This window comes from Caldococcus noboribetus, assembly GCF_055389385.1.
This window is the reverse complement of record NZ_AP042475.1, coordinates 113,352-170,520: the sequence shown is the minus strand read 5'-3', so window position 1 is coordinate 170,520 and position 57,169 is coordinate 113,352. Positions and strand designations below refer to the sequence as shown.

Genomic DNA, 57,169 nt, shown 5'->3' with positions numbered 1-57,169 from the left:
GGCTCTCCAGGAGGGACCTGATGGTAGCCGCCGCTGGGGGCCTCTTCCTCGCGATGCACTTCGACCTGTGGATGACCAGCCTGCACTACATAAGCGTTGCCGTCAGCGTGACGCTCGTGGACTCCTACCCTGCAGTTCTCATAGTGGTTGGGCTGGCGTTCTTCAAGGAGAGGTACAGGCCCCTCGAGGTGCTGGGCTCCGCAATAGCCATGCTGGGCGTCGCCCTGCTGTCGCTCTCTGACCCCGGAGGCAGGTTTGCAACCGGGGTGCTACTGAGCCTGGGAGGCATGATTGCAATGGTGCTCTACCTAAGCGTCGGGAAGTCCATGAGGGCAAGGCTTGACACGTTCAGCTACGTCACGGCGATATACGTTCCGGCGGCGGCCTTCAGCGCCGCGGCGTCGCTGGCCCTGGGCTATGACCTGCTTCACTATAGCGTTAAGGCGTGGCTGTGCTTTCTAGGCCTGGCCATCGTCCCAATGATGGGAGGCCACACAGTAATGAACTACCTTATAGGCAAGAAAAACTTCATAGCGTCCACCATAGCGATGATGGCAGAGCCCGTGGGCTCTACGATCCTAGCATACCTAGTACTCGGCCAAAGAATACCTTTTGTACAGTATGTATACATGGCGGTCACGCTTGTAGGCATAGGGCTTGCCGTGGCGCCTGGGAGTTAATACGCTGCAGGGCCCCGCACTTAGTGGGCAGGGTGGGGACTCTATAAACTCCTTATAACTTTTAAGAACACAGCTAACAGAGAAGCGGGGTGAGCCAGCGTGTCAGCCGCGCAGGTAAGTACTGAGGAGAAAATTAGGCTTGCCATGACCATTCTGACCACGATAGTGAACGACGCGGGAGTTCCAAGGAACATAAGGAGGGCCGCAGCCACGGCGCTAACCTACCTGAGGGACACCAAGCTGTCGCCTGCCGTGAGGGCAGCTAACGCGGTTGGGGCCCTTGACGAGATAAGCCAGGACCCCAACATGCCCCTTCACGCCAGGACTAAGATATGGCAGGTGCTCACCACACTGGAGACCATAAGGGATTAACATCCAAGTCCTGAGAGGCTAAGCAGGAGGTCCGTGAGGCGTGAGCCCTCAAGGCCTTCCTCTAACGCCCACTTTTTATCCTCACCTATCTGATCCTTTAGGCTCACTATAACCCTCGGCCCCCTTCTCCAGAGCGATGAGACCTCCTTGGCACCCACGAGCCCCGGCACCACGAGAGGAAGGCCCGCGCTAACAAGTGACGACGAGGCCTCAATGGAGGCGGGCGAGGTGAACCCCCTGAGCAGGTAAATAAGAGTTGGCCTAACGGAAGCCACCAGCCTGGCGGTCTGCGCCGAGGCCTCCCCCAGGTCCAGCAGGTCAACCAGGGCCCAGCCCCTGACCGGGGCCCTGAGGGATTCCACGCCCCCTTCGGATATCGTCGCTTCCCCAATCACCCTCAGGTCGCCCGGCCTCCTAACCTTAGCAGTTACCTCCTCATCCCTAAGGAGGCCCAGCGGGTCAATCAGGGAAGGCCTCCCGGAGGCAACGCTAAGTGTTGCCATGGGCCAGTCCTCAACCAGGGCGACGCAGAGGGCCCTGCCGTCGGGGCGCCAGAGAAGGTCGTAAGGCCCCTCGCTGAGCACCACGGCGTAGCCGCTGTCCTTTAGCACCTCACGGGCCGACGCCGTCTTAGGTCCTATTTAAGGGGGTCCAAGGCGACTTATTTAAGTAGTTTTTACAAACAATCCTCTTATATTTTCCTTAGGATAAACCTCCTCCTGAAGGAAAAAAGAGGTGTACAAGTCAGTGTCCCTACCTGAGGAGATTCCGGACAGGCCAGGCTCGGAGCTTACTATAACAAGGATATACGAGAGGGCCAGGTACCTGTTCCCGGACCAGGAGATAGTTTACAGGACAAGGAAGGGGGTCTTCAGGTACACCTACTCGGACTTCGCTGATCGCGTGGAGAAGTTGGCGTCAGCCCTGTCGTCGCTGGGCGTCAAGGGGCTTGACAGGGTTGCCACTATGGACTGGAACACCCACTGGCACCTGGAGGAGTACTACGCGGTCCCAATGATGGGCGCCGTACTTCACCCGGTAAACGTTAGGCTTGCCCCACAGGAGATTATTTACACGATGAACCAGGCCGAGGACTCTGTCCTGATAGTGAACGCTGACTTCCTTCAGCTGGCGGAGGCCGTGGTGCCTAACGTCAAGAGCCTAAGGCACGTGATAGTTGTAGACGCGGACTCCGTGCCCAGCAGGGTAGGGGGCGTTCAGGCATATCACTACGAGGACTTGCTTAAGGAGCGCGGCGGCAAGTTCGAGTTCCCAACCCTCAACGAGAGGAGGCCGGCGTTCATGTTCTACACCAGCGGCACAACGGGCCTTCCCAAGGGCGTGTACCACAGCCACAGGCAGGTGGTGCTGCACGCTTTCTCAATACTGTCGTCGGTGGCGGGGTTTGGGGCAGGGCCAAAGGGGATACAGATAACCAGCAGGGACGTGAGCATGATAGTCGTGCCCATGTATCACGTGTACGCCTGGGGCTTCCCGTTCTCCTCGATAATGTCAGGGCAGAAGACCGTGCTTCCGGGCAAGTTTGACACGAAGGCTTACCTAGAGCTCATAAAGCAGGAGAAGGTGACCTACTTTGCCGGCGTGCCGACGATTCTCTACATGCTCCTGGCTGACCCAGAGAGCGAAAAGTACGACCTGAGCGGGGTCGTGTTCATAAACGGCGGCTCGGCGCTGCCCGAGGGGCTGGCCCTCATGGCCGAGAAGAGGGGCATGAAGGTCTTCGTGGGCTACGGCCTCACGGAGACGGCGCCCGTGCTCACGCTGGCCCTTCCGCCATCAAGGCTTCAGGACAGGCTGAGTGACAGGGAGCTCTTCTACATAAAGCTGAGGACCGGCTACCCGATATTCTTTGTTGACATAGCTGTTGTCGACCAGGATGGAAGGCCCGTGCCAAAGGACGGCAAGACACTTGGAGAGGTCGTGGTAAGGGCTCCATGGGTCACCTACGAGTACTACAAGGACCCCGAGAAGACGGAGGCCGCGTGGAGGGGAGGCTGGTTCCACACCGGCGACCTGGCCGTGTGGTACCCCGACGGCAGCATACTGATAATGGACAGGGAGAAGGACGTGATAAAGAGCGGGGGCGAGTGGATAAGCAGCCTAAGGCTTGAGGACGCCATCAGCCAGCACCCGGGCGTACTGATGGTAACAGTGATAGGCGCCAAGCACCCCAAGTGGGGCGAGAGGCCAGTGGCTCTGGTAGTTCCAAGGAAGGGCTGGGAGGGCAAGCTGACTACGGAGGAAATAAACAGGTTCCTCACGGAGAACTTCGTTAATAGGGGGGCCATACCGAAGTGGTGGCTCCCTGACAAGGTAATAGAGGTTCAGAGCCTGCCCCTGACGAGCACCGGGAAAGCTGACAAGAAGGTGCTCCGCGCTCAGTACAGCGACGTCCTGACAAAGTAGGGCGTGCGGCCGAAGCTGAAGGCTTCCTTTACTTATGAATAGGAGGCCCTTTAATATTTCTGAGCGCAGGTGGATACGTGCAGGTGCGCGCTCTTGGCAGAGGAGGAAGAGGGCACTGAGGAGTGGTATAAGCTGAGCACTGAGCTGCACAGGTTCTACGGCGGCAAGATAGAGGTCCTGCCCAAGGTGCCCGTCAGGAGACTTAAGGACTTTGCCATATGGTACACCCCAGGCGTGGCTCAGCCCAGCAGGCTCATAAGCTCAGACCCTGACCTCTCCTTCGAGCTCACGTCAAGGTGGAACACGATAGCCGTGGTGAGCGACGGCACGAGGGTCCTCGGCCTGGGCAAGGTGGGCCCGGAGGCGGCGTACCCGGTGATGGAGGGCAAGGCTCTGCTCTTCAAGTACCTAGGCGGCGTGGACGCGGTGCCTATAGTGCACAGGGCCAGGGATGCGGCTAAGTTTGTGGAGCTGCTTCAGCTCATAGAGCCCTCCTTCGGCGGCATAAACCTTGAGGACATAGAGAAGCCGAAGTGCTTCGTCATACTTGACGAGGCCAGGTCGAAGCTGCAGATACCCGTGTGGCACGACGACCAGCAGGGCACGGCCACCGCCGTGCTCGCGGGGCTCATAAACGCGCTTAAGGTTGTCGGCAAGAAGCTCCAGGACGTCAGGATAGTGCTCTTCGGCGCCGGCGCCAGCAACGTAGCCTTCTACAGGCTGCTGAAGGCCTTGGGTCATAACATGCACAACGTTGTAGCAGTCACTACTAAAGGAGTCCTTCACCCTGAGATGAAGGACATTGACAAGCTCATGCTAACCGACCCGTACCAGTACCAGATAGCCATAGAGACGGGAGGGGGAGGCCTCCCCCCTGGCTCCCCAGTGGAGAGGGCCTTCGACGGCGCTGACGTAGTCATAGCCGCCTCCTCCCCCGGGCCAGGGGTCATAAGGCCCGAGTGGGTCTCAAGGATGAACAGGGACGCCGTCGTGTTCGCCCTAGCCAACCCCGTGCCCGAGATATGGCCCTCTGAGGCCAAGAGGGCCGGCGCCAGGGTCGTGGCGACCGGCAGGAGCGACTTCCCTAACCAGGTCAACAACAGCCTCGTCTTCCCTGCCGTCTTCCGCGGCGTCCTGGACGTCAGGGCGAGGACCATAACTGACACCATGGCCATAGCCGCGGCCGTCGAGCTGGCGAAGTTCGCCGAGGAGAGGGGCATATCCGAGGACAGGATACTTCCGACCATGGAGGAGTGGGAGGTCTACCCCAGGGTGGCCGCCGCCGTCGCAGTTAGGGCGGTCGAGGAGGGGGTGGCCAGGAGGTCTACCACGTACAGGGAGGAGCTGGAGAGGGCCACTGAGATAATAGGCTCCGTCAGGCAGAAGATCCAGCTGCTCTGGAACAACGGCATTATACCTAAGCCTCCCGTTGACTACCAGGGGTGAAACGATTGTACGCGGAGACCGGCATAAACATAAGGAGGGCCCTCAAGGAGGACGTGAAGCAGCTCTCGGAGCTCGTCTACAGGTTCTATTCGTTCAACGCTGAGTTCGACCCCAGCTGGGCTGCAGTCAACAACCTCAGGGAGCTGGCCGAGGACCACGCTAACAGGCTAGTCGAGGACCAGGGGTCGCTGGTCCTTGTGGCAGTCCAGGGCCTCGAGGTCATAGGGTACCTCGCGGCCTACATTGAGGAGAACCCCCTGCTTATAAATGGAAGGCAGCTGGTCATCAAGGAGCTCTACGTGAAGCCGGAGCAGAGGAGGCAGGGCGTGGCCACGCTCCTGGTTAACAAGGCCAGGGACGAGGCCAGGAAGCAGGTGGCGTCACTGATAACTGTGGAGTTCCCAGCTGGAAATAAAATAGCCGAGGACCTCTACGCTAAGATGGGGTTCAGGCCGTACCTGGTCAGGTACGTGAAGGAGGTGTGAGTCGATGTCAATAGAGAACATAGTGATAAGGAACATGACCGAGGCTGACATAGACCAAGTTACTGAGCTGGTGGTGAGGCTGAAGGGGCTTAACGAGGAGCTGGACCCGCACTTTAAGGTTGTCCCCAACATATATGATGTCGTTAGGGAGTACCTTGCGAAGTCACTCAAGGATGAGAACACAGTGGTGCTTGTGGCCGAGGACACCTCAAACAAGGTAATAGCGGGCGTCATAAGGTTTGTAATAGAGGACAGGCTCTTCTATGAGCCAAGGCTTAAGGCCCAGATAACGGACTTCTACATTAGGCCCCAGTACAGGAGGAAGAGGCTCGGCAAGATGCTGATAGACAAGACGTTCGACGAGGCGAGGAAGAGGGGGGCAGGGATAGTGACAGCCATTTACCCGGCTGGCAATACAATAGCTGACAGCTTCTACACGAAGCTTGGCTTCACTGAGCTCAACAAGGAGCTTTACAAGCCGTGCAGCCTGTGAGGTGCAGGTATTACTGGCGACCGCATGGGCCCCTCTGCCCCTCAAGGGCTACCTACTAACTCTTTTTACCCTTCAAGCGACCTAAGCCTAAGGGTGCCGCTGACGTACGCCGGCAGCAGGCCCATATCACCTAGCCTGCAGGAGTATCTGACCGCCATTTACAAGCGCGGGGGCCTCAACTCGTGGGTTCGCACGACTGACGTGGCCGCAGACTTGGGCATGACCCCTGCCAGCGTCACAGAGGCCTTCAGGAAGCTCGCGGCCCTTGGCTACATTGACTACATACCCTACAGAGGGGTGAGGCTTACAGAGAGCGGGGCCTCCGTGGCAGAGCCCATAGTTAGGAAGGAGGCGCAGATAATGTCTGCCCTGGTCGCCATGGGCATAAGCGAAGCCGAGTCCGAGAGGCTGGCGTGCATGCTTGAGCACATTATGAGCGATGAGGCCGTGGAGAAGCTTAGCAGCTTCGTGAAGAGGTGTTCAGGTGACAGCCATGGGCAATAAGGTGAGGTTTGGGGTAAGCCTTCCTGACGACCTGAGCAGGGAGCTTGACCTCCTGGCAGCAAAGGTTAACGCGAGCAGGAGCGAGCTCGTGGAGCAGGCGCTCAGAAACATGCTGAGCGACTACATACATTACCTGGTCCCTCACGAGTGCGACGGAGTTATGGTGGCCCTGTGCCCCGAGAACAAGGGAAGCGAGAACATAATAGAACAGTACTCTGACATAGCTGAGACCTACATACACTCGCACAGGAACGGTAAGTGCTTCGAGGTCCTGATGATCTCGGGGCCATCCCAGAGGATATCAGAGCTTCACGGCAAGCTGCTCGCCGCGGGGTGCGGGGTCAGGTTCCTCCCGAGCCTCTCCCTGGAGTCGTACTTCTCAAGGCCGGAGGCCGCGGTCCCGCAGGTCGGGGAGGGTAAGGGCAACTCCCATTAATACTTTGGCAGCTCCACCAGGGACTGGGCCTTGTCCTTGTAGGCCTCAAGGGAGCGCTGGTGGGCCTCAAGGAACTTAGCCAGCTTCTCGGCGCCCATGGCCTTGCACTGGCCGCAGAGCAGGGAGCCTCCCCTGCACCTGGCCTCTATTGAGGCGAGCTCTGAGTCGTCAGGGACAAGGTAGTAAAGGTACTGGTCAAAGACAGGGCACTTGTCCGGCTCCCCGCCCAGCCTCCTCTGCTCCTCGGCAGTGTTGCGGCCTCCCGTGAGGGATGCCTTGAACTTCCTCACGGCCTCCTCCACTGGCTCCGTCAGGAAAATCGTGGCCTCGGGCCTGCTCTTGCTCATCTTGCCCCCGTCGAGCCCCCTTATCAGCTTGTGGTATGTCGCCGCCGGCGGCGTGAACTCTATCTCGCCCCTCATCCTTGCAGCTATGTCCCTTGAGAGCCTTATGTGGGGGTCCTGGTCAGCGCCTACGGGAACTACAACGTACTTGTAGCCTCCGTACTCCTTCAACATGGGGTGAAGTATGTCCGCCACCTGGGTGAGGGCGCTCATTACCTTGGCTGGGCTCAGGTCGCCATATATGGCCTCCATCTCGTTAAAGGTCACCTTAGCGCTGAAGAGCTGGATAAGCTCGTGGTAGGGCCCCTCCCTGCCGGTCTGGAAGTAGAACTCCGTTTTCTGCGGGTCGAGGCCCAGGGCGAGGAGGTTAGGTATAAACTCATCCAGGGCGCTCCTGATAACCTCCTCCCTGCTCGCCCTCCTCACGGCGTAGGCCTCAGCGTCAGCCATGCAGACGAAGACCTTGAAGCCGAGCCTCTGGTAGAAGACCAGTTGAAGGCCCGTGAGCATGTGGCCGAAGTGGAACTGCCCGCTCGGCATGAAGCCCGTCACCACAGCCACGGGCTCGCCCGAGGCCCAGGCGTTGAGCACGACGTCCATGTCCCTGTGGCCAAATATTATGCCTCTCCTCATGAAGGCGCTGGGCTCAACCCCCATGGACTTAAGCTTCTCAAGTATCTCGGAGAAGGGCCTTATGCCGAAGACCTCGTAGAGTCTCTTGTAGTCCTTTATGTCAGGCCTTCCCCAGGGGTCTATCCTCTCCTCGCTGCTCATGAGCTCTCCTTCCTCCCACGCCTCAGCTGAAGTATTAAGCCTAGCCGCGTTATATTAATGAGGTATTAAGTTATTTAAGAGTTGAAGAACAGCTGTGCTTTAGGGAGAGCCCTTGCTGGACCAGGTGGACACTGACGTCATGAAGGCGATAGCCGACTACGGGCCACTGACGCTCTCGGAGCTCTCAAGGACGTTAGGGTGGAGCAAGAGTATGGTGCTCAAGAGGGTCAGGAAGTTGGAGTCCCTAGGGCTGGTAAGGGTCAGGGACGAGGGAGGGGTTATAATAATAAGCCCCGGGGGCTCGAGGGCCAAGGCGCCCGCAGTGATAGGCATAGTGAGGGCCAGCGAGTACCCGTACATAATGAGGCTAGTCAAGAAGCTCTCAGAGAGGTATGGGTCCGTTGCAGTGAAAGTATACGACGACGCGCTCCAGGAGGTCATGGACTTAGCTGCCGGCAGGATACAGCTGGCCATGGCCCCGGCTATAACCCTGATAGCCCTCAACAGGCTCACCGCTGGCTCCGTTCACATAGTTGGCGGGGGGAGCCAGGGGGGTGCGGGCATAGTTATAGGCAAGGGGGAGCTCGGCCACGCCACCTCAAGGATGTCCTCTATGGAGCTCTGCGCTGAGGTCAGCAGGCTTGAGCCTCCGAGGGTTTACGCCAACGGCGGCGACAACATACTTAACATGGTGCTCAGGGAGCAGGTGAGGGAGGCCGTCGTCTGGGAGCCATACTTATCTATTGCTGAGAGGAGGGGACTTAAGGTGGAGCAGTGCGACCTGGAGACCTGCTGCCTCCTGGGCGCTAACAGCTCGCTCGAGGAAGAGTACGACAGGATAGCTAAGGCCATGGAGGAGGCGGTCTCCGAGGTGAGGGAGGCAGACCTGCAGGCCTACGCTAACCTTGTCGGGATGCCCTATGAACTTGTAAGCGAGTCAGTCAAGAGCTACAGCTTCCTTGAGAGGCCTGACAGGGAGGTGCTCAGGAGGCTGCTCCCCTACATGAGGTCCGTGGCCATCCCCAGCTCGGCGGTCAACGAGGCCGTCAGGGCTTAATGGACTCTACAGCTGACCTTAGCTCAAAGAAGAGCGGGGGCAGGCTGGCCAGGAAAGGCGCCAGCCTCGCGCTGAAGAGCTGGCCCCTGACCTTCTTCCAAAGGGAGGGCTCAAGGCTGCCGGCGTAGACCCTGAGGGACTCCTTGACCAGGTCCAGGGGGGCGCCGAAGAACCGTGAGTAGTAGAAGAACACTGCCAGGTCCCAGGCGCCCCTCTGCGGCGTGAACTTGCCAGCCTGCTCGACGTCTATGATCCACGCCCCGTCCCTGCCGACGACCACGTTGCTGGGGTTTGGGTCTCCGAGCGCGTAGCCCGACCTGTGGACTGTTGCAAGCACCCTGCCGGCCTCCTGCCAGTGGGCTGGGTCCCTGCTCCTCAGAACGTCGCTGCCGTCCACATAATCCCTTATCATGGAGGCCTCCATGGGGTTTATGCAGAGGGCCAGAACCCTTGGAGTCCTGACGTACTGCCTGAGCTCCAGCAGCCTCCTGTATTCATTTGACGCCCTGCCGGAGGGGGTCTGGATAAAGGGGTACGCCGTTATTGACATCACCCCTGCGAAGAGCCACTTAAAGGTGCCGTAGCCGTAGTCCTTAATGACGACCCTTGAGTTGCCGTCATCACAGAGTAGCGAGGAGTAGAGAAGCGACGACCTCCTGCACGTGGCCCTCTCCATCTCCAGCTCAACAACGTGGGGCGCCCACCTGCACGAGCTGAACAGCACGCCCTCGGGGACCACAAGGGCCCTGTAGGGGTCCTCGAGGAGGAGGCTAGGGGGGCACTCTGAGGACTTCATGAAGAAGGACATGTAGGCGCCGGCCACGCTTATGCCAGCGGCCACGCTCTTCACAATGCCCGAGAGGAGGGATGCCACGGAGCCCTTGACCTTGGACTCACTGAGCTTAACGTAGCCCTCAGGCGTCAGGTCGCCCACCAGCTTGGCGTAGTCACTGTAGACCTCCCCCAGCAGGTCAACGTCGCGGGTGGACTCGTTGAATATGCACGAGTACAGCCACGAGAGCTTTGACATCCTGGCAATTGGGAAGAAGTAGGGCGGCACCTTGGCTAGGCCGACGAGGGACCCCAGCCTGGCTATGGCCTCTGAGGCCTCCTCCACCACCACCCTCGTCCTGTAGGACCTAACTATGCCGGCGAGGTCACTGCTGTACTCAACTGCCGGGAGGAGCAGGGAGGCCAGCGACTCCCCCATAACCCCTAGGCTGGCGTCAAGCTTTAGCAGCTCCTCCCCGACGACGACTTCCCTGCCGTTCACCTTGGGCGTTGCAAGCCCCTCGACAACCCTTATAGTATAGGATGGACCCCTGACGTAGCTCAAGTCTTTAGCCCTCTCCTCCAGGCCTCCCCGTTTGGCCCCCTTACCTCGACCACCCTGTGCAGCGGTATAACAGTGTCGCCGTCGTCAAGTGTGAGGGCCCACTCGCTCACGGCCGCTATCCTTGAGGCGTTGAGCTCCACCAGCCTCTGGCCCGCCTGGGGGTCCCTGTCTATGTAGACTACAGTGTAATCCTGGGGCCTGCCGCTCATCAGGGCCCTGTTTATGACCTGCCTTATCACGCTCCTCCTTTTTGTCAAGGCTCCCGTGCCAAAAGGTTTATTCCGCGTTAATAAGGCTCAGGTGGGTGTCGGCCCGTGGCTGAGGACGACGCGTTCTGCAGGATAGCCAGGGGCGAGTCCAAGGCATACGTTGTCTACAGCGACAGCAAAGTCATGGTTATATTGGACAGGTCCCCCATATGTAGGGGCCACATGCTGGTCATCTCAAGGGAGCACTTCACGGCGGTTGAGGACGTGAGGCCTGACGTGGTCTCAAGGGCCTTCCTAGTGGCGGCAGCCATAGTGAAGTACCTCAAGAGGGAGCTCAAGGCGCCGGGCGTTAACGTGGTAACCAACAGCGGCAGCCAGGCCGGACAGGTTGTGTTCCACTTCCACGTGCACATAATACCCAGGTGGGCAGACTGTCCCCCGCCCATATTCAGCGACGAGGGGACCAACATAACTAGGATTGCCCAGAGGCACAGGCTAACGGAGGCCGAGGCCGCCGAGGTCCTTAAGATGATGAGCGGCGTCACTAACTACATAAAGGAGTACGTTGGGGATGAACAGGGGCCTGGCAGCTGAAGGTCAGCACTCAAGACCCTCCTCATCGCGGGCGCTCAGCAATGCCGAGCTCATCACACTTAAGCGTCAGAGCCTAACGATTATTAATTCAGATGGGGCCTCCTCCGCGCTGGTGGGCTTTTGGTCTGCAGGGCTGAGCTTCACTCCCACAGCAGGGTCAGCGACGGCAAGCCGACGCCCGAGGAGGTAGTGATAAGGGCGACCCAGCTGGGGCTGAGCGCTATAGCGCTCTCTGACCACAACACCTTCAGGGGCTCGGCCCTCGCCCAGGCCTCGGCTAGGGAGCTGAACCTTGACATAACTGTTATACCTGCCGACGAGGTGAGGACCTCAAGGGGCGACGTCCTGGTCCTCTGCCCCTCGCTTCCTGACGAGGACCCGCCCAGGGGGATAGAGCCGCCCGAGCTGAGGAAGTGGAGCCTTGAGAGGGGCTGCATAATGATAGCGGCCCACCCGTTCCAGCCCGGCAGGAAGGGGGTGGGCAGGTACCTGCTCTCTCACTATACAGAGTTCGACGCCGTGGAGGTCTGGAACGCCAGGGGGCTGCCTCCGCTTAACTGGCTCGCGGAGAGGTTCGCCAGGTCAAAGGGCCTCCCCATGACTAGCGGCAGCGACGCCCACGTAATATCCGAGCTGGGGGAGGCGCCGACGGTTGTCTACACGGAGCGGTGCACCGCAGAGCAGATAATAGACGCCATAAGGAAGGGCATGTGCAGGCCCACGAAGGGCAGGATGGGCCTCAGGGCCCTGAGGGAGGCGGCTGAGTGGAGCATAAGTAGGAGGCTTGGAAGGCTCACTGAAGGTCTATGACTATCCTAGCCCTGGGGTCAGGGTCCTCGAGCCTGAACGAGAGTATTGAGCTGCCGAAGCCGCTGAGGTCTATGACGTTCTTGCCTCCAGTTACGTCATAGGTCTCCTCGTAGGCGTCCTGGGCGGGCAGCGAGAAGTCATATTCATATACGTGAAGCCTGTTGCCTCTCCCGGCCCTTATAACTAGCCTTGGCCTGCTGTAGCCGGCCAGCGGTATGCCGCCGAAGACCTTGTCCTTAACCAGGGCCCCTGGCACTGAGAACCTGACGGGCGGCGTCCTGCTCAGGACCTCAGATATTGGCTCTATCATGAACCCCCTGTAGCCTATGTCCAGGGGCAGGGCGTTGTACCTGGAGGTGTTGGACATGGTGTTGGCCCCTATGACCAGCCTGTCCCCCACCGGCTCGAAGCTCGTTATCCTGGCCCCGTAGACGCCGACTATCCTTGCCATGGGCGGGGTTATGTAGAGGAGCACGCTGGGGCCAACTATCGTGTTGGTGGCCCTTGCAACCATCTCCTCAAACTGGTTGGTGGGCCTCACGAGGGACTCCGAGTAGGCGTTAAAGGCCACCATCACGCCTCCCCCTATTGGCTTGGCCACCGTCCTCCTTGAGAAGTAGCCGGAGTCGCCAAAGTCAAAGAGCCTCAGGAACCTCACGGGCTCCGTGTCCTCATCAATGGGGTTACCCACGAAGACCCCTCCCTTGACGAAGAGGAAGAACCTGCCGTAGGCCGAGGCCGCCGGGCCCGTCTGGGGCCAGCTGACGGGGGCGCCGTCCACGGAGCGTTTGCTTATGTCGCCGAGGCTCGTGTAGGTGACCTTCCCGTTGGTGAGGTTCACGCACTGTATCCCTGTGACGGCCTTGGTGAACAGCACGCCGTGTACGTCCTTTATCTGCCGCTCAAGTATGTCAAAGCAGGCGTACTCATAAACGAGGGCCCCCTTGAGGGCAGGCCTCTCTGAGAGCTTCCTGGGCTCGCCCGTCCTGCGGTCAATGCCGTATACTCCCAGGTTTATGGTTCCGTCGCCCCTGGCTATCAGCAGCTCGTCCTGGACAGGGTTGTAGATGATCTCAGAGACCTCGCCGGCCCACTCGTCCCTCCTGGCGGCCCCCTCCTTCCACAGGAGCGAGACCCTCCTGTCCTCAACGTCATAGAAGTGGACGTGGCTGTACTTGTTAACGAACGATATCGTGCCCCTCAGCGAGGACTCAGGGCCCTCGTAGACCGCCGGGGCGTGGACCCAGCCACCGAAGTATATACTGTCGTCCACGGCCTCCACAGCGTTATACGTGTCTCCCCCCGAGGTCGGCAGGGGCCCGACCTGCTCGAACCTGTACCTCTCCACGCCGCTGTCGGTGACGAAGTTAGCTACGGCGTCAAACGCGAGGGTGTAGTAGAGCACCCCCCTGTAGTACTTCAGCCCGAATATACCCCCGCTGCCCCACTCAGGGGCGTAGCTGGGTGGGTGGTCGTGCAACATTCCGAGTATCTCGTTTGTGCCCACGGCTCTGCCCTAGGGAGCCTGTGAGCCAGGGGTAAAAATGGGCCTCAGCCAAAAGGCGGCCCCACGCTCACGCACCTTTATAGTCCTGCCGGCAGCGCAACCCTTAGGGCATGGGTTGGGTAACCTCCTCAGGAGGGTTGTGGACCTCACATGTGACGTCTACAATGGGATGCCCACGTACCCAGGGGACCCGCCGTTCAGGCATGAGTTTGTGCTAGTGGGCTCCAGGGAGGGCGAGGTCACCCTGTCGCGCATTGAGGCGGGCTCCCACTCTGGGACCCACGTGGACGCCCCACTACACTTCATGCCTGGGGGCCTCAGCGTTGACAGGATACCGCCCGAGAGGCTGGTGCTGCCCGCAGACTTCGTTGACCTCAGTTACAAGAGGCCTGGGGAGGCCATAACGTCGAGGGACCTAGAGGGCAGAGTCCATACCGGGAGGGCGGCAGTGCTTTACACCGGGTTCTCAGGTCTAAGGGGGTCCGAGGACTACCTACACGCCTGGCCCTACCTCAGCAGGGACGCCGCTGATTACCTTGCAGGAGTGGGCGTTGGGGCAGTGGTCACAGAGGCCATGAGCGTCTCAGGCTGGGCTGGGGCCCAGGGCTACCCGTGGCCTCCGCTCGTGAGCGAGGAGGACTCAGCCTACGTCCACGTCAGGCTGCTGTCCTCGGGAGTGATAATAGTTGAGGGCGCGTGTAACCTTGGCGAGCTGGCCAGCTGCAGGGACCCGCTGCTGATCATAGCTCCCCTTAAGGTTCGCGGGGCCGAGGGGGCCATGGCCAGGGTCCTTGCCATATGCTAGCGTCGGCAACCCTGATCTGCGGCCTCCCGTAGGGGCCAGCCTTAGGCCATCTACAGCTTAGCGTATATCTCTCAATTCTATATATCTTTTAAAGGGAGATAAACTGTGAGGGTGCTCTTGGCCCTTCCCCCAGACGTTCATAACTTGGAGATCTACAAGGTCACGGGGATGAGGGCTCCTCCCCTTGGCCTCGCTTACATAGCCTCCGTCCTTGAGCAGGCCGGCCACAAGGTTAAGATAATCGACAGCCCCACGAGGAGGCTTAACCTGAGGTCATGGATGGCGGAGGTCAAGTCCTTTGACCCAGACATAATTGGGATTTCTATGCAGACCCCCCTTGCCCCTAAGGGTTACGTGGCTGCTAAGACCATCAAGCAGGAGATGCCTGACGTCATCCTAGTGGCGGGAGGGACCCACCCCACCTACATGTATGACGAGGCCCTTGACGCGGGGTTTGACTTTGTCGTGAGGGGGGAGGGAGAGCTCACCATGCTTGAGCTCACGGGCACCCTTGAGTCAAAGGGGAGGGACTACGAGGCCCTGAGGTCTGTGAAGGGCATAGCCTTCAGGGAGGGAGGCAAGACCGTGGTGACGCCCGACAGGCCGTTCATAGAGGACCTGGACAAGCTTCCGTGGCCGGACAGGGACCTGCTCGACATGGATAAGTACACGCTCTTCAACAAGCCCATAAGGATAGCCCACGTCATGGCGAGCAGGGGGTGCCCCTACGGCTGCATGTACTGCATAACTAGCTACTACTGGGGTAGGAGGTACAGGTACAGGTCAGCCAAGAACGTGGTTGACGAGATAGAGTACCTGGTTAACAGGTACAAGGCCAAGGAGATAGTGTTCACTGACGACGAGTTCACGGCCAACTGGAAGTTCGTGAGGGACTTCGTGGCGGAGCTCAGGTCGAGGGGACTCGACATAAAGTTCTCGTGCGGCAGCAGGGTGGACCACGTGAGCAGGGACCTGATGAAGCTGCTTTATGACAACGGCTGCAACGCGCTGTACTTCGGCGTTGAGTCCGCCAGCCAGGAGACCCTGAACAGGATAGGCAAGAAGATAACCATAGAGCAGGCCAGGAGGGTCTTTGAGTGGAAGAGGGAGCTCGGGGGCTTCGCCACTGGCTCCTTCATACTTGGCTTCCCCTGGGAGACGGTTGACGACATGAAGAGGACCGCCCAGCTTGCAGTGGAGCTCGGCCCTGACTACGCCCAGTTCACGGCGCTGACGCCGTACCCAGGGACCCCTCTCTGGGACTTCGCCGTGAAGCACAACCTGATAGTTGACACAAACTGGGAGCACTACACCACAGTGAGGCCAGTGATCAGGGGCTTCCACTTCACGGCCGAGCAGCTGGGCAGGGCGCTGGTCTACGCCTACAGGAAGTTCTACCTGAGGATGGGCTTCATATCGCAGGAGCTCAGGGCCGGCCGCCTCGGGGACCTTATGTCGGTGCTCGCCAGGGAGGCCCTCTCAGCCTTCGGCGACGCCCTCGGGCATGTGTTTGAGCCCCTCAGGTGGGGCGGAGGTGAAAGGGATTGAGCGAGGGGTTCAGCGAAGACAGGCTTGAGGACGCGGTAAAGGGGCCCTACGTAAAGGATAACGGCAACATAGGGCACCTGCTGGCCGGCATCAGGCTCATATTCAATAATCCAGTCACCAGGGCGTCCCTGAGGCTGGCCAGCAGGACGGTAAAGGTGAAGTACTCAGACGGCACGGAGAGGGAGGCGCCCCTGATATACCACGCGCTCAGCAGGTTCGTAGGAGAGCAGATAGTAGAGTGCCCGCTTTACGCCAGGTTCCTCATACCCTTGATAGACTACACGATAGAGGTCGGCATAAAGGCACTGCACGGCGACGTTGAGAGCGCCAAGAAGTCTATAAGTGACCCAGCTATAAGGAGGGGCGTGTCGCTTGTCATGAAGGGGCTAGGCCTTTATGGGGTTACCGTCCCACAGAAGATGCCAGCCCCCTTCCTGATAGTGTGGAACTTCACCAACATGTGCAACCTGAAGTGCATACATTGCTACCAGAGAGCAGGCGCGCCTACTCCAGACGAGCTGACCCTTGAGGAGAAGCTTAAGGTCGTTGACGAGCTTGACAGGGCGGGCGTGGCCTCCATAGCCCTCAGCGGCGGCGAGCCGACCATACACCCGCACTTCCACACGGTGCTTAAGGCCATAGCGTCCAGGGGCATACATGCCGCGGTCGCCACGAACGGCTGGCTCTTCGCCAACATAAACGAGCTCGAGAAGGCCAAGGAGGAGGGGCTTAAGTACGTAGAGGTGTCCATAGACAGCGCTGACCCTGAGAAGCACGATAAGTTCAGGGGGGTCAAGGGGTCCTGGGAGCGCACCGTCAAGGCCCTTGAGAACGCGGTCAAGCTGGGCATGGATCACGGGATGGCCGTCACCATAACAAAGATGAACATAAATGAGGTCAAGGACCTGCTGGACCTGGCCGAGGACATAGGCGTCAAGAGGGTGATATTCTTTAACTTTGTCCCGACCGGGAGGGGGCTTGATAACGTGTGGCTCGACCTAGACCCCGTTGAGAGGGAGAAGTTCCTGAGGTACATATACTCAGAGATGAAGAGGAGGCCAGGGCTTCAGATAGTGAGCACGGCTCCCCAGTACGGCAGGGTAGCGCTTCAGATGAGCGGAGGCCAGGAGGTGGCCCCCACACACTTCGCCGTCAGCGGCGACCCAATAGTTAAAGCAGTGGCCGAGTTCGTCGGCGGCTGCGGGGCAGGCAGGATATACGCAGCGATACAGCCTAACGGCGACGTGTCCCCCTGCGTCTTCCTCCCAATAACCGTGGGCAACCTGAGGAGGCAGAGCTTCTGGGAAATCTGGACAAGGACGCCGCTGTTTGAGCAGCTGAGGGACAGGGACAACCTCAAGGGGTACTGCAGGGTCTGCCCCTACAGGAACATATGCGGCGGCTGCAGGGCCAGGGCCTACGGCTACTACGGCGACCCCCTGGCCCCGGACCCCGGGTGCATCTATAACTTTAAGGACTGGCAGCAGCTGGCCTCAAGGGCGCCCAGGGTTAAGGTCATTGACGGCGGCGCGCCCTCTGGAAAGGCCTCCTGAGGCCCGTCCCCTGGCTTCCCTAGGCCTCCCGCCCCCTTTCCCGGCCCAGCCCTTTTAGGCGGGCCCCCCTGCAAGGTCCTGGGTGTCGCGAGGTGAAGGCCTCGGTAATAGCAGCCATAGTAATAGTGGTTGCAGTGGCAGCCGCCGGGGGCGCCTACCTGGCCACTTCAAGGTCCCAGGGCTCTGTTTACGTCTACATAAGCGACCCCGGCAGGGCCGGCAACGCCACGGCCTCAGGGATATACCTCACAGTGACATCAATCATGGTCCACTCGGCCAGCACCGGCAGGTGGGTCATTATAACTAACAGGACTATAACTGTGCTCCTCTCAGGCGTGCCCCAGGAGGTAGCCCAGGCGGGCCTGCCGCCGGGGGTTTACAACGAGGTCAGGCTCTACGTGAGCTCCGTTACAGTGCAGGTGGGCTCCATCAACGTCTCAGCGAAGCTGCCAAGCAACGCGCTCAAGATACCGATAGTTAACGGGGGCCTTAACGTGACCGCCGGCAGGAGGGCTTACCTGGTCATATCAATGGGCCCGCACGTGACGCAGGCCGCCGGAGGGTACATCGTGAGCCCGGTGGCGGTCGCCTACGCGTACTACGCGCCGCCTAACGCCACGATTAACACAACCACTGCCTAGCCGCGCGCCCCAAGTTATTACCTTTTTTCCTGTCCACTGCCCGGGGGACCTGCGCAGGGCCCTCGAAGGAGGTTTTTATTAGGACCTGAAGAAAGGGATTGCCCATAGCCTTGGTCAGTCCTCTCACGATATCAACTGTGAGGCTCAACGCTCGTTTGGACGCTTTGTTTAAGTTAATCCTTTTCCCTTTCATTTCTTATTTTACCTTATAAACTATTTAAGCGGGTAGTTCCCATTTGCTTAATGGGAAGCTTAAAAGGGCTGCGCTTGGCAGCCTCCCTGAGACTAACTTAACTTTTCTTAATGATTTTTACATAAATATTTCGGCCTCCCATTTAGCAAATGGGAAGCCCCGGCCTGGCCGGGGGTCAGCTTAAATACCCTGTCAAACAGGACTGAGGGTGGGCCCAGGGCAGGCCAGGTATACCCGGCCCTGGCCACTTGAAGGAAGGCAACCAGTATGGTAAAAGGTGACGCTCAGAAACCATAGGATGGTGTTGAAACGTGAGCATGGTCGCGAGCTACGGCAGCCTTAAGAGCAACGAAACCATAGGATGGTGTTGAAACATTCCGTTATTCGATGGGCTCGTTCCGTGCTACATAAAGTCGAAACCATAGGATGGTGTTGAAACTACCACTTCCTTGCCGTTGTTGCTACTGTTCTTGACTGCGAAACCATAGGATGGTGTTGAAACAGAGAGTAACGGCGTTAAGGTCCGTTGTGTCGACATACGATAGAAACCATAGGATGGTGTTGAAACTCTTCTAAATTTTTAAGCCTCCCACCTCCACATATGAGAAACCATAGGATGGTGTTGAAACTCTACAACTCCCTCCTGAGGATCAAGGCCGAGACCGGGAAACCATAGGATGGTGTTGAAACTTATTAGGTCCTTCGCTGACCTTGGTGGAGCGACAACCATTAGGAAACCATAGGATGGTGTTGAAACCTAACGCTGCAGCTCGGCTCAAATACATCGCTATATGTAGAAACCATAGGATGGTGTTGAAACACCATTACCACCACTCATGCTCTCACGCACAAGTCAACGAAACCATAGGATGGTGTTGAAACTGCAGTCTTTATCAGGTCGGCTATCGGCTTTGCTTCCGAAACCATAGGATGGTGTTGAAACTGTTCTTGGGCCGGGGCCTCCTGGTCCTCGAAACCATAGGATGGTGTTGAAACAGCGCGAGCGCCCCGGCCGCCGGGCAGTCTATACATATACGAAACCATAGGATGGTGTTGAAACATTAATTCATTAACGGTCAACGGCTCTGTAGCGACTAGCGAAACCATAGGATGGTGTTGAAACACGGCCGCGGAGACCAGGAGGTCCTTTATGTCCTCTGCGAAACCATAGGATGGTGTTGAAACCTCCTCGCTGTTATCATCCTCGCCTTGCTCCCGCTGCTGGGACTGAAACCATAGGATGGTGTTGAAACTGTGTAGAGCACTGCATGCCATGTGTAATCATTCTCAAGAAACCATAGGATGGTGTTGAAACGTTCCCTGCGCCTGGGCCTGCGGCTCAGGCGCGGCCTCCGAAACCATAGGATGGTGTTGAAACCCTGTAGCGGTCATAGAATTCCAGCGTGAAGTGGTTGGTATTTTCGTGGAAACCATAGAATGGTGTTAAGGCTGAGTTATCAGGAGAGCTTACTAAAACTCTAAGGAGCCGGATATAGTTTATGTTTTGCTGAAAACGGCGTCGAGGACCTTCATACTGAAGATTACATGAACATAGTTACTCCGCGTAGAAAACTCGCTAACGATAACAATCGCGTAGCTCTCAAGCGCTATGATGACAAAGTCTTTTTATAGCAATGACTGAGACTGCCTGTCCGTTAGGGTTCCTCAGGGCGCCTCAGGGGATGTAGGCGGCCTGGCACGGCCAATTATTGAGGCATTGTTAAAGAAATGGCACTGCAAGAGCCCAACTGCAGGCCCAACGTCACGCCCTCACGACAGCCTTAGAAGCCATAATTATGAGCCGGAGAGGCTCTGGCGCAACTTGCAAGCGACGCTGAGCTGTTAGTGGACCTGTTAAGGTTCAGGGCGCGCCAAAGGTAGCGGCCGCTCGGGCAGCGGCTGCATAGCCAAAGGCTACAGCACGTGTGCAAGCTTCTCAGCCTCCGCGCGCCTGGCCTCTAAGTAAAGCCTTAGGGCCTCCTCAAGCCTGTCAAGGGGCAGCTCGTGGAGGCCCTTCGAGCCCCTTATGGGGAGCCTCAGCGCCTTAGGTATTTCTGAGGCCGAAGGACGGTCGCCGAGCTCCCAGTTCATGAGCCTAAAGGCCGCCACTATAAGCTTGGCGCTCTCCACCAGGCCCTTCTCGGTGAACTTAGCCCCGGTGGCTGACGAGAGAAGCTTAGCGAGGAGCCTGTAGGTCGCTGAGCCCCTGGCAAACTTGCATAGAGGCGCTGAGTCTAGGAGGGCGCTCATGTCCTCTCTGTCTATCAGGAGCCTCACCACCTCTTGCCCTAGAGACTTCAGGGGCACGCCGGCGGACACGAGGTCAGAGGAGTATACCATGGGGCCTAGGTGGTCGGCGCCTCTATAAGAGACCAGGTAGCTGAGGGCCAGGGGCCATATAGCCCTCGGGTCGTAGGCCGGCGGCGACATGCCCCTCACGTGGACGGCCACGTCCTCAGCTCTGAGCCTTCTAGCGGCCTCGGCCACGCCGTCGGCCAACATTGCTCCAAGGCCTCTCCTGTACGCTATGTCGTTAAGGAGCGCCCTTGCGCCATCGTAATCCCCAAACTCCGGCCCCTCTCTTAGCCTCCCCTCGGCCCTCAGCCTCATCACGAGGCCCACAGCGTTGCCGGCCTCTATGGCGTCAAGGCCGAGGTCGTTAGCCTCGGCCACGAGGGCCGCGACCTCGGCCGGGTCCCCGACGCCTATTAGGGAGCCAAGGGCGTAAGTTGAATTGAACTCAGGCTCCGAAGTCCTGCCGTCGGAGCCTCTGACTACGAAGTGGCACGCTATTGGACAGCCTAGGCACGAGTCCCTGCCCCTGACGGAGCCTGAGGCCAGAAAGCCCTCAAGCCTGAGCCCCTTCATGTCACCTAAGCCCGTAGAGGTCCAGTACCTTGACGGCAGGTAGTCATTGTCATCAGCTATGTTAACTATCCTCAGCGTCCCGCTGCGCCTGTAGGCAGAGGCCGTGGCGTCAGCCAGCAGGGCCTTGGACAGGGACGCTGCCTCAGCCTCAAGGCCTGGCTCCGGCCCAAGGGGGGCCCTGAAGACTATGGCCTTGAGCCTCTTGGACCCCATGACGGCGCCAAGGCCTCCTCTGGCGAAGACCCTGCTGCCCGAGTGAACCGCGGAGGCAAACCTGACCAGGTTCTCGCCGGCTGGCCCTATGACCACCGTCGAGGAGGTCCTCCCGTACCTCTCCTTGAGCCTTGCCTCGGTCTCCGACGTCCTCAGCCCCCAGATGTCGCCGGCCGCCTCTACCCTGGCCCCAGAGCTGTCAACCACGAGCACTGAGGGCTCTGGCGCCGTACCTATGACCTTGACTGCCAGGAGGCCAAGCCTTGCCATAGCCCTTCCAAGGGAGCCGCCGACGCTGGAGCCACCTACTAGGCCAGTGAGCGGGCTCCTGAACACAGCAAAGGCCCTGCTGGCGGCCGGCACCTTGGTGGCGGCGAGAGGCCCCGTGGCCAATATCAGCGGTGACTGAGGCGAGAGGGGCGGGGCCAGGTAAAGCTTGTCCCTTAACATTAGGTAGGCGGCAAGGCCTCTCCCGCCAACCCACCTGCTGAGGGTCTCGCCGTCCAGCTGCTCAAGGCGAGCCTTGTTGGCCGACAGGTCAACGCTCAACACGCCGTATTTGCTGATCATACTACATAGAGAACATCTGTTCTCGTTTATAAGGGCTGCGCAGCCCCTCAAGCAGGGCCGCTTAACTGCCCTTGCCGACAAGAAAATCACTACGCTGCGTAGAGCTAGGCGGTGAGGCGTAACCGCTGGGGAAGAAATTACCTTATTTACTTAGAGTTATGCGGCCCGGGGCGCCAACCCAAGGCCCCAGAAGCCCATCCGGTCTCTGAGCTCTACGCCCGGGAGGGCTGATGACAGCGACAATAAGCTGTCACGACGACGTCGGCCAGGAAGTCACGGGAGCGACGTGCCGCGGCGACCCCCTCAGGAGCTCCGTGGAGTCGCCGTGGGAGGCTCTCCCTCCCTCCCGTTAGACCCACGGGCTTTTGAGGCCTAAACTGGGCGGACCAAGCGGCTTCTACTGAACGTTCAGCAAGGCAGGTGTACGCCCCTACTTACATCGTTCACGCGGTGCCTCAGTTGGGCCAGCTCGCTAGGAGGGCGACGGGGCTAAAGGGCCTCATATACAACTCCCTCGCGGGCCAGGCGCCGGCCTACAGCATAGCGGGCGGCGCGGCCCTCATAATGCAGTACGCCCTAGGCGCTGCCCCCCTGGCGATGCTAATAACCACGGTTGGCGTCATGACTATAGTATATGCGGTCTTCGTTCTAGCCAGGAGGTACCCCCACGCGGCCAGCTTCTACGAGTACGCCGCCAGGTCCCTGGGGCCCCGCGCGGGCTTAATCAACGGGCTGATCTACACGGTGCTCTACAGCGCTACCCTGGGCCTGGGCTCCGTGGCCATAGCCTTCGGCTACCTGGCGTCCCAGGGCCTTGAGGCCTCCACGGGCGCCCTCGTGAACCCGGCATACCTAATGCCCCTGGTGGTGGCGCTGGCCCTGGTCCCGGCCCTCCTGGGAGTGAGGCCGAGCGTAAGGTCTGAGGTAATCATGACGTCAGTCGAGGTCGCAATACTCCTGTCCTTTGCGGCCCTCTCAATAGCGTCCAACTGGGGGAGGCTATCAGTGGCCCCCTTCACGCTCCAGGGCGCCTTCTCTAGCCAGCCCCTCAGCGCGCTGGCAGCCATGTCAGGGGGCATGGTGTTCTCCATAACCTACTTCATGGGCTTTGAGGTCTCCACTCAGCTTGCCGAGGAGGCCTCGGACCCCAGGAGGGACGCCCCGCTGGGCACGCTGGCGGCGACGCTGCTCATGGGCCTGCTTTACGTGCTTGTGACCTACGCCATAGTAGTAGACCTGGGCCTATCGAGGCCTTCCATAGAGTCCTTCGTCAGCGCCGCCAGCTCCGGCGCCAACCCAATATACAACATGATAGGCAGGTACCTGGGCCCCGCAGGGAGGGCCCTCTTCGCCGTGGCTGTTGTGCTGAGCGTCTACAACTGCTACCTGGCCACCCTGAACGCCACGGCCAGGATGTTCTACGGCATGGCCAGGGACGGCCTGATGCCAAGGGCCCTGGCAAGGACCAACAGGTTCAAGGCGCCTTCCAACGCCCTGTACCTGAGCACTGCCCTGGCGGCCGCCACTGCGGCGGCCAGCTACGCGGTCTCATACTTCAGGGGAGGCGGCCCGGTGGCGGTGGCCTACAACGCGATGCAGTATGACTACGCCCTGGACTCCCTGTTCTACGTGGCCTCCCTCATAATAGTCGCGGCCTCTGCCTTCAAGGTTACCTCGAGGGCTGGCAGGCTGGTCTCAGCGGTGGGGGCGGCCCTGCTCTCCCTGGCCTTCTACTATTCGCTCAGCAGCATCTACGCGCTCGCGGCCTTCGCGGCCCCAATAGCTGTAATGGCGGCAGTGATTGGGGCGAGGGGCCTAAGGAGGCGTGTAGGCGAGGGGCCCGCAACCCACTTTTACCTTGATGGCAGTCCTTGACGGGGGTCCCCTTGAGGTACGTTAGGGTCTTCGCGTCTAGCCACCTGCACGCCGGCAACCTTGACCTGTGCGGCGACATGGGCAGGCTCTACGGCACGGTGGGCTTCACCCTGGAGGGCCCGGGCATCGTCGTCAGGGTTGAGGAGTCGGACTCCATAGAGTCAAACGACCAGCACGCGCTCCAGGCCCTCAGAGCGCTAAAGGAGAAGTTTAACCTGAGGGGGGCCCGGGCGACAGTTGAGAGGGGCTACCCCCCTTACTCTGGCCTTGGCTACGTCACGGGCCTCTACTTCGCAGTGGCCGAGGGTGTGTCAAGGCTCTACGGCCTCGGCCTGAGGCTCGAGGACGCAGCCCTTGCGCTCAGGAGGGGCCTGGTGACCGCCCTGGGCCTCTACGCGGCCAAGGTCGGCGGCTTCATAGTTGAGGGGGGCTTCAGGAGGGACATGGCTGAGAGGGAGGTGCCCCCGCTTATCTTCAGGGGCGACATACCGAGCAGCTGGGTCTTCATAGTAGCCCTCCCCTACGGGCCCCTCCCGGGGATACAGAGGTTCAGGGCGAGCTCTGAGGGCAAGGCGCTCTCGGAGGTCAGGGAGGACTGCGGCCTCGCCTCCAGGCTCTCAAGGCTTGTGCTGATGAAGATGCTCCCCAGCTTCGTCGAGGGCGACCTCAGGGGGTTTGGCGAGGCGCTGACGGAGTTCAACAGGTCGCTGGGGCTGGCCTGGTCAAGGTACCAGGGAGGCATATACTGCTGCCCCCTGGTCGAGAAGGGCATTGAGATTATGCTTAGGCACGCCTACGGCGCCGCCCAGTCCTCCTGGGGGCCCACGTTCTACGGCATAACTGACGACGAGGGGGAGGCCGAGAGGGCCGCCTCGGAGCTCAGGGAGCTCCTTAGGGCAAACGGAGGGGGCGAGGTGCTCATAACCAGGGGCAGGAACAGGGGTGTCGAGGTGGTGGACTACGGTTAGGGCCCTCGGGACGGACTCGGGCACTAAGAGCTACGACATCTTTGGCTTTGACGACGAGACTAACGAGGTCATAGCGGACGAGTCGATACCGAGGGACTACATGGTCAGGGACCCCGAGGCCGTGCTCAGGAGGCTCAAGGAGATAGTGAGGGAGAGGAAGGCTGACGTTATAGTGGCGTCAAGCGGCTACGGGATACCCCTCAAGCTGGCCAGGGAGGCCAGCGACGAGGAGATCGCGCTCGCTACCTTCATATCTGCTGAGGACGCGGCCAGGGGCCACAGGATACTTGGCCTCAGGAGGCTCCTGAAGATGATAAAGGAGGACCCGGAGCTCAGGGACGTGACCTACTTCACCCCGGGCGTGGTCCAGCTGCCCACGGTGCCGGCCTACAGGAAGCTTAACAGGGTTGACATGGGGACCTCTGACAAGGTCTACAGCGCCGCCCTGGCGATAGCGAGGCACGCCGAGGCGTTCAACGTGAGCTACGACAAAGTTAACCTAATAGTGGTAGAGGTCGGGTTCGCCTACACCTCAGCCATGGCCGTCAGCTCCGGCCAGCTGGTCGACGGGGTCGCCGGCACCGCCGGCTTCCCGGGCTACCTGGGCTCCGGCTGCGTTGACGGCGAGGTGGCCTATGCCATCTCTAACGTTTCCAGGGTCACTAAGGAGATGCTCTTCGCCGGAGGGGCCGCCTACCTGGGCCAGGGGGACCCCTTCAAGAGGCCCGTGGAGGACTTCGTCTCAGCCGGGGGCGAGGGCTACAGGGCGCTCCTGGAGTCGGCGGCCAAGGACGTCATGTCGCTCCTGGTCTCCACGAGCCCTCAGGCAGTCTACGTCAGCGGCAGGTTCTCGAGGGTTGACGGGTTCGTAGACGACCTGGACAGGGCGATAAACGGGGGCCTCTCAGGCCTCGGGGCTAGGCTCAGGGTCATCAAGCTCAGGGCGAGCGGCAGGGTGGCCAAGGAGGCCGCGGAGGGCGCGGCTGTCATAGCTAACGGCCTCGCGGGCGGCAGGTATAGGAAGCTGGTGGATGTCATGAGGCTGAGGGAGAGCTCTGGGTCAATATTTGACCACGTGACCATGTTTGACAGGGAGGAGCTGAGGAGGGCCTACTCCGAGCTCCTAGGCGTCTAGCCCTGGGCGCTATCAGGAGGGGCGCGCCTTCAAGGCAATGAGGGCGGAAGCCGCATGGTTAAAGTAGGTTGGCGCCGCGGGCGGGATTTGAACCCGCGCGGGGTTTCCCCCACCGGCTTAGCAGGCCGGCGCCCTGGCCAGCTAGGCGACCGCGGCACCGGTTTAATGAGGGAAGGCAAGGTGCTTATAACCTTTAACTCCGCCCGGGCAGCTCCTGCACGCGGGTAAGGGCCTCAGTGATGTGTTACCTCCGGCACTAAGGGCACCGATGAGGTGAAGGCATTTGGCTGAGGGGCCCTGCGTTGACGTGGCACTGGGGAGCCAGAACCCAGTCAAGGTTGCCGGCGTCAGGGAGGCATTCGAGGCCTTCTACGGGTGCGCCAACGTGATCCCTGTTAGCATTAACGGCCTGCCTCCCCAGCCAGTGGGCCTCGAGCAGACCAGGAGGCTTGCAATACTCAGGGCCTCAAGGGCCCTTGAGGCCGTCAGGGCCAAGGTGGGGGTTGGCGTGGAGTCAGGCATATTCAGCGTCGACAGCGCGTGGTACGTCATCACCGTGGCCTGCGTGGTTAAGGAGGGCAGGGTGGCCTGCGGCACCTCCCCGGCCTTTGAGGTGCCCGAGGACCTCGCCAGGGACTCAATGAGCTCTGAGCTTGACAGGGCCGTCGAGGCTAGGTACGGCATAAAGGACATAGGCTCAGGGGAGGGCATAATAGGGCTCATGACGAGGGGGATAGTTGTGAGGAAGGACCTGGTCAGGTGGGCCTCTCTGATGGCGCTGGCTGGGCTCAGCGGCCTCCCTCAAGCGCCTTGAGGGCCTCCTCAGCTATCCTCTCGCCGAGCCTGTCCAGGGCCTCCAGCTCCTCCTTCCTCGGCCTTGTCCTCAGCGTTACCAGGGGCTCCACTACCCTGAAGCCGGCCTTAGTTAGCATGTCAGCTGCTAACTTCGCCACCGGGCCCCAGCCGTAGCTGGTGACAACCCCTGCTGCCCTGCCCCTGCCGAACATCTTGACCTGGTAGGTGTAGAGTATATTGTTTAGGGGCATCGGTATCGACGCGTCATAAGTGGGGAACACCGTGAGCACGGCAGCCGAGTTGTTGCTGTAGCTGAGGGCATACGACATGTGCTCCTCGGCGGCGTCTATGAGCCTCACCCTGAGCCCGTGGGACTTAACTACGTCGCTGAGCCTCCTGACGGCGTCCACCGTGTGGCCGTACATGCTTATGTAAAGTATTGAGACCTCCGGCTCAAGCCTTGGGAGGGCCCAGTCGTAGTAGAGCTTCACGGGGAGCCTTGGGTCACCCCTGTAGAGGGGCCCGTGGGCGGGCGCTATTACCTTAACCTTGTCCAGCACCGCGGAGAGCTTGTTGAGGGCGTCTATCGTGTTCTTCGTGTACCTCCCCACGATGTTCACGTAGTACCTCTTGGCCTCCTCTATGTAGTGCTCCATCTCAAGCTGGTCGTCGAAGAGCCCTCCCCTGAGGGCCACGTAGGAGCCAAAGACGTCGCACGTGAAGAGCACTGCGTCGGTCTCATCAAGGGTTACCATGGTCTCGGGCCAGTGGAGCCAGGGCGTGTAGATGAACCTGAGGACCTTGCCGTTGACCTCAAGCCTGTCGCCATCCTTAACAGGCACCAGCCTGTCCTCGGGCACGTCGTAGAAGTCCCTTATCATCCTGGCGCCAATGGCTGATATTAACACCTTGGCGTTCCTGGCCCTCCTCAGCGTCTCCTCCAGGGAGCCCTGGTGGTCCGGCTCAAGGTGGTTCACAACTATGTACTTGACCTTATCCATGTTGTCCACTACCTTGCTCAGCTTGGCAAGGTAGAGGTCCGTGTACTCCTCCTCGACGCCGTCAACAAGCACGTAGCCGTCCCCAGCCTCTATGACGTAGGCGTTGTATGATATGCCCTCAGGTATGGGCCACATGTTCTCGAACCTCACCTTCCTGGTATCGTTGACTCCCACCCAGTAAACTCCGTCAACTACCTTGACGGCGGAGCTTAGGTCCACATAGCTCACTGCTATCACCTTATTCTAACTTAAGCCTATTAAAACTTACATTTATAAGTTTTTGTCCCTTAATTAGAAGAAAATTTTGTCTGAAAAGATGTATACTTTTGTGCAGTAGACAATCTCTTCTATTAGAACTGTCCTCATAAAGCCATGCCTTCCAGAGCTTAAAAACTTAGAGCTGGCTATCACTGGCGGTGGCGCACTTGAGGGTAGCGTACGCTACTATGCTTTACAGGACGCTGCCCCCGGCCGAGGCGGTGGCCAAGCTGCACAACATGGGGGTAGACTACTATGAGCTGAGCTATGACAACTTCGCTGGCAGGAGGGGCCAGGAGGACGCCCTGCTGGAGGAGACCCAGGCCGCCCTGAAGCGCCAGGGCTTCACGGTGTCAAGCGTGCACCTGCCCTACGACAAGCCCACGCTCGACATGCTGGCCCAGGGCAAGGAGGGGGCAATAACGCGCATGATACGTTGGATGAGGGCTGCCAGGGACATGGGGGCCACCATAGTTGTCATCCACACGCTCCCCCTCAAGAGGTCAGAGCAGGCCATAGAGGCTAACGTGGGCGTGCTGGGCAGGCTTGCCAAGGAGGCCAGGGAGCTTGGGCTCACCATGGCAGTTGAGAACAGGCTCGAGGGCGACATGGTAGGCTCGAGCGTCGACGAGCTGATCAAGATAGCCAGCTCCGTGGAGGGCCTGAAGCTGTGCATAGACGTCGGCCACCTCAACGTTAACACCAAGAGCCCGCCCGACGAGATAAGCAAGGCCTCCCAGGCGAACCTGATAGCTGAGGTACACGCTCATGACAACGACGGCTACGCCGACGAGCACGCGCCGCCTATGACTGGCACGGTGGACTGGTACAGGGTGGCTGGGGCCCTGCTCCACTTTGACGGCCAGATAACGTACGAGGTCTCCTGCAGCGGCCCTGAGGCCAAGTGCGACAACTACGTGAGGCTAATTAAGATGGTCAACAAGAACGTCTTTGGTTAGGAGTGACCGCCGCGCCTAATTGCCCTGCGCCTGAGGCTGCCGGTCCAGGGCCCTGGGCAGCCTTCTGATAAACAGGAAGGCCGCGCCTCCCTGAGGCCTTAGTTTATCTGCCCCACTAGGTTGCTAGGAGCTTTTCAGGACATGAGGCCTCAGCGCGCCCTGCGCAGAGCTGCGATGGCTACTGCTGTGGCCACAACAGCGCTATGAGGGCCACGGCAACTAGCAGTACCATGGTGTTGGCGCCTGAGGCCGCGAGGTCAGAGACCTGCCTTTTAGTGTTAGTAATAGTCGAGGTTATAGTTGTGCTCTGCGGCGTGGTGGTGATATATGATGGTGAACTTGGCTATGTAGTCGCTGATAGCCCCGTGATGGTCACTACCGGCGCGGGCCAGCCCGTCGGGACGCCGGTCACGTTGGTCTTGGGAGGGGAAGGCCCTTGGGATAGGCGGGAGGCGGGTAGTCCGTGTTATTTCCAGCTATATAGTGTAGAGCTCGCCGCGCACTTCGAGCTCTGAGGGCATGGGGCTACAGGCCAGCGAGAACCCTGTTCCATTGGGGTTACAGCCAGACGTTGCCCCAAACTACCTTGCCTTCAACTATGTTCCTGCCGGGCTGAGGCTCAAGTTCCAGTAGGCCCACGCGTCCACTATTTGTACGTCCTGCCAGTCGTCGAGGACGTTGTTGCATATAACGTAGCCAGTTGAGTTGTAGAGGTAGATGCCGACATTGTTGCCAAGTATGTAGGAGCCCTCAATTACGACGCGAGGGCTTGTCATGCCTGCGCCGCAAGGGTGTAGGCCCAGGGACTGGGCCGTGAGGTCCGCGTGGTCGCGTTTACAAAACCCGTTTGCCTCACATACAACAGCAGGGCGTTCCTGAGAACTTTTTGGATTGCAGTGGTGTTACAGCGTTTCAAAGAAGGCACGGGCCCCCGCACAAGGCGCGGCCCGCCGAAGCTAGGCCCCGGCTAACCTTCAGGGCTGCTGTCACATAGCTCGAGGCCGTTAACACAGCTGGTCATTTTAACCCTGGCAACATCTCCCTAAGGGGCTCAGCCTTGAGGCTGCTCATGATACACGTCTCAGAGATCAAGTTCTGGGCCGTGGAGGAGGCCATAGACAACCCGCCCGACCCGCCCTCAAAGTTTGAGGGCAAGGACTGCGTGGTCGGCTTCATAAGCGTTGAGGAGGGCGACACGCCTGACCTGGCGAGGCAGGCCGCCATGGAGATAGCTGAGCACGCCAGGAGGTCCGGCGTCAAGTGCGCAGTGGTCTACCCCTTCGCCCACCTGTCGCCTAGCCTTGCCCCGCCCGACGTGGCCGCGGAGGTCCTCAGGAAGGTTGAGGACGAGCTTAAGTCCATGGGCTTCCAGACCGCCAGGGCCCCGTTCGGGTGGTACAAGGGGTTCACGATAACTTGCCCGGGCCACCCGGCCTGCGAGCTCTCGAGGACAATAACAGCGCCCAAGGGGCCTTGGTACCTGCCAGGGGACGGCTCCCAGCTGGGGGTTAGGGAGGCCATAGAGAGGGGCCTCCTGCCCAAGGAGGTAGAGGTGGGCAGCCCATGGGACAACGAGTCCCTGGGCTCCCAGTCAAAGCTGGGGCTCACCAGCGGGGGGCTCACGTCACTGGGCGAGGTGGCCATAAGCGCTTTGTCGTCGTGGGCGGTTGAAAGGCTTGGGCTGGCAAACGTTGAGACCACAGGCGGGGGGCCCGAGCAGGTCTACGGCATAGGGGGCCTCGCAGCCGTCCTCAGGTCGTGCCTTGACGCCGGCAGGTACGCGGAGTCAGGCTTGAGGGTCAGGTCGCCGCTGCCAGGGGCTGACATGATAGTTGCCCCCACGGACGTCGGCGATGAGACGATGGTAAAGATGTTTGACGAGCTGGAGGAGGGCATATCAAGGGACCTGACGTGGATCGACGCGGGGACGTCAAAGGGGTTCTCGATACCCTACGACATTCAGTACTCCCTGAGGCTCCTGGCTTACAGGACTAGGGGAGGGGGGCTGGCGGCCCTGGGACTCCATGGCGTGGTGAGGGACAGGCGGGTGACGTGCGTTGGCCCCCTGAGGCTGATAATGTCGTCACTTGTCGACTTCGGCCTTAAGCTGGCCGACTCCGGCAAGACACCATACCTGCCCTTCTGGCTGTCCCCCCTCCAGGTGGCAGTCATACCGGTCAAGGAGCAGCACGTGGAGTACGCCAAGAGGCTCCTGCAAGAGCTACTTGACGTTGGCGCCAGGGCCTACCTTGACCCGCCCACGAAGGGCCTTGGGGCCAGGGTAAGGGCTGCCGGCAAGGCCTGGGTCCCGATAATAGCCGTCGTGGGGGACAAGGAGGTGGAGAGCAACACTGTCAACATAAGGAGGAGGTGGCTCCAGGGCCAGCAGGAGGTGGTTCAGGCCGAGGCGCTGGTCGAGGAGGTGTCCCAGCTCCTGGCCTCAGGCCCTGGCAGGAGCTTCCAGCCGCCTGAGTAGCTAGTCCTCGCTCCTGCCGAGTATTTCATGGAAGGTGTTCCTCTTGCACCTGGGGCAGTAAATGTAGATCCTGTTGCTCTTCAGCGTGCTCAGGTCCATGCCTGTCTCAAGGCTCCTCTCGAGGCCGCACTCGGTGCACCTGACCTTCCACGTCGTCAATCCTCCCACCTTCCTAGCCACAGCCCTAACAGGGCGTATGCGATGTTCTCCACTATAAATATGCCTAGCAGGGCGAAGGACGGCGGGTCACCGGCCATGAGCTGCTGCAGGAAGACGGCCGCAGGCGTGGCAGGGGACACCATGAGGGCGTAGAGGGCTGGCCTGGGGAGCGCCGTGTAGGGGTAGTATATGGGCGGTATCATGGTGAGGAATATGGAGAGGAAGGATGCCAGCCCCCACGAGTTCCTCACGTGCCTCAGCCTGCTCCCGCCGAGGAAGGCGAGCCCGGCGCCTCCAACGGCCAGGAAGAGGAGGGACACCGCCAGCACGGCCCACTCGAGGGGCGTCGTCAGGACCCTGAACACTATTAACAGCGCCAGGAAGACAGCAAGGCCTGGGAATGAGTAGAGGAGGTTCCCGAGGCCTATGCCGACCAGGTACTCTATCGGGCTCACGTCGGCCGCCACCAGCAGGTCCTGAAGCTTTATCTCGAGCTTCATGAAGGCCGTGTCGCCCAGCGCGCTCAGGGCGTTGCTGGTCACCGTTGAGATGATGCCGCCAAGTATGGCGTAGTCAATAAGCCTCCCCCTGCTGAGCATGTATATCATGAATAGCAGGGCCAGCGGCCAGGCCATGTAGGAGAGCACCCAGCCAGGCCCCCGCTTAACTGAGGACCAGCCGTAGAACCAGGCGAAGGTAAGCACGAACCTTGGACTCAGCTTAAGCCTCGCCATTTCCCTCATCCTCGCTCAAGGGCCTGACGCCGTTTATTATGAAGACATCGTCAAGGTTGACAGGCCTTATTGTAATCTTGAGGCCGTCGCTTATGAGCTCCTTGGCATCCTCAGGGGTCATATAAGATATTGCCAGGCCCCCTATGTTTATGTCGCCGTAGCCCTCGACCCTGACCTTGCCCTGGAGGGGCCTCATGAGCTCCTCAAGGGTTCCCTGGGCTATCACCCTGCCCGAGTCAAGGAGCACCAGGTACTCGCACAGGGTCTGGGCCTCCTCCATGTCGTGGGTGGTGAGGAGTATGTACGACTTAAGCTGCCTCATGGCTCCCCACGTCTCAAGCCTTGACAGGGGGTCGAGGCCAGCGGTGGGCTCATCCAGGAACGTGAGCTCCGCCTGGGCGGCCAAGGCCATGGCCAGGAACACCTTCCTCTTCATGCCGCCGCTGAGCTCGTCAGTAGCCACGTCCATGAAGTCCCCGAGGCCCACCTCCTTGAGCACCCTTCGGGCCGCCTGCTTGGCCTCAGATATCGACCACCCCCTGGCCACAAGGTACATAACCACGTGCTCGTAGGGCGAGGCAACCCCCATGGGCCTGGCCTCCTGGGGTATGCTGCATATCCTCTTCCTCAGCGCCTCTCTGTCCGCGACCACGTCAAGGCCCAGGACTCGAGCCTCCCCGCCCGTGGGCCTGAGCTGAGTTGAGAGTATCCTAACAAGCGTTGTTTTGCCGGCCCCGTTTCGACCTATTATACATGGGACTCTGGCGTTAAGCCTGATGCTAACCCCCTTGAGGGCCTCAACCCCGTTGGGGTAGACCTTCCTTAGGTTCCTGGTCTCAATGACGTCCAAGGTCCTCACCTTGTTGGGATCCTAGTGTCAGTGGGTTGCCTTGAACCCTATTAACTGCTACCTAATGCCTCGCGAGAGGTAAGGCCTCACTTGTAATAGCTTTCGGGCACAGGGTAACCCGGGGTAGGCGCTTGAGCTCATACGCTGAGAGGGCGAGGCCATACTACCTTGAGACGGGCACGAGGCCCCCCAGGAGGCTCATATGGGCAGTGGCCATGGTTAAGGCCGCCGCGGCCAGGGCGAACAGGGAGCTCGGCCTCCTGGAGGCCTCAAAGGCGTCAGCCATAGAGTCGTCTGCGCTCGAGGTGGCCAGGGGACTCCATGACAGCGAGGTCACAGTTGACATCTTCCAGACGGGCTCAGGGACAGGCATAAACATGAACATAAATGACATAGTGGCAGGCCTGGCCTCGAGGCTCTGCGGCTGCAGGGTTCACCCCAACGACGACGTCAACATGTCCCAGTCCAGCAACGACGTCATGCCTACGGCCCTCCGCCTGGCCGCTATAGCTGCGGTCAACGAGGACCTTGTGTCTGCCGTCAGGGAGCTTATCTCGTCGCTGAGGGATGCCAGCTCGAGGTTTGGCGACCTAGTGAGGCCTGGGAGAACTCACCTGAGGGACGCCCTTCCCATAACATTTGGGCAGCAGCTCGAGGCATACGCCCACATGATAGAGAGGGACCTCTCCGCTGTCACCTCAGTGCTTGGCCTGCTGGCAGAGGTGCCCCTGGGAGGAACTGCAGTGGGCACGGGGGCCAACGCCGACCCCAGGTTCGCTGAGCTAGCGGTCAGGGAGCTGAGCTCCCTCACAGGGTTAAGCCTCAGGCCCTCACCGTCAAAGTCCGCCCTGATGAGGTCCCTCTCTGACGTCGTGGCCCTGAGCGGGGCCCTCAGGTCCCTGGCCCTGGACATGATGAGGGTCTCCAACGACCTGAGACTCCTTAACTCGGGCCCCAACACTGGGCTCAATGAGGTTGAGGTTCCAGTTGACGTGCCAGGCAGCAGCATGATGCCGGGCAAGAGGAACCCGGTGACCCTTGAGGCCGTGAACCAGGGGGCGGCGCAGGTGCTAGGCTATGACCAGGCGCTGGCCTGGGGCGCCTCGCTGGGGGAGCTAGAGCTTAACATGGGCATACCCGTGGTAGCCTATAACGTGCTTAAGGAGGTCGAGCTCCTGGCCGAGATGGCAAGGAAGCTGGCAAGGACGGTGTCACAGGTCATACCGCACAGGGAGAGGATGCTCCAGCTCGCTGCCTCAAGCCAGGCCCTCGTGACCTTCCTCTCGCCGCTCGTGGGCTACGACGCTGCGGCAGCCATTTCGGAGGCCATGAGCAGGGGGGTCACTCTTGAGGAGGCCGTGAGGTCCGCGGTCAAGGACGAGGAGAAGGCCAGAAAGGTCATAGAGGCGCTCTCAGACGTAAGGAAGCTTACGGGCCCCGTGAGGCTGCAGTAGCTTTACATGGCGGCCTGCTGATCCGTCCCTCAGGGCAAATGTAAGGGCCCTTGCAACCGTAGGCGACTCGAGGACGCGGCTGCAGCGCTACATATTATTTACATAATGATAGCTGCCGACGTTGATGGTTAACCCCTAGTGGACACGAGCCTAGGACATTAAATGGCGTGACTCCTGCCATGCGCAGTTCCCCCTCAAGGACCGGCAGCCTGGGCCTCTTCAAGGTGCGCGGTGCTGCCATTATGAAGTAGCCAGAAGCCCTGAGTGGAGGCCCACCTAAGGAACTCCTTGGGGCTCAGCAAAGGCCACGATCATCACCTGTCAGGGATAGCTGGGTCCTCACAGCCCAGCATGGTATACTGGCTTAGGCTTATTTACTTATGCTGTGCCCCCTGCGGAGGGTTCAGCTTGAGGCTGTGCGACAAGGAGGCCTCGCCCCTGGGCCTGGGCACCTGGGGCATGGGAGGCGGGTTCTGGAGCCCCGACTACAGCAGGGACGACCTCTACGTTAACGCCATAAGGTACGCCTACGAGCGCGGCATAAGGGTCTTTGACACCGCCGAGATGTACGGGGGCGGTCACACGGAGGAGCTCGTTGGGAGGGCCCTCGCCGACGTGGCGGACGAGGTGATAATTATAAGCAAAGTCTGGCCCAACCACTTCCACTATGATGACCTGGTGAGGTCCGCGGAGGCCAGCAGGAGGAGGCTTGGAGTGAAGTCAATAGACGTCTACCTGCTTCACTGGCCCAGCAGGGACGTGCCGCTGCAGGAGTCCATCAGGGCCCTGGAGGACCTCGTTGACAGGGGCGTAATAAGGTGCATGGGCGTGAGCAACTTCGACAGGCAGCTGCTGGAGGAGGCCATGAGCCTGGCGAGGAGGCACGAGGTAGTAGTCGATGAGGTTGAGTACAGCGTTTACAACAAGTGGGCTGAGCGGGACCTGATACCGTTCGCTAGGCAGGCGGGGGTCACGATAGTGGCTTACTCGCCGCTTGGCAGGGGATCAGTGAGCTCCGACTCAAGGCTAGCCAGGATAGGGGCCAAGTACGGGAAGACACCCGTGCAGGTGGCCCTCAACTACCTCATGAGGAGCTCCCTGCCCATACCCAAGGCGTCAAGGAGGGAGCACATAGATGAGCTCCTAGGCGCCGTGGGCTGGAGCCTGAGCGACGAGGACTACAGCTACATAAGGTCCCTTTAGCTCACGGCGAAGCCTTGCCGCATATATAGGCCATGTCCGCTCAGTTATAAGTTCCTGTATACATTTCTGTAAAGAAGTAGGAAAAATGTGGAACTAGAGGTGTTTTGGCCGTGTCTAAGGTTGTGGAGGAGATATACTCTATAAGGAAGCTCCAGGCCCTCTCTTCCCTGGCCTCAAAGGACCCGGCCGCGTTCTGGGCCCAGCAGGTGGACCTGATAGACTGGTTCCAGAGGCCAGCGAAGGTCCTCGAGGGGAGCCCGCCCACCGAGAGGTGGTTCGTAGGGGGCCTCATGAACGTCTCATATAATGCCGTGGACAGGCACCTCAGGGACAAGGCCGACAGGGTGGCCTTCTACTGGACCAACGAGTCCCTGGACTACAAGGCTATAACGTTCAGGGAGCTTTACTACCAGGTCAACAGGGCTGCCTACGTCCTGAAGCAGCTTGGGGTCAAGCGCGGCGACGTGGTATCAATGATAATGCCGAGCATACCTGAGGCCGTTTACTTCGGCCTGGCAGTTCACAGGCTAGGGGCGATACTTGCAATACACTACGTTGGGCTCAGCGACGACGTCATGGCCTTCAGGCTCCAGGACGCCGGGTCAAAGGTCCTCGTGGTAGCCTCCAAGGGCTTCAGGGCCGGCCAGGAGATAAGGATAAAGGACATAGCTGACAGGGTGCTCAACAACTTCAAGACGCCAGTCGAGAAGGTGCTGGTCGTTAGCAGGGGCTTCAGCGACTTCAACGTCAACGGAAGCCGTGACGTGGTCTATGAGGACATAGCCCCCAGGGGGAAGGTCTACGTGCCGCCGGAGCCCGTTGACGCGAGCGACGTGGGAACTATATACTACACGAGCGGCACCACCGGCAGGCCCAAGGGGATAACCCAGACGCGGGGAGGCTACATAGTTGCGCTAAACTGGACCTTCAAGGCGCTGTTCAACCTGGGCCCCAACGACGTCTGGTGGACCATATCAGAGCTGGGGTGGCCCGTGTGGCCCATGGCTAACCTCTACACGGCCCCAGTAATGGGGGTGACGGCAGTGCTCTTTGAGGGCTTCGTGGGCCAGAGGCCTGACCTGTTCGCCAAGGTAGTTGAGAGGTTCGGCGTGACCCACGTGTGGTCCTCGACGACAACCCTCTACACCCTGAAGGGTCTTGGCTCGGAGTCGGTGACCGGGGGCGACACGTCCACGCTCAGGATAATACTCAACACCGGAGAGCCCCTCAACGTGGGCGCCTGGCAGTGGTTCAGGGAGAACCTGCCTAACACGTACATAGGCGACGCGTACTGGATGACCGAGCACCTGAGCCCCATAGCGGCAACCCCCTACGGCATAGCCGAGCTCCCCTTCAGGCCGGGCTCGGCTGGGATAGCCTTCTCGCCAACAAGGGTCTTCATAGTTGACGACGAGGGGAAGCCGCTGCCGCCTGGCAACAAGGGCTACATAGTGCTGAGTCCCTACACGCCCGCCCTGGGCAAGATGTGGAACGACCCCAACTACGAGAGGTACATAAAGACCTACTGGTCCAGGTTCCCCGGCTACTTCTACACGGGCGACTACGGCTACATGGACGAGGACGGCTACCTCTACGTGCTCGGCAGGGCAGACGACGTGATAGCCACCACCGGCCAGAGGATAGGCACCATGGAGGTGGAGAGCACCATAGGCACTCACCCGGCCGTCGCAGAGGTGGCCGCGGCCAGCATGCCGCTGCCGGGAGGCAAGGGCTCGGCGCTGCTGGCGTTCGTGGTGCTCAGGCCGAGCTACCAGCCAAGCGACCAGTTAGCCGAGGACATAAAGGCCTACGCCAGGAACGCTGGCTACATAGTTGACAGGGTTGTCTTCGTGAGGAAGCTGCCGAAGACCAAGAGTGGAAAGATAATGAGGAGGCTGCTGAGGGCGGTGCTCAACCAGGAGCCGTTGGGCGACACCTCAACGCTTGACGACCCAGCAGCCTTTGAGGACACAAAGAGGCTGATAGAGCAGGTGAGGGAGGAGTTCAGGAAGCTGCTGCAGCAGTCGTAAGGGCTACTTCACGACCAGGGCCGGTATGACGAATATTGCTAACATCAGGTTCATGAACACCACGGCAGTGATGAAAGTGTAGAGCCAGTTCCTTTCATGTGCGAACTGCGCTATGCCTATGGCAACTCTCACTACAGGCGTGGCCATGAGGATTATGAGGCCTATGAGCACGTAGGCGAGCCCGTTTAGGCCCATGACAGTCTTAGAGTTTATGTAGCTGACGGGCAGTATTGAAGTGTTAACTGGGGAGTTAGCTATGACTAGGTCCCTGAACGTATAGGTGCCTGCCCCCCTGTGGATGTAGATTAGGCCTATGCCGAATATTATGAAGGCTGCTGATATTAGAACCCCTATCCTAAGGGTCCACCCAATTATGTCCTCAAAGCTTATGTTCCTGGGCACCGTCACCACCTCCTCAGTGTATCACGCCAACGCCCCTCAGTATCATCTCAACTCCCAGGAAAGCCAGTATGGCAGTGAATATGTACCTTATGGACCTGTTGGTTATCTTGGGCAGTATCTTGGAGGCGGTCATCGAGCCCAGCAGGACGCCGAGGGCCGTGAAGCCCGCCAGTATGGGCTGTATGAGGCCGAAGGCCCAGTATATGGCGCTTCCCGTGGCCGCCGTGACGCCAATCATGAAGTTGCTGGTCGTGGTGCTCACCTTCATGGGCAGGTTCATGGCCCAGTCCATGCCGAGCACCTTGAGGGCCCCGCTCCCTATGCCCAGGAGGCCTGATATGAAGCCGGCGAAGAACATTATCGTCTCCCCAAGCCACCAGCGGACCCCGTAGTACTTGACCTCCTGCTTCAGGGCCTCGTCGTAGTACTCGCCGTGCAGCTGGAAGACCCTTGTCGTCCAGTCTGGCTTCATGGGCTTTGGCAGCTCAAACTTGGACCTCTCCATCTGGAAGTATATCTGGCTCAGGAGGACGGCGCCGAACACTATATAAATTATGTACTCGAGGTGGTGGGCGTAGACGAAGGCAGCTGTCAGGGAGCCCACTATGGAGCCCGTGGTGGTCGCTATCTCCAGTCCCATGCCTATCCTAACGTTAGTTATCCTGTCCTTAACGTAGGCGCTGGCTGAGCCGCTGGAGGTCGCTATTGTTGATATTAGGCTTGCCCCCGTGGCGTAGGCTATAGGGATTCCAAGGAACAGGGTGTAAAGGGGGACCAGGAAGGTCCCACCGCCAAGGCCCACCAGGGCGCCGAGGAAGCCTGATATTATGCTTACTATCACTACCAGGGCAAAGAAGACGTCTATTGGCACGTGAAGCATTCCCTGTGCCCTAAGGCAAGGGTTAGGCAGGGTAATTAAAAAGACTTTCACCTCGGCTGTAATGTTTCAATGTAATTATGAACTGATAGCTATGTTCTAAAATCAGTAATTATATATTCAAACGAGTACTAGATAATCTATTAATCTAAATCCGCTTAATAGTTGTACATCGTACTTCCTGCGGGGACTCCCTTGGGGGAGCTCGAGGAGTTCGCCTACAAGGCAGTCGCCGTCAGGATAGCTGGTGACATAGTTCTCAGCGACTCCCCCGGCGCAGCCCTGAGGAAGTGGAGGGAGTACTTCAAGCTGAGCCAGCAGGAGGTAGCCAAGTACATGGGGGTCTCCTCCAGCGTGCTCAGCGACTACGAGAAGGGCAGGAGGAGCCCCGGGGCAGGGTTCATAAGGAGGTTCGTCACGGCCCTCCTTAAGGTTGACGCCGAGAAGGGCACCAAGAGGGCCGAGAACCTGGTCAAGGCGCTAGGCATACCGACCACGGGCATAATAGACATGCAGGAGTTCAGTGAGCCCATGACGCTTGAGGACATAATAATAACCGTTGACGGCATACTGCTTTACCCTGACTACCCCAGGGGGCTGGTGGCCTACGGCTACACGGTGATAGACAGCATTAAGGCAATAACGGAGCTCACCAGCATGCAGTTCTACACTATGCTGGGCTCAGTGCCTGAGAGGGTCATAGTGTTCACTAAGGTCACGGCCGGCAGGAGCCCTATGGTCGCGGTCAGGGTTTCCCTGGTGAAGCCGAGCATAATAGTTATCCACGGCCCCAGGGAGCACGTGGACTACCTGTCGATAGAGCTTGCAAGGCTCGACAGGATACCCCTTGTCCTCAGCACGCTCAACAGCGTTGAGGAGCTCGTCCAGAGGCTGAGGAGGCGGACGGGCGGCAGGGGCTTCACGATCCCTTGAGCTTAAGTATGGCCTCAGCTATGTCTCCGTTTGCAGCTATTAGTGCATTCCTTGCAGTCTCTAGGTCGACCCCAGCCTGCTCGGCCACAAGCTTCACGTCCTCGTCGCTAATCTGGGGCTGGGCGGGCTGCTGGGGCTTGACCTCCCTGGGCTCGCCCACTATGTATATCATGGTGGGCTGGTTCCTCCCTCTAACTATTATTACCTGCGGCTCCTCGACGACCAACTGCTTGTCCTTAGTCTCTATAGTGACCCTGGTGGCCTCCAGCTCCTCAGCCTCGATGCCCATCCTCTTGAGCATCCTCTTGAGCTCCCTTGGGTTGACCCCCATCAACGGCCTCTCCCTCAACTTCATGGTAAGTATCGCTTAATATAGCCTTCTGCTACACGAGGGCAGGCGGAAGCTGTGCTGGAGACAGGTCAGATGAAAGATGGGTAGCAGCGACGAGACGCCCAAGATAAGGATCCTGGGCAGTGGAAGGGAGGTCGGAAGGGCAGCCATAGGTGTAGAGTACAGAGGGCGCATGGTTCTCCTAGACTACGGCGTAAACTTTGACGAAAACGAGCAGCCAATATACCCGCTTCACGTGAGGCCTAAGGACGTGGAGGCGCTTGTGCTGACTCACAGCCACCTGGACCACGTGGGCGCAGCGCCGGCGCTCTTCATATCAGTGAAGCCAAGGCTCCTGGCAACCCCCTTGACCCTTGACGTGACTAGGCTGCTTCTCTACGACATGATAAAGCTCAACGGGCCCAACCTGATCTTCGACAACAGCACCGTTGATGACATGCTTGGCGTGGCCGAGAGCGTGGACTACGAGAGGTCTATCGAGCTCGGCGACTTCACGCTCACGCTCATGTCAAGCGGCCACATACCTGGCTCCGCCTCAGTACTAGTTGACGTTAACGGCAGGAAGGTGCTGTACACGAGTGACATGAATACCATAGAGACGAAGCTGATGAACCCTCACAAGCTGACGGGGGTAAAGGCCGACGCGGTGATAATAGAGTCCACCTACTCCACAGTGACGCACCCTGAGAGGAGCAACACGGAGAAGGAGTTCTATGAGTCCGTGGAGGACGTGGTCAAGAGGGGAGGCACCGTACTCGTTCCTGCCTTCAGCGTCGCCAGGGGGCAAGAGATAATGTGCCTCCTCGAGGAGAGGGGCTTCGGCTGGCCAGTCTGGATAGACGGCATGATAAGGTCAGTCACGGACCTCTACCTGGCGCACAGCAGCTTCATCAAGGACCCGAGGCTCCTTGCCAAGGCCCTTGAGGACCAGAACGTGGTCAAGGGCTGGGGGGACAGGAAGAAGGCCCTCAAGAGGCCTGGGGTCATAATATCAAGCGCTGGCATGCTTAAGGGCGGCCCGAGCCTGTACTACTACGCAAGGATGGTGCAGAACGAGAAGGATGCTGTGTTCCTGGTCAGCTACCAGGCCCCGGGCACACCGGGCAGGCAGGCCCTTGAGGAGGGCGTGTTCTTTGACGGCGAGAGGAAGCTGCCGGTGAAGGCAAGGCTTCAGATATTCGACTTCTCGAGCCACACTGACTGGAGGGGCGTGGTACAGACCCTTAAGTCCCTGGCAGGAGTCAGGAAGGTAATCCTGGTCCACGGCGAGGCCCAGGGCCAGCTGAGGCTTGCGTCTAAGATTAAGGACGAGCTGGGGGACGTGGAGGTCCTGGTGCCCCAGAACGGTGACGAGATAGTCATTGACTAGCGGCAGCCTTATTTGCCTGGCCTCCCACAGCCTATGTGAATGAGGAATTTGCCGAGTGCTGAGCCGCTGAGGCTGTGAGGAGAGGGAACCTCGCCTGACGCTTCGTCGTTTCAGCCTCCTTTAACGCCAAGGAGCCACCTGGCGAACTCCAGGAAGCCGGCGCCTCCCCTGCCCTTGGCTACGAACTTCACCTTTGCCTTAACAGCTGGGGCCGCGTCGCCCGGGCAGCCGCTTATAGGCACTACAGAGAGCATGTCAAGGTCGTTCTCGCCGTCCCCTATGGCGGCCGCCTCGGAGGCCTTGACCCCTATGAGCTCAAGGGCCCTAAGGAGCCCCTCGCCCTTGCCGTTGCCGGGGTTTATATGGACGGCGTAGCCGCTCCAGAGGACCCTGAGGCCGTAGGCCTCGGCGGCCTCTGAGATAGTCCTGAGAAGCTCAGCCTTTGAGCCCTCGCTCACCCCCTTGGGCATGAAAAAGGCCATGTCGTGGTACCTGAACTCGTTCTGCCAGCTGGGCCTGAGGCCCAGCTCCTGGAGCTTCCTGAGCAGCCCCTCAGGGGGCCTGCCGGAGCACACGTGGTGTATCTGCCCCCTGTACATTATGACGCAGCCGTTCTCCGCCACGACAGGGCCACTGGAGCCCAGGTACACGCTGAGGCCGGCGGTCACCGGAAGGCTGTTGCCCGAGACCAGGATCACCTTAACTCCGCGGGACTCCAGGAGCCTTATCCCCCTGATGGCGTGCACGCTTACCCTCAGGTCACCCCTCCTCACAGTGAGCGTGCCGTCAACGTCTGACCCGACCGCCTTCAGCGACAACCGCGCTCCCAGCTTTAGCTCTCGCAGTAAATATTAAAGCCCCTACATACTTCTAAAGTAATTGAAGCACAGATTTGGAGGTAACTTAACATGAGTGATGACGTTGTGAGCCTAATAGCCAGGAAGAAAATAGTTAATGACCCAGACTTCGTCCTGTCGCAGATAAAGGACGGCGACGTCGTTGCAATCTCCGGCTTCAACGAGATAACGTCGCCGGACTACCTCATAGAGAGGCTCTATAGGCTGTACATAAAGACGGGCCACCCCAGGAACCTCTTCATAATAAGCGACACGTTCCCTGGGACCCCCGGCAGGGGGCTTGACAGCATAGCCCAGATGATGTACAAGAGGGGGGACAGGGACTTCATAAGGGGCATGCTGGTGGCCTTCTACGGCTGGAGCGAGACCCTCCAGAAGATGATAAAGGAGGAGTGGTTCGAGGCCTACGCCTGGAGCATTGGGATCCTGGCCTACTGGTTCAGGGAGGTCGGCAGCGGAAGGCCCGGCGTCCTGACCAGGGTGGGGCTCAACACCACCGCTGACCCAAGGTATGACGGCACGGCCCTCAACGAGACGGCCAAGGAGAGGAGGACTGTCAAGGTACAGCTGCTTAACATAGACGGCAAGGAGTACCTGCTCTACACTGCCCCGAAGCCGAAGTTCGCCCTCATAAGGGGGAGCACGGCCGACGAGATAGGGAACCTGTCCCTGGAGGACGAGGTGGCCTACGGCACGGTGCTGAACATAGCGCAGGCTACTAAGGCCATGCCGGAGAAGGGCACTGTGATAGCCCAGGTTCTCAGGGTGGCCAGGTTCGGCTCCATAAACCCCAAGAGCGTCGTGGTCCCAGGCCCGCTGGTGGACTACGTGGTGGTCGCGCCCAGGGAGTACCACAGGCAGTCCCACAGCTTCGACTATGACCCCATAGTTGCTGGGAGGGTGATACCCCCCACTGACCTAATGGCCGTTCAGGCGGAGAGCAGCCTGGACGAGAGGAAGGTAGTGGCAAGGAGGGTGGCCCTCGAGCTCGCGAAGCTCGTTGAGAAGTACGGAAGGCCTGTGGTGGTAAACCTCGGCGTCGGCATACCTGCAATGGTTGGAGAGGTCGCCATGGAGGAGGACATACAGGACCTGATAGTGCTCACGGTGGAGTCAGGCACCTGGGGAGGGAAGCCGCTCTACGGCCCTGACTTTGGGGTCTCCATAGGGGCCTTCGCCGTGCTCTCCGTGCCTGACCAGTTCACCATGTACGAGGGAGGGGTCATAGACGCAGCCTCCCTGGGCTTCATGCAGATAGACAGGTACGGCAACGTCAACTCGTTCTTCACAGAGTCAAAGATACCGGGGCCGGGAGGGTTCCCAGCTATAGCTTCAGGGGCGCCTGACATTTACTATGCGGGCCTCTTCACTGCAGGCAAGGGGGCAAAGTACGAGGTGGCCAACGGGAAGCTGAAGATAATCTCCGACGGGAACATAGTGAAGTTCGTCAACAGGGTGGACAAGGTAGGGTGCTCATCAAAGGTCATGATAGAGAACAGGAAGAACGTGCTTTACATAACCGAGAGGGCCGTGTTCAGGCTGACGCCCGAGGGGCTGGAGCTCATAGAGGTGGCCCCCGGCGTCGACCTGGAGAGGGACGTGCTGGCAAAGATGGAGTTCAAGCCCATAATAAGGAAGGAGCCGGAGCTCATGGACCCGAGGATCTTCACCCCCAAGAGGATGGGCCTGAAGGAGGAGCTAGTGAAGGCCATAAGGGCCTGAGGCTAACGCTTTTTCTTTTCCCCACACGCCCGAGGGCGCGGGGTCCTTAGTGGGCACGTGCGAGGTTAAGGCTAAGAAGGGCCTCATAAGGGTCTCCTCCGAAGTGGTCGGAGGGGTAATAGCTAGGGTCAGCATAACCGGTGACTTCATGGTTATCCCGGAGGACAAGGTCTTCGAGCTAGAGGAGAGCCTCGTTAACGTAAGGTTTGACCGGGACGAGGTCCTAGATACCGTCAGGAGGGTGCTCCGGAGCTCAAGCCTGGTGGGCTGCTCCGAGGAGGACTTCGTTGACGCCATAATGTGCTCGGGTGAGGGGGATGCAGCTTAGGGTGCTGCTCTACGAGACCCCTGACGACCCCTACATGAACTTGGCCTTCGAGGAGGCCCTGCCAAGGGCGAGGGGCTGTGGCATCTCCCCTGACACCCTGAGGCTTTGGAGGAACCGCAGGGCTGTCGTAATAGGCTACTTCCAGAGGGCCGAGGAGGAGGTGAACCTGGACGAGGCCGAAAGGCGGGGCATAAAGGTGGTCAGGAGGTTCACCGGTGGAGGGGCCGCGTACCATGACCTAGGCAACATAAACTACGCGCTGTCGCTATCCCTGAGCGAGAGGAACGTTGGAAACCCGGTGGACTTCATATTCACGGAGCTCATAAGGGCCCCCGTGGAGGCGCTCAGGTCCCTGGGCCTCGACGCCTCGGTGCAGAACGTCAACGACATAATTGTTGACAACAGGAAGGTGAGCGGCACGGCGGCCACTGTGTCCTGGGGCTCCATATTCTTCCACGGCGCTGATGCTGGTGAACGCCGATCTGAGCTCCCTGGCCTCGGTGCTCAAGGTGTCCCTCAAGAAGCTCATAGATAAAGGGGTCTCAAGCGTCAAGTACAGGGTCACGAACCTGGCCACCCTGAGGCCTGGGACCACCGTTAACGAGGTCGCTGAGGCCCTCGCCAGCTCGTTTGCAAAGATTCTTGGCTATGACGGCGTCAGGTATGATATGCCCACGTCGGAGGAGCTTGAGATGGCCGAGGTTCTCTACGCTTACAAGTACTCTGACAGGTCGTGGAACATGGACAGGGCGCCCCACAGGCAGTTCAGGAGGGCCGAGGAGGAGCTCATGAGGATATGTAGGAGGTAACGTATCATATGTGCTAAGCTGAGCGCTTAAAATCCCCACTGTATAAACACTAACTAAGGTGAGATCCTTGAGCGTCTGGACCTCAAAGGTAGGTGATGTCGCGAGGAAGAGCGTAGTGTCCGCGACACCAGATACTACGCTTGCGGAGGCCGCGAGGCTCATGTATACCAACGGTACCGGCAGCGTAGTTGTTGTGTCGCCAGAGGGGAAGGTTATAGGCATCTTCACCGAGAGGGACCTGAGCAGGGTGGTAGCTGACAGGGTCAGCTACGACTCGAGGCTCGGCGACATAATGACCAAGGACCCAGTGACCGTGAGGGACGACGAGCCAGTGACTAAGGCTGTCGAGCTGCTCTCCACTCACAAGATAAGGCACCTACCGGTGGTTGACAAGGAGGGGAGGCTCGTAGGTATAATAACTGCCAGGGACATAGTTGACATAACTGAGAGGTACCTGGCGTCGACAGGCTTCATTTCTGAGTGATTTTCAGCTTTTAGCTAGCTCCATGTCCTGCAGGTCAAGGGTCATAAGCGCCACGAAGAGGTCTATGAGCACTATGCCATATGCCTCGAGGGTGGCCGCCGAGGGCCACTTGAAGGCCACAGCCCCCACAGGCCCGATGACCCCAATGGCCACCTCCGCGGCCCCCCTCCTGGCCCTGCCCGCGACCAGGGAGCCCGTGCCCCACACTATGGAGGTCATGTCCATCTGCGCAAAGAACCACTGCGAGACGAACACGTGAGGGTAGGTGCCCTCGTGGAACACGCCTATCAGGGCAAGGAACAGGCCGGCAATTATCATAAATGAGGCGCCCACGACCTCGAGCTTCCCGCCGCTGACGTTGACAGCGTGTGAGGCGAAGGCTACTATCAGGGCGCCGACCGCTATGAGCCCATAGTTGTAGAGCCACGGGTCAGCTGCCCTGGGGCCTCCCAGGTCGCTGAAGGCATTCTTAGTGAACACGAACCATGGGTTGATGGAAACGCAAGCAATTATGATAGCCCACGCGGCCACGGCGGCCACGAGGCCTAGGTAGTTGAGGGCCCGCAAGCAAAGCCCCCGTAGGTTAAGGAACCCAGGGGCTAAAATCTAAGCCTTTGACCTGGCGTAGAGGTAGAAGCTGGCATATGGGTAGCCGTGGACTAGCTTAATGACGTCGTTAACCCTCTCGCTGTCCTTGGCCACCACCACGACGTAGCCCATGTTCATGGCCTTCTCAAGCTCGCCCTTCCTGGCCAGGGACGCCAACCTCCTGTAATAACTTGGCGACACGGAGGGTGACCTGCCCGTGAGCTTGAGGTACTTTGCGGAGACCAGAGGAGCGGCGGTGGGGGAGGCGCCTATTACCACGGAGCCCTCGCCGACGAGCTCCTCGACCTCTATGGCGTCCTTTACGGCGCGGTCAACGCACTCATCCACAGTGTCGCACCTGACTACCTTGCCCATCCTTACGCCCCCCAGAGGGGGCCTGACGCCCCTGACGAGGAGCTCATCTATGGCGCTCTTCATCTGGGAGTCCGCCAGCTGCTGCCCTCCCCTTGCCCTGGCCGCTACGGCCGCCTCAAGCAGGTCGGAGAGCTCCTTGGCCTTCCTGCTCTCCCTTAAGGAGAGCCAGAGCGATATGGCGTAAAGCTCAGGGTCAAGGTACTTCCTTGGCCTTCTCCAGCCAGAGGCCACGGAGACCAGGGCCACGAGGCCGTCATAACTTACTGACCTGCACCCCTCCTGCGCCCTCAGCCCTATGGAGGCGTCGTTGTCGCATATGTTAAAGTAGACCCTGCGGCCCTCAAGTCCCTTCACGGCCCTTGATATGCAGGTGCCGTCGCTCATTGGTATGCACCACCCCGCCTCCTCCTCAACCTTCTCCCTCGGCAGGTCGTAGGCCACCAGGGGCCCCCTGACGACCTCGTAGTCCACGAGGCCCGCCACCCTCAGCACGTCAAGGTACTTTACGAGCCCCCACTCGCCCTCCCTACCCTTGATGGGAATTGGGATGACCCCGTCCCTGTACTTGACGTACTGCATGGCGTCAGCTATCAGCTGCAGGGTCCTGTACACGCTGAGGGGCCTTATGGCCTCCCCCTTGGCCATGGCTGACTGCACGCTCGCGTCGGAGGGGTTGTAGAGTATGATGGCCCTAGCCGGCTTCCCGTCCCTCCCAGCCCTGCCTATCTCCTGGTAAAGGTCCTCGACGCTGCTGCTTGGCGCGGCGTGAAGGGTCCACCTTATGTTGGGTATGTCAACGCCCATGCCGAACGCCTTGGTGGCCACCACTATCCTTGGCCCCCTGCCCGTGCGGGAGGACCTCACGATCTCCTCCTCAACGCGCCTCCTCTCGGAGTCGCTCAGCTGGCCGTGGTACACTGCTACGTCCTCATTGAGCCTCTTGCTCAGGAACTTGGCCACCTCCTCGGCGTTAAGCCAGGGTCTTGAGTCGCTCTGGACGAAGGGGACGAACACTATCCCAATCCAGGGCTCTCCAAGGGAGTCCGCCCACCTGGTCAGCTCCTCCGCGTGAGTTGCTATGTCCTCAAGCCTGTCGGGGCCGTCCCTGGCGGGCACCACGTCAATTGATATCTCAGGCCTCACCGAGGGGGCCCTCAGGACCATAGGCCTGCCTGAGTAGCTGACCTCGGCGGTCTCGGGGCCCAGGGATATCCGGCGCTCCTCGTAGTCCTGGTAGCCGAGCTCGCCCAGGACGTCCCTGACCACGTCGGAGGGCGCTGATGCCGTGAGGGCTACTATCGGGGGCCACCCGGCCGAGGCCCTCTCCTTGAGCTGCCTGGCGACGTAAAGGTAGCTAGGCCTGAAGCTGAGCCCCCACCGCGAGAGGGCGTGGGCCTCGTCAAGGACCACGAGGCTCGCCTCGCCAGAGGTTGAGACCAGCTCCGAGGCTGGCCCCGAGCTGAAGCCCTCTGGCGTCACGTAGACGAGGTCCAGGAGCCCCTCCCTCGCCGCCGCTATTATCTCTCTCTTCCTTGACGGCGGCACGCTGGAGTCTATGTAGGCGGCCCTGAGCCCTCTAGACCTGGCGTTCTTAACCTGGTCATGCATGAGCGCCCTCAGGGGACTTATCACTATGGCTGTCGACCCCAGCCCCAGGTCCTCGAAGGCCTTCGCAGTGGCCTGGAATATGGCGCTCTTCCCAGCCCCGGTTGGCAGTATGACCATGAGCGCCGAGGCCCTGCCCGAGGAGGCCATCTGGGCCAGCACCCTCACGGCAAGCCTTTGGTATGGCCTCAGGCTCAGGTTCGCGCCCCACAGCCTCTTGAAGGCGCTCTCCGTCTCATCCATAATATCGGCGTCGCTGATCTCCAGGCCCGCCTCAGGCCTAGCAGGGGCCACCAGCTCTATGTCATCCCTCCTCTCGGCCTCGGCCTGGAGGGCCCTGCTTACTGCTAGGCCCCCGTTCTTGGCCACGAGCTCTATAACCATGTCAACAAGCTTGTCGTGGACCCCGTAGGCTGTGTCCTCAGGCTCAGCCTGGATTATCCTTTCAGGGAACACTACAATGGAGCGGTCAGCCACTCCCCCGGCCTCAGGCATAGCCAGATAGTCATCCCATGATATGAAGCCCAGGCCTCCCCTGGAGAACCAGAGGTCTATGGTGTCAGCTGTTATGAACGTGCCCCCATGGGCGCTGGCCGCTGCCCTGGCCAGGGTCCTTGTTGGGACTATTATTAATGGCCTTGAGGCCCCTGAGGCCATGGCTACTGCAGATGATATGGCCTCCGAGGCCCCCCTAAGGCCGCCCGCAATGGGCTCGCCGTAGGCCTTCACCCTGCCCCTGCTAGGGGCCTCCAGGCCGAGGGCCTCGGCGAGCCTCTGAGGTACGTACGTGTTGGCCGTGAACCTTATGTTCTTGCGCCGGGGCACCTCACCCTGAGCTTCCTAAGGAGCTCCTCCTCGTCAGCCGGGGGCCTCAAGGAGAGGCAGTCGCCGGAGGCGCGGGCGCAGTCAAGCAGCGCTTCTATGTCTCCGAGGCACGCCAGGTCCCACGGCTCAACCTGGCTGCCAGGCCTTGGGCCCGCGGCCGTCTGGACCAGGGAGGCCGTTATGGCTTTAGCCATTGCCCTGCCCTCTTCGCCCTCAAGGCTTAGGAGGCGGATGGCCCTCAGGGGGTCGCCTCCCCTCGAGGCCAGCGCCTTGATTACGACGGCTGCCATGTAGTCGTCCTGAGGGGCCCGCGCGGGGTTGACAGAGAAAGGCCTCCACAGCGGCATGTAAGCCCTTGGCCTGTCGGTTACAACCACGGAGCGCTGCTCCTTGACGCCGCGCTGTCCCACGACGGAGCTCACCAGGTCCCTGTACTTGACTATTTCAGAGGCTTCCCTCACGTCCTCGGGCACCCTGCCCCAGTCAACTCCAACCCTGTTAAGCACGTCGACGGAGCTCTCGACAGCTGCAAGGACCACGGCTGAGGGAGGAAGCATGGGGTTAACCCCAAGGTTGTAGGCTATTGAGGCCAGCGAGGGCCTCACGTCAGGGTAGGCAAGCCTGACGAGCCTCTTCGCGTTTACAGCGCCCCTGAGGCCGCAGTCGCCCCAGCTTATGATGAGCTTTGCCCCCGAGAGCCCAGCTATGGAGTTCATGACCTCCTCTGGCGGCGGGGACCTCCACGAGCTCCCGGGCGGCGGCACCTCGGCGACCACGCCGTCTACCATGACTTCCCTGTAACTGCCCTCGCACACCGCAACCATGACCTTTGAGGCGCCGGAGAGCCTGGGCTGCTCCTGAAGCAGCCTTGAGGCCTCAGCCTCCCACTTGGAGAGCGCCAGGCCAAGCGAGTAGGCCCTTGCCCTGCGCAGGGCCGTTGAGGGCACGGAGCAGCCCCTTGATGCCATGTATATGACGTCCTCATAGAGCCCGAGGGAGATAAGCGACTCGGCCAGCCTCTCCGAGCCCTTGGGGCATGACTTCAGGGACCTAACTATTGCTGAGACCTGCTGCCTGCTTATGCCGAGGGACTCGGCCGAGGAGGCTATGTCAACTATGCTGTCAGGGTTCACCTTCAGCCTCAGGTAGGTGAGGAGCCTTGGGAGCAGCCTCCTCCTGTACGCCACGTAAGCTGCAGCGCCGGCCGCGGCCGCTGCGCCCGCTGCAAGGACGGCTTCCTGCAACCCCAGCTCTCCTGGCTCCTCTGGAGCAGGGATCGCTTAAGGGAAGGAGAGCTCAAAAGCTAAAAAGGCTCAGACGTCGACTACAACTACCATGTTATCCATCAGGAACCTGTAGAGCTTCCTCACCGTGGACTCCTTTATGCCCACCACCTTGGCCACGTCGCTCTGGCTGACTTCATAACCATTGAGCCTTGCCACAAGGTAGACGGCGGCCGCCGCCAGGGCCTCTGGCTTCTTGCCATAGGGCGTCTTGCCGGCTGAGCTCAGGGACTTCCTTATGAAGTTCAGCGAGTCCTGCACCACGGCCTGGGGCAGCGACAAGCTCGACGCTATCCTATTAATGTACGTGAAGGACCTCTCCAGCACCCTGTCGCGGCCCTCGGAGGCCACCGCGACCTTAAGCATGTCAAGGGCGCCGACCTCGTTGAGCTTCTTGAGGCCGTCCCACAGGTCGTTGTCGTCTATCTCAAAGAAGTTCTCGATCTCGCCCTTTGATATGCTTAGGTTGTAGACCTCTACTACCTTCTCCAGGGCCGCGGCCACCACCTTGTTCACATCCCTGCCTATGGACTTCTTGGCCCTCTCGGCGTAGGCGTGAAGCACCTGCCCCAGAGCCTCCTTGGCGCTGTCGCTAAGCTCAAAGGCGCTTGCTGCCCTCTTGGCTATGGAGAACATGTTGACCAGGGGCGCCTCGCCCTTTAGAAGCGGGTGGGAACTGCCTATCCTCAGCCTCAGGTTCCTGACCCTCATCAGGGGAGACCTTGACCTCGCGGGGCTCATCCTCAAGTTGCCTATGCCTAGGTCGTGCATCAGTGCGTCGTTAGAGTACGACGCCCTCTCGATGCCCTTCACGCTGCCGTTGCCGAGGGACCTCCACTCAGGGCCGTCGCTGAGCTCGTTGTCGCTGTATATGTAGCCGCAGTTAGGGCACACGAGGATACCATTATCATCAACAAGCTTGGAGCCGCACCTGGGACACGTGACCGGGGTAACCACCTTAGATCACCTCCTCCTATGATGGCCCCTCCTCCTGGGGGGCGAGAATATGAGGAAGAGCTCGTCTCCCTCCTTGACCGAGGCGCCCGGGCTCAGCTTAACCAGCAGGTATGGCGAGTTGACGTTTCCTATTATGTCGGCGGCTGACCCAACTAGCCTACGCTCGGAGTTAACCACAGGAGCCCCTTGCCTGAACTTCCTGACGTCCATGTCAGTCCTGATCACCGCCAGGCCGCCGACTATGCCTGAGACCTTACCTATCCTTAGGACCTCCCGGCGCCTCCCTCCATGGGCCCTCCCAGCGGATGCCAAGGTTAGGTGTTGCGCTCCCTATAAGAAAACCTGGCAGGCACCGCGCTCCTTGCCCCCAAGATGTGGGAAAGGCTCTGCCTGAAGTGGGGCGTTAGGCGCTCACCTAAAGCAGAAAAGATAGTAAACCGAGACAAACCTTAAAATTCCTCACAGGAGCTCCTCCAGGTCCTGCCTGGCCCTCGCAGAGGCGTCCCCTACTAAGGGCTCGCCGTGCCCCGGCAGCAGGACCTTGAAGTCCAGTGACAGCAGCCTCCTCACGGACTCCCTGGCCCTGTTCATGTCAGCGGTGAACAGCGGCGGTGGGCCCTGGACCCTGCCCTCGCGGAAGTTAAGGTTGTCGCCGGCGAACAGGTGCTCCCCGTCATAGAGTGCTATGGAGCCCGGCGTGTGCCCGGGGGAGTGGATCACCCTGAGCCCATAGACGCAGTCACCGTCATTGAGCAGGACGTCGGGCTTGACGGGCTTAAACCAGCGGTAGGCCTCAGCGGCCTCCCTCGGGGCCTCCTTGGGGAGCTGGGGAGGCACCAGTCCCTCAAGTATTGGGGCGTCATCCTTATGTATGTATATTTTGGCTCCCGTGGCCGAGCGAAGGGCGTTGGCGCTGCCGGAGTGATCCAGGTGGTAGTGGGTTAAAACTATGGCCTTGACCTGGGAGGGGCTGAAGCCCAGAGACCTTATGGAGCCAAGCACGTCATCTTCCTTGCCTGGAATACCGGTGTCTATTATAACGAGGCCGTCATGCTGGACATAAAGGTATATGTTGCCGTTAGTCTCCGCCACGGGTATCCTGTAGACCCTGCCCGTTACTTTAAGGAGCACGACCCTCACCGATTAGGTGGGCTTGAGGATGTAAAGTTTTAAATAAAACTCGGTATACCTGAAGCCTTCAGCCGTGGGGGTTCCTGGCTGGGGCGGGTCTGACCCTCTTAACTCCAACGCTCATTATGCTCCGCCGGGAGTACGTGTGTGGTACTGGCTGGGGGTCACGTACATAGCGGCGCTCTCGATAGTCGACTTCATGATGTTCAACTACATAGGCTTCAGGACGGACGTGTCGGATATAGACTACGGCATAATCGGCGCGGCCTGGAGCGCCGTGTTCATAGTGTCCAGCGAGTTCCTCGGCAGGCTCGCTGACAGGGGTGACTACCGCAGGCTTACAGCAATTTCCCTCGTGACTATAGCTGTGGCCTCCCTGCTCTTCGGCCTCGCGAAGGGCGTTGAGCTTATGGCAATAGCCTATATGTTCCACGCCGTCGCCACGGCTGCAGCGAACCTGGGGTTCTCGGCGGGCATGTTTGAGCTGTCCCCAGACACGGAGTGGGAGGCAAAGGCCTCAGGCCAGAGGCTGGGGCTCTTTGGCATAAAGGGCGTCGGGCTGCTGGCCCTGTCCTTCATGGTGCCCTTCATACCCCTCATGGGGCTGGCCGTGGGGGTAGGCGTAGCCTCCCTCGCCGTTGGGCTGGCCTTTATATCATTTCTCCCCTCAGGCTGGCCTCCATTTGAGAGGAAGCTCCACGGGCTCATGCTAAGGCTTGAGGGCTTCGGCCTCTACGCCACCGCGGTGGGGTCCTTCGTGTACGGCAAGTACGGGCTCCTCTACAACATCTCCAGGTCTGTTGAGAGGGGCTCAGGGTCCTCAATGGGGGTCGCGGTGTCAGCCATGCTAACCACGTTCGTCGGCGACTACTACCTGACGGCGCTGCCCCTCATGCTTAGGTACGTGAGCCTGGGCCTCAGGGCCTACATGGTGGCCTTTGCCGTCGCGGGCCTCTCGGCGGCAGCGGCGTTGGCCCTGGTCCAGGGCACGAGCTCCAGGTCGCTGGCGGCGGCCGGCATAGCGGCGAGGGGGCTCTGGGCCATAGTTGCCATAAGGTTCATAGACTCCCTGGCCGGCATAGTGGCCTACATAGTGGTGCTGGTGGCCCTCTTCAGCGTCCTTGACTTGTCGCTCTACAGGATATACATAGGGATAACGGGGGGCTACAGGGTGCACGGCTACATGATGTTAAGGGAGCTGGGCTCCCTGGTGGGCTCCCTGGCAGGGGGGCTGGCGCTCTACCTTGGCCCAGTAGCCTTCACTGCGACCCCCGCTGCGGTGACCGCGGCGGCCGTGGTGGCGGCCATAATTTAGCCTCGGGCAAGCGTTTTAATTCTCGCGTAGCACTAAAGCCAGCGAGAGCATGTTATCCATAGCGCTTCAGCTGGCCGTGACGCTAGCCCTAGCCCTGTGGGTCGGCGCCGTGGTCCTCTACATATCAAAGGCCGTGTACGGGCTTTCCGCCTCTCATGGACTTGGGGACCACATATCAAGGTACATGGCTAGGAAGTCAATACACATACTGGGCGGCGGCCTGGTGGCCGCGCTGGTGCCCTTTGTCTACACCCAGCCCTGGATGGCGTTCGCCTCAGCCATGGCCCTGACGGGCTACATCCTGTACAGGAGGAAGAAGGGGCTAATGGCGTGGTTCCAGGAGCCTGACAACGCCTACGAGGCTCACTTCACCATCATGTGGGGCCTGGTCATACTGGCCTCCTGGTTCTTCGACCCAAGCATGGTGATTGGGGCCGTCTCCGCGCTCTTCATGTCAGTAGGCGACGGCATAACGGGCGTCGTGAGGGGCCTCAGGAGGGTCAGGGGCAAGGCCTGGTCGGGGACCATAGCTATGATCATAGTGTCGTCCCTCATAGGGGGCTACTTCCTGGGCCTTGAGGGCGTTGTAGCCGGCGTGGCCGCCTCCTTTGTGGAGAGGATAAACGGGGTAGACGATAACATCACTGTGCCCCTCGTCTCCTTTGTTCTGCTCCTGGCAATGAGGTACCTGCTCCCGCCAGGCCTGGCTCACTTCCCTCCCAGGCTCTGAGGGGCGGTCCTGCCCCTCAGGGCTGAGGCCACGGCTGCCACCACGACTATTATACTTGATATCAGCAGGGTGAACCTGAGCGCGTACATGAACGGGGGAGCTATAACGTGGGGGAACCAGGTGTTGCTCATCACCTCCTTGACGCCCGAGGGGTCCCCGGACTCTATGCTGCTTACCACCCCCTGCGGCAGGTCCTGAAGGACCACCTGCATGGGGTTATAGCCAAGGAAGGCCGCGAAGAGGGCAGCCGTGGGCGGCATCCTGGAGACCTCTAGGGCCAGGGCCTGCGGGAAGCCGGCGCTCACAAGGGACGAGTATATTGCTGAGGGCAGCTTGGCCTCAAAGGCGCTGAGCAGCAGGGAGAAGTACAAGGCTATGCTCACAGTGTTTGCCATGCTTGTCATAACTGACCTCATGCCTGAGGCCACGCCCCTGTGCTCCGGCGGCACGGCGTTCATTATTGATGCCGTGTTCGGGGCCACAAACATGCCGTTCCCGACGCCAACAGCGAATATCATCAGGGCGAAGGGCAGGTAAGAGAAGTTGTACCTGAGCGTCATCATTGCCATCATGGCTGCGAACGCTATCAGCATGCCCCCTGTGGCCAGCTCCCTGGCGCCGTACTTGTCAGAGAGGGCCCCGCTCAGGGGCCCGAGGGCGACGAAGCCGAAGAGCATAGGCATCATGTATATGCCTGCCCAGAACGGCGTCGAGCTGTAGCTGTAGCCGTGGAGTGGGAGCCAGATACCCTGAAGCATTATGGTGAGCGTTATCATGAGGCCCCCGAGGGCGAGGCCCGCCAGGAGCGCCGCAAATATCCCGGCCGAGAACTGCCTTGACCTGAAGAGCTCGAGCCTGAACATGGGGTACTGGACCCTCATCTCTATGAGAGGGAACACTGCGAGCACAGCGGCCCCGGCGCTCATCAGCGCTAACACCCTGGGGCTGTTCCAGCCCATGGCCTCCCCGCGGTAGGGCTCCAGGGCATAAGTTATGCCTGCCAGCAGGAGCACCAGGCCCCCTATGAAGGCCAGGTTGCCTGCTATGTCCACTTTCTCCTCTCTCCTTGGCGTGGAGAGCTCCCTGAGCTTGAGGTAGGACCAGGCGGTTCCCGCGACCCCGAAGGGGACGCTTATTATGAACACCAGCCTCCAGTTGATAGTGGCCAGCACGCCGCCGAGCACCAGGCCAACGAGGTTGCCAACCATGCCGGCCACCTGGTTTATGCCGAGCGCCCTGCCCCTCTCAGTTATAGGGAAGGCGTCTGTTATCAGGGCGGCGCTGTTAGCCATCAGCAGAGCGGCCCCGACGGCCTGGACCATCCTGAAGGCGACCAGCTCGCCAGCGGCTAACGTGCCCTTGCCTGGGGTTATTGAGAGGAGCACGGAGCCCACGGTGAATATGACGAAGCCAAGCCTGTAGAGCCTGACCCTGCCGTACATGTCAGAGAGCCTGCCGAAGGAGACGACCAACGATGAGGAGACGACGCCGTAGCCCATGAGCAGCCAGAGCAGGTAGTCGAAGGAGCTCGGGGCCAGAGGGTTAAGCTGGATACCCCTGAATATGGCAGGAAGTGATATTATAAGCACCGAGGAGTTTATCATAGCCATGAGTATGCCGAGCGTCGTGTTGGTGAGCACGGTCCACTTGTACTCCATGGGCTCACCCCCTATATCAGTTACCTGAGTATCGGTTACTGAGCTATTAAAAGTTGCTTAACTCTAAGCTTAAAAACATTACCTATTAGCGGAGAACCTAACAAGAGCTCCTGGGGTCTACGGGCTTAAACTTCGGCCTGGGCAGGCATTCCGGGGGTAAACCCTGCTGCTGGTTGGCTGCTGCGGCTGGTGCGTTGGGAGGCAGAGGTACTACGCTAGCTTCAACGTGGTTGAGCTACAGGACACCTTCTATGACATGCCTGACGAGGGAAGGCTGAGGTCCCTGAGGGGCGAGGCGCCGGAGGGCTTCAGGTTTGCCATGAAGGCGTGGCAGGCGGTCACCCACCCTCCCGGGGGACCCACGTGGAGGAGGGCAAGGCACAGGGTGCCCGAGGAGCTGGCCGACCGTTACGGCAACCTCAGGACAACTAAGGAGAACCTGGAGGCATGGGAAGTCGTCGCCAGGGCCGCGAGGGCCCTCGGGGCCTCAGTGGTCGTGGTCCAGACCCCTCCGAGCTTTGGGGCCTCCGACGATAACGTGAGGCAGGCAGCCGAGTTCTTCAGGACTGTGGCCACGAGGGACTTTATAATAGGGTGGGAGCCCAGGGGCACGTGGCGCTCAAGGCCTGACCTCATAGCCAAGGTAATAGGGGACCTTGAGGGAGTCATACATATAGTTGACCCGTTCAGGGCCGACCCTGCCGTTGAGAGGCCGGTGGCATACTTCAGGCTTCATGGCATAGGGGGCAGGGAGGTCAACTACAGGTACAGGTACACGGACGGGGACCTGGAAAGCCTCTGCAACAA

57 protein-coding genes, 1 tRNA gene and 1 CRISPR repeat array (2 of these 59 only partly in view) are annotated in these 57,169 nt (G+C 59.9%); of the genes, 35 read left to right on the top strand and 23 right to left on the bottom strand.

The features are described 5' to 3' along the window. Positions 1-680: the 3' portion of a DMT family transporter gene (locus tag ACZ5GQ_RS00880; protein ID WP_498856787.1), read on the top strand. It extends 178 nt beyond the left edge of the window; 680 of the gene's 858 nt are visible here — the last part of the coding sequence; its start codon lies off the left edge, out of view; it ends in the stop codon at positions 678-680. 99 nt (positions 681-779) lie between these two features. Beyond that, on the top strand, positions 780-1,052 hold the full coding sequence (locus ACZ5GQ_RS00875; RefSeq protein WP_013266428.1) for a stationary phase-response protein: 273 nt from the start codon (positions 780-782) through the stop codon (positions 1,050-1,052). On the opposite strand, the gene ACZ5GQ_RS00870 is transcribed toward ACZ5GQ_RS00875, so the two are convergent. Beyond that, the gene (locus tag ACZ5GQ_RS00870) at positions 1,049-1,663 is read right to left on the bottom strand and encodes a hypothetical protein (protein ID WP_498856786.1); all 615 of its coding nucleotides are present in this window, start codon (positions 1,661-1,663) and stop codon (positions 1,049-1,051) included. The two genes, ACZ5GQ_RS00875 and ACZ5GQ_RS00870, sit on opposite strands and share 4 nt — an antisense overlap. Positions 1,664-1,799: 136 nt before the next feature. Between ACZ5GQ_RS00870 and ACZ5GQ_RS00865 the strand changes: the two genes are divergently transcribed. The 6 genes from ACZ5GQ_RS00865 (at position 1,800) to ACZ5GQ_RS00840 (ending at position 6,843) form a co-directional block, all read left to right on the top strand. Further along, positions 1,800-3,479 (top strand): long-chain fatty acid--CoA ligase, encoded by a 1,680-nt coding sequence (locus tag ACZ5GQ_RS00865; RefSeq protein WP_498857328.1) that lies wholly within the window; start codon positions 1,800-1,802, stop codon positions 3,477-3,479. A 93-nt stretch (positions 3,480-3,572) separates the two neighbouring features. Then, a complete protein-coding gene (locus tag ACZ5GQ_RS00860; RefSeq protein WP_498856785.1) occupies positions 3,573-4,925 on the top strand; it encodes an NAD(P)-dependent malic enzyme in 1,353 nt (450 codons plus the stop codon). A gap of 5 nt (positions 4,926-4,930) precedes the next feature. Further along, positions 4,931-5,410, top strand: coding sequence for a GNAT family N-acetyltransferase (locus tag ACZ5GQ_RS00855; RefSeq protein ID WP_498856784.1), 480 nt, complete (start codon positions 4,931-4,933; stop codon positions 5,408-5,410). A gap of 4 nt (positions 5,411-5,414) precedes the next feature. Then, positions 5,415-5,903 (top strand): GNAT family N-acetyltransferase, encoded by a 489-nt coding sequence (locus tag ACZ5GQ_RS00850; protein ID WP_498856783.1) that lies wholly within the window; start codon positions 5,415-5,417, stop codon positions 5,901-5,903. Between the two features lie 93 nt (positions 5,904-5,996). Further along, positions 5,997-6,407, top strand: coding sequence for a metal-dependent transcriptional regulator (locus ACZ5GQ_RS00845; RefSeq protein WP_498856782.1), 411 nt, complete (start codon positions 5,997-5,999; stop codon positions 6,405-6,407). Further along, complete coding sequence (locus ACZ5GQ_RS00840) at positions 6,397-6,843, top strand: CopG family ribbon-helix-helix protein (RefSeq protein ID WP_498856781.1); 447 nt, start codon at positions 6,397-6,399, stop codon at positions 6,841-6,843. The genes ACZ5GQ_RS00845 and ACZ5GQ_RS00840 overlap by 11 nt, the downstream gene beginning before the upstream one ends. Here ACZ5GQ_RS00840 and ACZ5GQ_RS00835 read toward each other — a convergent pair. Further along, positions 6,840-7,961, bottom strand: coding sequence for a tryptophan--tRNA ligase (locus ACZ5GQ_RS00835; RefSeq protein WP_498856780.1), 1,122 nt, complete (start codon positions 7,959-7,961; stop codon positions 6,840-6,842). The two genes, ACZ5GQ_RS00840 and ACZ5GQ_RS00835, sit on opposite strands and share 4 nt — an antisense overlap. Positions 7,962-8,073: 112 nt before the next feature. Between ACZ5GQ_RS00835 and ACZ5GQ_RS00830 the strand changes: the two genes are divergently transcribed. Then, complete coding sequence (locus tag ACZ5GQ_RS00830; protein ID WP_498856779.1) at positions 8,074-9,018, top strand: winged helix-turn-helix transcriptional regulator; 945 nt, start codon at positions 8,074-8,076, stop codon at positions 9,016-9,018. Here the strand turns inward: ACZ5GQ_RS00830 and ACZ5GQ_RS00825 are convergent. Then, a complete protein-coding gene (locus ACZ5GQ_RS00825) occupies positions 9,008-10,354 on the bottom strand; it encodes a BUD32 family EKC/KEOPS complex subunit (RefSeq protein ID WP_498856778.1) in 1,347 nt (448 codons plus the stop codon). The genes ACZ5GQ_RS00830 and ACZ5GQ_RS00825 overlap by 11 nt on opposite strands. Beyond that, a complete protein-coding gene (locus ACZ5GQ_RS00820) occupies positions 10,351-10,611 on the bottom strand; it encodes a DUF504 domain-containing protein (RefSeq protein WP_498856777.1) in 261 nt (86 codons plus the stop codon). Before ACZ5GQ_RS00820 ends, ACZ5GQ_RS00825 begins: the two co-directional genes overlap by 4 nt. Before the next feature lie 57 nt (positions 10,612-10,668). On the opposite strand from ACZ5GQ_RS00820, the gene ACZ5GQ_RS00815 reads away from it, so the two are divergent. Both ACZ5GQ_RS00815 and ACZ5GQ_RS00810 read left to right on the top strand, forming a co-directional pair. Then, positions 10,669-11,157, top strand: coding sequence for an HIT family protein (locus ACZ5GQ_RS00815; protein WP_498856776.1), 489 nt, complete (start codon positions 10,669-10,671; stop codon positions 11,155-11,157). A 120-nt stretch (positions 11,158-11,277) separates the two neighbouring features. Beyond that, positions 11,278-11,967, top strand: a complete 690-nt coding sequence (locus ACZ5GQ_RS00810) for a PHP domain-containing protein (protein WP_498856775.1) — start codon at positions 11,278-11,280, stop codon at positions 11,965-11,967. On the opposite strand, the gene ACZ5GQ_RS00805 is transcribed toward ACZ5GQ_RS00810, so the two are convergent. Next, complete coding sequence (locus ACZ5GQ_RS00805; protein WP_498856774.1) at positions 11,951-13,474, bottom strand: DUF2139 domain-containing protein; 1,524 nt, start codon at positions 13,472-13,474, stop codon at positions 11,951-11,953. The two genes, ACZ5GQ_RS00810 and ACZ5GQ_RS00805, sit on opposite strands and share 17 nt — an antisense overlap. 115 nt (positions 13,475-13,589) lie before the next feature. Here ACZ5GQ_RS00805 and ACZ5GQ_RS00800 point away from each other — a divergent pair, with 115 nt between their 5' ends. From ACZ5GQ_RS00800 to ACZ5GQ_RS00785, 4 genes are all read left to right on the top strand, one after another. Beyond that, positions 13,590-14,279, top strand: a complete 690-nt coding sequence (locus ACZ5GQ_RS00800) for a cyclase family protein (protein WP_498856773.1) — start codon at positions 13,590-13,592, stop codon at positions 14,277-14,279. A 105-nt stretch (positions 14,280-14,384) separates the two neighbouring features. Then, on the top strand, positions 14,385-15,827 hold the full coding sequence (locus ACZ5GQ_RS00795; protein ID WP_498856772.1) for a B12-binding domain-containing radical SAM protein: 1,443 nt from the start codon (positions 14,385-14,387) through the stop codon (positions 15,825-15,827). After that, positions 15,824-17,380, top strand: coding sequence for a radical SAM protein (locus ACZ5GQ_RS00790; protein ID WP_498856771.1), 1,557 nt, complete (start codon positions 15,824-15,826; stop codon positions 17,378-17,380). The genes ACZ5GQ_RS00795 and ACZ5GQ_RS00790 overlap by 4 nt, the downstream gene beginning before the upstream one ends. 92 nt (positions 17,381-17,472) lie before the next feature. Next, positions 17,473-18,021 (top strand): DUF4382 domain-containing protein, encoded by a 549-nt coding sequence (locus ACZ5GQ_RS00785; RefSeq protein ID WP_498856770.1) that lies wholly within the window; start codon positions 17,473-17,475, stop codon positions 18,019-18,021. 480 nt (positions 18,022-18,501) lie between these two features. Continuing rightward, positions 18,502-19,664: a CRISPR direct-repeat array (repeat unit 24 nt; unit sequence GAAACCATAGGATGGTGTTGAAAC). A 464-nt stretch (positions 19,665-20,128) separates the two neighbouring features. Here the strand turns inward: ACZ5GQ_RS00785 and ACZ5GQ_RS00780 are convergent. After that, positions 20,129-21,844 (bottom strand): aldehyde ferredoxin oxidoreductase C-terminal domain-containing protein, encoded by a 1,716-nt coding sequence (locus tag ACZ5GQ_RS00780; RefSeq protein ID WP_498856769.1) that lies wholly within the window; start codon positions 21,842-21,844, stop codon positions 20,129-20,131. Between the two features lie 471 nt (positions 21,845-22,315). Between ACZ5GQ_RS00780 and ACZ5GQ_RS00775 the strand changes: the two genes are divergently transcribed. Genes ACZ5GQ_RS00775 through ACZ5GQ_RS00765 form a run of 3 tightly spaced genes read left to right on the top strand, consistent with a single transcriptional unit; the run spans position 22,316 to position 25,843 of the window. Further along, positions 22,316-23,740, top strand: a complete 1,425-nt coding sequence (locus ACZ5GQ_RS00775; protein ID WP_498857416.1) for an APC family permease — start codon at positions 22,316-22,318, stop codon at positions 23,738-23,740. Between the two features lie 11 nt (positions 23,741-23,751). Further along, positions 23,752-24,708 carry a beta-ribofuranosylaminobenzene 5'-phosphate synthase family protein gene (locus ACZ5GQ_RS00770; RefSeq protein ID WP_498856768.1) on the top strand — a complete coding sequence of 319 codons (957 nt, stop codon included), beginning with the start codon at positions 23,752-23,754 and terminating at the stop codon, positions 24,706-24,708. After that, a complete protein-coding gene (locus ACZ5GQ_RS00765) occupies positions 24,683-25,843 on the top strand; it encodes a DUF1464 family protein (RefSeq protein WP_498856767.1) in 1,161 nt (386 codons plus the stop codon). Before ACZ5GQ_RS00770 ends, ACZ5GQ_RS00765 begins: the two co-directional genes overlap by 26 nt. Before the next feature lie 69 nt (positions 25,844-25,912). Here ACZ5GQ_RS00765 and ACZ5GQ_RS00760 read toward each other — a convergent pair. Next, positions 25,913-25,999: transfer RNA gene (locus tag ACZ5GQ_RS00760), tRNA-Ser, on the bottom strand. Between the two features lie 127 nt (positions 26,000-26,126). Here ACZ5GQ_RS00760 and ACZ5GQ_RS00755 point away from each other — a divergent pair. Next, entirely contained in the window at positions 26,127-26,657 is a 531-nt protein-coding gene (locus ACZ5GQ_RS00755) for an inosine/xanthosine triphosphatase (RefSeq protein ID WP_498856766.1), read from the top strand. Here the strand turns inward: ACZ5GQ_RS00755 and ACZ5GQ_RS00750 are convergent. Beyond that, on the bottom strand, positions 26,632-27,876 hold the full coding sequence (locus ACZ5GQ_RS00750) for an FprA family A-type flavoprotein (RefSeq protein WP_498856765.1): 1,245 nt from the start codon (positions 27,874-27,876) through the stop codon (positions 26,632-26,634). The genes ACZ5GQ_RS00755 and ACZ5GQ_RS00750 overlap by 26 nt on opposite strands. Before the next feature lie 188 nt (positions 27,877-28,064). On the opposite strand from ACZ5GQ_RS00750, the gene ACZ5GQ_RS00745 reads away from it, so the two are divergent. After that, the gene (locus ACZ5GQ_RS00745) at positions 28,065-28,856 is read left to right on the top strand and encodes a sugar phosphate isomerase/epimerase family protein (RefSeq protein ID WP_498856764.1); all 792 of its coding nucleotides are present in this window, start codon (positions 28,065-28,067) and stop codon (positions 28,854-28,856) included. A 203-nt stretch (positions 28,857-29,059) separates the two neighbouring features. Then, complete coding sequence (locus tag ACZ5GQ_RS00740) at positions 29,060-29,371, top strand: hypothetical protein (protein WP_498856763.1); 312 nt, start codon at positions 29,060-29,062, stop codon at positions 29,369-29,371. 81 nt (positions 29,372-29,452) lie between these two features. On the opposite strand, the gene ACZ5GQ_RS00735 is transcribed toward ACZ5GQ_RS00740, so the two are convergent. After that, complete coding sequence (locus tag ACZ5GQ_RS00735; RefSeq protein ID WP_498856762.1) at positions 29,453-29,632, bottom strand: hypothetical protein; 180 nt, start codon at positions 29,630-29,632, stop codon at positions 29,453-29,455. 281 nt (positions 29,633-29,913) lie between these two features. Here ACZ5GQ_RS00735 and ACZ5GQ_RS00730 point away from each other — a divergent pair, with 281 nt between their 5' ends. After that, entirely contained in the window at positions 29,914-31,332 is a 1,419-nt protein-coding gene (locus ACZ5GQ_RS00730) for a threonyl-tRNA synthetase editing domain-containing protein (RefSeq protein WP_498856761.1), read from the top strand. Here the strand turns inward: ACZ5GQ_RS00730 and ACZ5GQ_RS00725 are convergent, their stop codons facing one another. The 3 genes from ACZ5GQ_RS00725 to ACZ5GQ_RS00715 are packed head-to-tail and all read right to left on the bottom strand — an operon-like array spanning position 31,333 to position 33,075. Next, on the bottom strand, positions 31,333-31,491 hold the full coding sequence (locus ACZ5GQ_RS00725) for a hypothetical protein (RefSeq protein ID WP_498857417.1): 159 nt from the start codon (positions 31,489-31,491) through the stop codon (positions 31,333-31,335). Continuing rightward, entirely contained in the window at positions 31,488-32,225 is a 738-nt protein-coding gene (locus ACZ5GQ_RS00720; RefSeq protein ID WP_498856760.1) for an ABC transporter permease, read from the bottom strand. Before ACZ5GQ_RS00720 ends, ACZ5GQ_RS00725 begins: the two co-directional genes overlap by 4 nt. Then, positions 32,212-33,075, bottom strand: a complete 864-nt coding sequence (locus tag ACZ5GQ_RS00715; protein ID WP_498856759.1) for an ABC transporter ATP-binding protein — start codon at positions 33,073-33,075, stop codon at positions 32,212-32,214. The genes ACZ5GQ_RS00720 and ACZ5GQ_RS00715 overlap by 14 nt, the downstream gene beginning before the upstream one ends. A 131-nt stretch (positions 33,076-33,206) precedes the next feature. Between ACZ5GQ_RS00715 and ACZ5GQ_RS00710 the strand changes: the two genes are divergently transcribed. From ACZ5GQ_RS00710 to ACZ5GQ_RS00700, 3 genes are all read left to right on the top strand, one after another. Then, on the top strand, positions 33,207-34,529 hold the full coding sequence (locus tag ACZ5GQ_RS00710) for a lyase family protein (RefSeq protein WP_498856758.1): 1,323 nt from the start codon (positions 33,207-33,209) through the stop codon (positions 34,527-34,529). A gap of 408 nt (positions 34,530-34,937) precedes the next feature. After that, positions 34,938-35,732 carry an aldo/keto reductase gene (locus tag ACZ5GQ_RS00705; RefSeq protein WP_498856757.1) on the top strand — a complete coding sequence of 265 codons (795 nt, stop codon included), beginning with the start codon at positions 34,938-34,940 and terminating at the stop codon, positions 35,730-35,732. Positions 35,733-35,842: 110 nt separating this feature from the next. Then, entirely contained in the window at positions 35,843-37,762 is a 1,920-nt protein-coding gene (locus ACZ5GQ_RS00700; RefSeq protein WP_498856756.1) for an AMP-binding protein, read from the top strand. A 3-nt stretch (positions 37,763-37,765) separates the two neighbouring features. Here ACZ5GQ_RS00700 and ACZ5GQ_RS00695 read toward each other — a convergent pair whose 3' ends face one another. Beyond that, positions 37,766-38,164, bottom strand: a complete 399-nt coding sequence (locus ACZ5GQ_RS00695; RefSeq protein WP_498856755.1) for a DUF1634 domain-containing protein — start codon at positions 38,162-38,164, stop codon at positions 37,766-37,768. Between the two features lie 13 nt (positions 38,165-38,177). Beyond that, positions 38,178-39,044 carry a sulfite exporter TauE/SafE family protein gene (locus ACZ5GQ_RS00690; RefSeq protein ID WP_498856754.1) on the bottom strand — a complete coding sequence of 289 codons (867 nt, stop codon included), beginning with the start codon at positions 39,042-39,044 and terminating at the stop codon, positions 38,178-38,180. Positions 39,045-39,236: 192 nt separating this feature from the next. On the opposite strand from ACZ5GQ_RS00690, the gene ACZ5GQ_RS00685 reads away from it, so the two are divergent. Next, on the top strand, positions 39,237-39,974 hold the full coding sequence (locus tag ACZ5GQ_RS00685) for a helix-turn-helix domain-containing protein (protein WP_498856753.1): 738 nt from the start codon (positions 39,237-39,239) through the stop codon (positions 39,972-39,974). On the opposite strand, the gene ACZ5GQ_RS00680 is transcribed toward ACZ5GQ_RS00685, so the two are convergent. Further along, complete coding sequence (locus ACZ5GQ_RS00680) at positions 39,961-40,329, bottom strand: nascent polypeptide-associated complex protein (RefSeq protein ID WP_498856752.1); 369 nt, start codon at positions 40,327-40,329, stop codon at positions 39,961-39,963. The genes ACZ5GQ_RS00685 and ACZ5GQ_RS00680 overlap by 14 nt on opposite strands. A 76-nt stretch (positions 40,330-40,405) precedes the next feature. Between ACZ5GQ_RS00680 and ACZ5GQ_RS00675 the strand changes: the two genes are divergently transcribed. Continuing rightward, positions 40,406-41,695 (top strand): MBL fold metallo-hydrolase, encoded by a 1,290-nt coding sequence (locus ACZ5GQ_RS00675; protein ID WP_498856751.1) that lies wholly within the window; start codon positions 40,406-40,408, stop codon positions 41,693-41,695. Between the two features lie 110 nt (positions 41,696-41,805). On the opposite strand, the gene ACZ5GQ_RS00670 is transcribed toward ACZ5GQ_RS00675, so the two are convergent. Then, positions 41,806-42,513: an HAD family hydrolase gene (locus tag ACZ5GQ_RS00670; protein ID WP_498856750.1), complete on the bottom strand. Its 708-nt coding sequence runs from the start codon at positions 42,511-42,513 to the stop codon at positions 41,806-41,808. 90 nt (positions 42,514-42,603) lie between these two features. On the opposite strand from ACZ5GQ_RS00670, the gene ACZ5GQ_RS00665 reads away from it, so the two are divergent. The 5 genes from ACZ5GQ_RS00665 to ACZ5GQ_RS00645 are packed head-to-tail and all read left to right on the top strand — an operon-like array spanning position 42,604 to position 45,895. After that, positions 42,604-44,274, top strand: a complete 1,671-nt coding sequence (locus tag ACZ5GQ_RS00665; protein WP_498856749.1) for an acyl CoA:acetate/3-ketoacid CoA transferase — start codon at positions 42,604-42,606, stop codon at positions 44,272-44,274. A gap of 49 nt (positions 44,275-44,323) precedes the next feature. Further along, a complete protein-coding gene (locus ACZ5GQ_RS00660) occupies positions 44,324-44,602 on the top strand; it encodes a lipoate protein ligase C-terminal domain-containing protein (RefSeq protein WP_498856748.1) in 279 nt (92 codons plus the stop codon). Further along, positions 44,592-45,137, top strand: coding sequence for a lipoate--protein ligase family protein (locus ACZ5GQ_RS00655; protein ID WP_498856747.1), 546 nt, complete (start codon positions 44,592-44,594; stop codon positions 45,135-45,137). The genes ACZ5GQ_RS00660 and ACZ5GQ_RS00655 overlap by 11 nt, the downstream gene beginning before the upstream one ends. Then, on the top strand, positions 45,112-45,411 hold the full coding sequence (locus ACZ5GQ_RS00650; RefSeq protein WP_498856746.1) for a hypothetical protein: 300 nt from the start codon (positions 45,112-45,114) through the stop codon (positions 45,409-45,411). Before ACZ5GQ_RS00655 ends, ACZ5GQ_RS00650 begins: the two co-directional genes overlap by 26 nt. A 58-nt stretch (positions 45,412-45,469) precedes the next feature. After that, entirely contained in the window at positions 45,470-45,895 is a 426-nt protein-coding gene (locus ACZ5GQ_RS00645) for a CBS domain-containing protein (protein WP_498856745.1), read from the top strand. Between the two features lie 3 nt (positions 45,896-45,898). On the opposite strand, the gene ACZ5GQ_RS00640 is transcribed toward ACZ5GQ_RS00645, so the two are convergent. From ACZ5GQ_RS00640 to ACZ5GQ_RS00615, 6 genes are all read right to left on the bottom strand, one after another. After that, on the bottom strand, positions 45,899-46,462 hold the full coding sequence (locus tag ACZ5GQ_RS00640; RefSeq protein ID WP_498856744.1) for a DUF998 domain-containing protein: 564 nt from the start codon (positions 46,460-46,462) through the stop codon (positions 45,899-45,901). 39 nt (positions 46,463-46,501) lie between these two features. Further along, a complete protein-coding gene (locus ACZ5GQ_RS00635; protein WP_498856743.1) occupies positions 46,502-49,288 on the bottom strand; it encodes a RecQ family ATP-dependent DNA helicase in 2,787 nt (928 codons plus the stop codon). After that, complete coding sequence (locus tag ACZ5GQ_RS00630; RefSeq protein WP_498856742.1) at positions 49,267-50,532, bottom strand: hypothetical protein; 1,266 nt, start codon at positions 50,530-50,532, stop codon at positions 49,267-49,269. Before ACZ5GQ_RS00630 ends, ACZ5GQ_RS00635 begins: the two co-directional genes overlap by 22 nt. A 69-nt stretch (positions 50,533-50,601) precedes the next feature. Next, positions 50,602-51,528 carry a transcription initiation factor IIB family protein gene (locus tag ACZ5GQ_RS00625; RefSeq protein WP_498856741.1) on the bottom strand — a complete coding sequence of 309 codons (927 nt, stop codon included), beginning with the start codon at positions 51,526-51,528 and terminating at the stop codon, positions 50,602-50,604. Between the two features lie 6 nt (positions 51,529-51,534). After that, positions 51,535-51,840: an H/ACA ribonucleoprotein complex subunit GAR1 gene (locus ACZ5GQ_RS00620; RefSeq protein WP_498856740.1), complete on the bottom strand. Its 306-nt coding sequence runs from the start codon at positions 51,838-51,840 to the stop codon at positions 51,535-51,537. 147 nt (positions 51,841-51,987) lie between these two features. Next, positions 51,988-52,668 (bottom strand): MBL fold metallo-hydrolase, encoded by a 681-nt coding sequence (locus ACZ5GQ_RS00615; RefSeq protein WP_498856739.1) that lies wholly within the window; start codon positions 52,666-52,668, stop codon positions 51,988-51,990. A gap of 136 nt (positions 52,669-52,804) precedes the next feature. Between ACZ5GQ_RS00615 and ACZ5GQ_RS00610 the strand changes: the two genes are divergently transcribed. Together ACZ5GQ_RS00610 and ACZ5GQ_RS00605 are read left to right on the top strand one after the other, a co-directional pair. After that, on the top strand, positions 52,805-53,974 hold the full coding sequence (locus ACZ5GQ_RS00610; RefSeq protein ID WP_498856738.1) for an MFS transporter: 1,170 nt from the start codon (positions 52,805-52,807) through the stop codon (positions 53,972-53,974). 49 nt (positions 53,975-54,023) lie between these two features. Then, on the top strand, positions 54,024-54,704 hold the full coding sequence (locus ACZ5GQ_RS00605) for a dolichol kinase (RefSeq protein ID WP_498856737.1): 681 nt from the start codon (positions 54,024-54,026) through the stop codon (positions 54,702-54,704). Here the strand turns inward: ACZ5GQ_RS00605 and ACZ5GQ_RS00600 are convergent. Then, positions 54,683-56,362 (bottom strand): MFS transporter, encoded by a 1,680-nt coding sequence (locus tag ACZ5GQ_RS00600; RefSeq protein ID WP_498856736.1) that lies wholly within the window; start codon positions 56,360-56,362, stop codon positions 54,683-54,685. The two genes, ACZ5GQ_RS00605 and ACZ5GQ_RS00600, sit on opposite strands and share 22 nt — an antisense overlap. Before the next feature lie 163 nt (positions 56,363-56,525). On the opposite strand from ACZ5GQ_RS00600, the gene ACZ5GQ_RS00595 reads away from it, so the two are divergent. Continuing rightward, a protein-coding gene (locus ACZ5GQ_RS00595; RefSeq protein ID WP_498857415.1) for a DUF72 domain-containing protein crosses the window boundary here: on the top strand, positions 56,526-57,169 show its 5' portion. The gene runs 100 nt beyond the window's last position; only the first 644 of its 744 coding nucleotides appear in the window; its start codon is at positions 56,526-56,528; the stop codon falls past the right edge of the window.

Excerpts from the sequence above, each read along its gene's own strand:
- ACZ5GQ_RS00850 (WP_498856783.1), top strand. The coding sequence starts at position 5,415 with ATGTCAATAGAGAACATAGTGATAAGGAACATGACCGAGGCTGACATA.
- ACZ5GQ_RS00840 (WP_498856781.1), top strand. The coding sequence starts at position 6,397 with ATGGGCAATAAGGTGAGGTTTGGGGTAAGCCTTCCTGACGACCTGAGC.
- ACZ5GQ_RS00835 (WP_498856780.1), bottom strand. The coding sequence starts at position 7,961 with ATGAGCAGCGAGGAGAGGATAGACCCCTGGGGAAGGCCTGACATAAAG.
- ACZ5GQ_RS00740 (WP_498856763.1), top strand. The coding sequence starts at position 29,060 with ATGAGGGCCACGGCAACTAGCAGTACCATGGTGTTGGCGCCTGAGGCC.
- ACZ5GQ_RS00735 (WP_498856762.1), bottom strand. The coding sequence starts at position 29,632 with ATGACAAGCCCTCGCGTCGTAATTGAGGGCTCCTACATACTTGGCAAC.
- ACZ5GQ_RS00720 (WP_498856760.1), bottom strand. The coding sequence starts at position 32,225 with ATGGCGAGGCTTAAGCTGAGTCCAAGGTTCGTGCTTACCTTCGCCTGG.
- ACZ5GQ_RS00690 (WP_498856754.1), bottom strand. The coding sequence starts at position 39,044 with ATGCTTCACGTGCCAATAGACGTCTTCTTTGCCCTGGTAGTGATAGTA.
- ACZ5GQ_RS00680 (WP_498856752.1), bottom strand. The coding sequence starts at position 40,329 with ATGAAGTTGAGGGAGAGGCCGTTGATGGGGGTCAACCCAAGGGAGCTC.
- ACZ5GQ_RS00675 (WP_498856751.1), top strand. The coding sequence starts at position 40,406 with ATGGGTAGCAGCGACGAGACGCCCAAGATAAGGATCCTGGGCAGTGGA.
- ACZ5GQ_RS00665 (WP_498856749.1), top strand. The coding sequence starts at position 42,604 with ATGAGTGATGACGTTGTGAGCCTAATAGCCAGGAAGAAAATAGTTAAT.
- ACZ5GQ_RS00655 (WP_498856747.1), top strand. The coding sequence starts at position 44,592 with ATGCAGCTTAGGGTGCTGCTCTACGAGACCCCTGACGACCCCTACATG.
- ACZ5GQ_RS00605 (WP_498856737.1), top strand. The coding sequence starts at position 54,024 with ATGTTATCCATAGCGCTTCAGCTGGCCGTGACGCTAGCCCTAGCCCTG.
- ACZ5GQ_RS00600 (WP_498856736.1), bottom strand. The coding sequence starts at position 56,362 with ATGGAGTACAAGTGGACCGTGCTCACCAACACGACGCTCGGCATACTC.